Source organism: Empedobacter sp. R132-2 (assembly GCF_030324375.1).
In the GTDB taxonomy this organism is placed as follows: Bacteria; Bacteroidota; Bacteroidia; order Flavobacteriales; family Weeksellaceae; genus Empedobacter; species Empedobacter falsenii_B.
In genome coordinates this window covers 57,672-115,342 of sequence record NZ_JACAGG010000002.1, presented here as the reverse complement: position 1 = coordinate 115,342, position 57,671 = coordinate 57,672, and the positions used below count along the sequence as shown (strand labels likewise).

Genomic DNA, 57,671 nt, shown 5'->3' with positions numbered 1-57,671 from the left:
AAATGGAATAACGGATATCAATGTTTATAAAAATATTGGTTTACCTGAACTTAGAATAGAATTGAGTGATTCAAAAATGGCGAAATATGGTATTAGTACAGCGGATGTTCAGGCAGTAATTGAAATGACAATTGGTGGACAAGCAGCTACTAAGTTTTATGAAAATGATCGACAGTTTGATGTTATTCTTCGTTTTCAGGAAGCTTATAGAGATACTCCTGAGAAAATTGGAAATATTTTGATTCCAACAAGTAATGGGAACAATGTTCCTTTGCAGGAAATAGCTACAATTGGTTATCAAACAGGACCTGCTTTTATTTATCGAGAAGGAAATAGTCGTTATATCGGTGTAGGATTCAGTATAGAAGGTCGTGATCTAGGAAGTACAATCGATGAAGCGAAGAAAGTAGTGGCTAAAGAAGTTAAATTACCGAAAGAAAACTATATGGAATGGGCTGGTGAATTCGAAAGTAAAGAACGAGCGGCAAAACAATTAGCAATGGTCGTTCCGATTTCGTTAGTTTTGATTTTATTATTATTGTATACCAATTTCGGAAATGTAAAAGACACAGCGATAGCTGCATTAACACTGCCTTTTGCTTTTATTGGAGGATTTATTTCGCTTTGGGTAACAGGAACCATTTTTGGTATATCTGCGGGAATAGGTTTTATTATTCTTTTTGGAGTAGCAACGATTGATGGAATTGTTCTAATTGGTGTTATTCGAGATAATTTAAAGCATAAAATGCAATTAAAAGAAGCAATAGTCAATGGTGTTAAAAGTAGAATACGCCCTGTTGTGATGATTGCGCTTATGGGATCGATGGGATTATTACCAGCAGCACTTTCTACCGGAATGGGATCAGAAATTCAAAAGCCTTTGGCAATTATGATTGTAGGAGGATTAATTATTTGTTTAATCTTATCCTTTACAATTCTTCCAGTTGTATTTTATTATGCATATAGAAAAGAATATCAACAAAAATTCCTGAAATAATTTGTGTAGTTGTTTTATATAAAGGAGTTTTTATCAAAAGGTAAAAACTCCTTTTTTATTGATTATGAATGAGTAAATCTAGAATAATTAATTATAAAGTAGAAGACCACTTAGAACCAAACGTTACGTTACCTTCTTGAAGTACAATATCTGAATGTAAAAATTTTGCGGCATCTGCTGACTTTTTCACTTTAACGCTACTTCGTTCCATCATCTCTTTTTCATATTGTTGTAAAACTTCTTCACGTAAATTAATCTGTTTATTTTGAATATTATTATAAGCTGATGTTATTTTTTGTGCTAACAATAAAGCATCTAATAAAGCTTGATTTGCACCTTGTCCTTTAAAAGGACTCATAGGATGAGCTGCATCGCCAATTAAAGTGACAGAGCCAGCATTTTCTAGTAAATTTGACATTAATAAATCTCGATCATAAACGGGGTATCCAGTGATTTGTTTGGGTTCTGTAGCTGCAATAATTTCAGGAATAGGAGAGTGCCAATGCGTTCTTTTAGCAACTTCTATTTTTAAAGCCTCTGAACCTTTTTTACTCAAAGCTATCGCTTCATTTTCTAACATTGGAAAACTAAATTGCCACATAACCGAATCTTTGTCATAAGGCATCATATACATTCGTTCAGTTCCATTTGCTGTTTGAAATACCGTTGCTCCATCCAACAAATGATTTTCTAAATTAGTTAAAGCATCCAGTTTACAAATACCTAAAATAACAATACACCCCAAATAACGTAATGGAGTATTTTCCTCATTTATAATCAATCGACGAACTATACTTCGTATGCCATCAGCACCAACAAGTAAATCAGCTTTAAAGTGTTTTTGAATTCCATCAACATCAAACGTTAATTCTATTTTATCATCAACATTAAAATCGACTAATTGATGATTCCATAAAACTTGATTATTGCCACCTAATTGATTTAAAAAAGCTAAGCGTAAAGATTGTCTCGCAATGTGAATATTGGTATGTTTATTTTTGTTTTTAGCTTCAATCGCTTCTTTATCTTGCAATTTTCTTATTCCCCATTCGCCAATCACATTTCCTTCTATAGTATGTGCTAAATGCAATGTAGAAACGATTCCTTCCTCTAAAGTTTGGATTCCAAATTTTTTTAATTCTTTACTAGCTTGCTGTAACGTTAGTCCATAACCTTGGGAACGATCGTTGAAAGCTCGATCACGTTCAAAAAGTGTAAAAGGAATTTGACGATGTAAACACGCTAATGCTAATGCAATTCCACCAATTCCAGCTCCGACAATTGCAACATGAGGATATTTTTTTTCGTTGGGTGATGGATGTTCATTTGTAGTTGTCAAACCGGTTCCTGAGCAGACAGTACAGATCTGCATCGAACTTTTTGGTTTATTTGGAGTAATAAAATTTTCATTCTTTTTAGATTGAGCAACAGCTGATTCATAACGCGATAGTTTCCTTTTCGAAACTCCTTGACTTTTTTTTCCAAGTCCATTACAATTCTTGCAACTTATCCAATTTTCTCGAGTACTCAATTTAAAAATTTTTGCAAAAATAAGATTAAAGTAGCTATTTAGAAAAATCTAATCGTAAAAGATAGAATTAATACATGAATAATGAATTTTTCTGTAATAATAGTTTTCATTATTCAACTTCTTTATAGTGATGATTCTACAACCTTTTTCAGAGATTTTAGAATGGGTTTAATATATCCGGACTATCATTTATTATAAAAGTGGAATGTATATACAATCCGTTGGACTTATAATTTTGGTCAAAAATAAAATCAATTGAAAAAATTATTAAATCATATTGTTTTAGAACCAAAATTACATGTAAAGTGGCTTAATACACTTTCGTTTATGGAAAATGCAGGAGCACGAAAGATTTCGGCATGTGAGCACAAAACTTTTGTGAATCTTATCCAATTGAAACATGCAGCTGAGGAACATCGCCATGCTTATTATTTGAAAAAGCAAATTATAAAATTAATTCCAGATGCTTGTGTCAATTATGAGCCTATTTATCTTTTAGCACCAAAAGCAACAATGTATTATTTACATCAATTAGATATTCAGGTTTGTCGTTTGTTGAAGAAAGAATTTAATCTTGATGGGGAAGATTTAAAATACGCAGCTTATTTGTTTGTGACTTACGCTATAGAAGTGAGGGCAGATGAATTGTATCCAATATATCAAGATATTTTGACGGCGCATCAACAAAAAGTGATGGTAAAATCTATTATTGTTGAAGAAGAAGGTCATCTTGAAGAAATGATTTCACAATTAAAAGAATTTCATAGAGAATGGAAAATCTATGCAAATCAAGTGATACAACTAGAAGAAGTGTTATTTATGAATTGGATTTCTGCAATTGAAAATGAACTGAATAATGTCGAAATTTTTTAATTCATTGCGACTATCTCTATTTGAAAGAGAACAAAAAGGAATTAAAAGAACATTAAAAGTTCGTTCTTCTGGAATTGATTTTTATAGTAATGATTATTTAGGATTAGCTAAAAATGAAATCTTACATCAGCAGATTTTAAATGAGTTTATAGCGCAACCATCTTTACTTTATGGTTCTACTGGAGCACGTTTGATTAGTGGGAATTCTGATTATCTAAGTGAAACGGAAGAGATGATAGCAAATGAACATAAAGTGGAAGCTGCATTACTTTTTTCATCTGGATATAATGCCAATTTAGCACTTTTTTCTGCACTTTTAACTCGACATGATGTTGTTTTAGTTGATGAAAATATACATCGATCAGTACATGACGGGATTAAATTATCCAACGCAAAAAAAATAAAGTTTAAACATAACGATTTAGATCATTTAGAGAAACTATTGCAAAGAGTAAAAGAGCGTTGTTTTATCGCGGTAGAAAGTTTGTATTCGATGGATGGTGATTGTGCTCCATTAATTGAACTGGTTGAATTAGCCAATAAATACAATGCAGCATTAGTGGTAGATGAAGCTCATGCTTTTGGTGTTTTTGGTTACGGATTGGTTCATCAATTCGGTTTACAATGCAAAGTGTTTGCAACGGTTGTAACTTATGGAAAAGCGATGGGAATGAGCGGTGCCACGATTTTAGCTAATCAGTTAGTGATTGATTATCTCATTAATTATGCTTCACCTTTTATTTACACCACAGCTATTGCTGATTTTCATGTGACAGGTTTACGAAAAGGTTATCAGTTTATCAAAGAAAATAAATCGCTTCAAGAAAGTTTACAATATAATATCTCACATTTTAGAAATAGTGGCTTAACGAGTTCTTCAAATAAAAATAGTCCAATTCAAATTCTAAAGTTTGTGTCTAGGAGTCAATTAACCAAAATCCAAAATCAATTAGAAGAGGCAGGAATAAACACTTTTGCAGTATTTCCGCCTACAGTAGCAGAAGAGCGCTTAAGAATCTGTTTGCATGCTTTTAACACACAAGAAGAAATTAATCAATTAATAGAAAAGATAAAAGAAAATGTCTAAACAATTATTTGTTACAGGGATAGGAACAGAAGTTGGGAAAACGATGGTTTCAGCAATATTAACTGAAGTTTTACAAGCTGATTATTGGAAACCAATACAATCGGGAGATTTAGATTCATCAGATAGTTTGTTGGTAAAATCGTTAACTTCTCCAGAACTGAAAATTCATCAAGAACGTTATCGCTTGCAAAAAGCCGCTTCGCCTCATCAATCTGCAAAAGAAGAAGATATTGAGATTAATTTAAATGATTTTGAATTTCCCAAAACAACCAATTCTCTTATTGTTGAAGGAGCAGGAGGATTATTTGTTCCTATTAATGAAGAAGATTTTATGATTGATCTTATTCAGCAGTTTAATCTTCCAGTAGTTATGGTTACAACGAATTACTTGGGTTGTATTAATCATACATTATTAACGATTGAAATACTGAAATTAAGAAATATCGCTATCGAATATTTTGTGTTTAATGGAGAGTTTGATGAAGACACTTCTCGTGTTATAAAAAATCATTTGTCTCCGGATATTTCTATCATCATTATACCAAAACTCAATTCAATAAACTCAAGCGAAGTGAGAAATATAGCAGAAACAATTAAGTATCAATTTAATATTTAAATACAATGAAAGTATCAAACGAAACACGCCATGATTGGACGAAAGAAGAAATCGAAAAAATCTATCATCAACCATTATTAGATTTAGTATATCATGCATCCAAAACACATCGAGAATGGCACAACGCAAGAGAAGTACAAGTATGCACCTTGTTATCTGTAAAAACAGGTGGTTGTCCCGAGGATTGCTCATATTGCGGACAAGCAGCGCGCTACCATACCGATATTAAAGTAGAAGCTTTGTTACCAACAGCAACAGTATTAGCACATGCAAAGAAAGCAAAAGAAGCTGGCTCATCACGTTTTTGCATGGCAGCTGCTTGGAGAGAAGTACGAAATAATCGAGATTTTGATCGAATAATCGAAATGGTGAAAGGTGTAAATGAGTTGGGATTAGAAGTGTGTTGTACATTAGGAATGTTGACAGAAGAGCAGGCAATTCGTTTGCAAGAAGCAGGTTTACACGCTTATAATCATAATTTAGATACTTCCGAAGCTTATTATGATGAGATTATTTCTACACGTAAATTTGATAATCGAGTCAATACGATACAAAATGTGCGAAAGGCTGGGATTACAGTTTGTTCGGGTGGAATTATTGGCTTAGGAGAAACGCATCAAGATCGAATTTCTATGCTATTAACTTTGGCAACAATGCTAAAACATCCAGAATCTGTACCTGTAAATGCTTTAGCAAGAGTAAAAGGAACACCTTTAGAAAATAATCCGAAAGTAGATATTTGGGATATGGTTCGTATGATTGCTACAGCTCGTATTGTGATGCCTTCTTCGGTTGTTCGGTTAAGTGCTGGTCGAATAGAAATGACGGAAGTTGAACAAGCTTGGTGTTTTATGGCTGGAGCGAATTCGATTTTTACAGGAGAGCGTGAAACTTTATTGGTGACGCCTAATCCTGGGGTAACAGAGGATATGAAAATGTTTGAAAATTTAGGTTTAATACCAATGGTTAAACAAGAAACAACTCAGACATGTACACATTAAAAGAACGCGATCAGTTGGTGAATTGGCATCCTTATACGCAGATGAAAAAAGCCAATAATATTATTCCAATTGTAAGAGGAGAAGGAAGTTATATTTACGATGAAAATAACAAACAATATATTGACGCTGTTTCATCGTGGTGGGTAACGCTGCATGGACATGCGCATCCGTATATTGCACAAAAAATGCACGAACAGCTAACAACTTTGGAACATGTTATTTTTGCAGGATTTACGTATCGACCTGCAATTGAATTGTCTGAACGTTTGTTGGCTCTTTTACCTCAAAATCAAAAGAAAGCATTTTATAGCGACAATGGATCAACAGCGATTGAGGTAGCATTAAAAATGTGTTTACAATATCATTTCAATAAAAAAGAAGATAGACCTGTGATTTTAGCGTTCAAAAATGCCTATCATGGTGATACTTTTGGCGCGATGTCTGTAAGTGGAAGAGGAATTTGGACAGAACCTTTTAGTGAAAAGCTTTTTGATGTTATATTTATTGATACGCCGAATGCAGAAAATATAGAAGCGATTAAATCGCAAATAAAAGAAGTTGCAACTAAAGTAGCGTGTTTTATTTACGAACCTTTGGTTCAAGGAGCTTCGGGGATGTTGATGCATGAGGCTGAATATTTAGATCAATTGATGAGTTGCTGTAGAGCATATCATATTTTAATGATTCAAGATGAGATTTTTGTAGGATTTGGTCGTACAGGTAAATTATTTGCAGCAAATCATTTGACAGAAGTTCCAGATATTATGTGTTTTTCGAAAGGTTTAACAGGTGGTACTTTGCCTTTGGGCGTTACAACTTGTACAGATAGAATTTACCAAGCCTTTTATGCTGATGATTTGAATAAGACGTTATTTCACGGGCATTCTTTTACGGCAAGTCCATTAGCGTGTACCGCTGCGTTAGCAAGTCTTGATTTGTTATTACAGACTTCTATACAACAGCAAATAGCAAATATTGTACATCAACATCAACATTTTGTTGTGTCTATTCAAGATCATCCTAAAGTAAAAGTGATAAGACAATGCGGCACTATTTTGGCGTTGGAATGGAATACAAATGAAGAAACATCTTATTTTAGTGATATACACGAAAAGCTATATCCTTACTTTTTAGAGAAAGGTATATTATTGCGTCCTTTAGGGAATATTATTTATTTAGTTCCTCCTTATTGTATTTCGACTGATGATCTAAATTATATTTATGATACGATTCGTCAAGCTTTAATCGAATTGTTTTAATGTTAAGTTCTAAATGACGCTTATAAGATTAAAAAGATAAAAAAATCTCCCTTTTGGGAGATTTTAGTTTATATAATATTGTCAAATATTTGAAAATTATCATTTTATGATAAATGTTCTCTTATTTTTTTGATTAAAAAGCTTCCCTTAGTTTTGCAAAAAAAATAGTTTGTCTTTTCGATTTCGAGTCCATTTATCTAATAAATCCATTTATGTTATAGCGCTTATTGTAAGTGTTATTGCTGTTTTTGCTCTTGTTATATTGAGTTTTTTAATTAATAAAGAAAGTCAAAAAAATAATGATGAGTTTGTCAAAAAAAGTTTTTTGAGGAAATATGAAGCAGTTGAATTTGAGTTTAAAAACATCGAAGAATATCAAGAAGTTTTAAAAAAAGTTGTTAAAAAGACAAGTGAAAAAAATGTAGCAGATCATTTTTTGGTTTTGAATGAATTAAATTCAAATCGAAAGTTAATTCGCCATGATTGGTTTTCTATTCATTCTTTAGAAACAAATCATTTTCCTGATGAATCAACCCTTTCAAAAGCTATCAATCAACCAAATATTAAAGAATTTCAATCGATATATACTACAAAAAATCAACAGATTGATAATTTTTTGTTGGATTATAAGGATACATTGTATTGGGTAAATTACGATTCTATCAAGTTGTCTAATGGACAAAATATGTATTACGGTTCGACGATTAATCTGTTTGATTTGTATAATTTTTTTACGACAGTAGATGCAACTTCGTCCAATTATATGTATGTTTTCAATAAAGATGGAATTTGTATTACGCATCCTAATGAAAAATTTATTGGGAAAAATGTTTTCGATTTTACAGATATTCAGCCAAGCGATACGATAACGAGCACAATTAATTCTAATTTTTCGCAAGATTTATATACGTTGAATGATGCTTCGTCCGAGTTTATAAAAGATACGGATATCAAACGTTTTATAAAACCTTTACACACCAAGAATTTTGATGGATATATTGTCGTGAATCATTTGAGTTATATCATTGATGAAAATGTAGAACGAACTAAATTTTATGTAGGTTTTATTTTCTTGGGAACTGTTTTTTTAATTATCATTATCTTTTTGTTATTCAATAAAATAACATCTAAAACATACAAGGAAAAAGCGTTTGTAATCGAAGAAAAAAATAGGTTATCAATTGAAAATGAAAAGATTAAAAATGCGAATACTCTAACGCAATTACAACAATTAAAGAATCAGATTAATCCACATTTTTTATTCAATTCGTTGAATTCACTTTATATGTTAATTGGTTTGAACAAAGAGAATGCGCAGAAATTCACGATGAATCTTTCTAAAATTTACCGATATCTTATTGTTCCGCCAAAGGAAAATATAGTGCTTGTAAAAAAGGAATTAGATTTTATTGCACAATACATGGATTTGCATAAAAGTAGATTTTCGGAAGAATTGATTTTTGATTTACAAATCGAAGATTCGAAAAGCTTAGAAAAAAACATTCCATATTTGGCATTACAGATTGTTGTAGAAAATGCAATAAAACATAATATTGCTACAATTGATCAACCTTTGACTATAAATATTGTTGTAAAATCTGATTTGATTATCGTCAAAAATACTTTTCAGAAAAAAAATAAAGCGACAGAAAATGAGAAATTTGGTTTAAACTATTTACAAAAAATCTATCATTTTTATCAAATTGATAATTTCTCAACAAAAGTAGAAAATGAAGAATTTATTTGTTTTTTACCTTATATCGAACCAAAATATCCATTCACTCCAAAAAACTAACCACTCACTCCAAAAAACTATTATTATAAGAAAACTGCGCTTAAGTTTATGCCATAATTAATGATAATTTAATGTTCGAATGAGTCATAATAAGGAAAGAAAGAATTATAAATTAGCACTATATCTTGGTTTGGCAATGTCTTCGGCTGTTGTTTATGGACAAAAGAAAGAGGATAAAAAAGCTGAAAAAGATAAAACAGAGAAAAAGGATTCTACTGTAACGAAAGTTAAAAAAATAGATGAATTAATCAAGAAAGGAAGCTACAAGAAAGGTTTGTTTAATACCATTCAAGTAAAAACTGATATCTATTTCGAAATTCCAGATAGTTTATTTGGACGCCAATTTTTGGTTGTGAATAAATTGTCTCAAGTTCCAATGGAAGTTAACGAAGCGGGCTTGAACAAAGGAATGAATTACGAAAACAAAGTGATTTCTTTTTATCATGATAAAGTAGCTAAAAAAGTGTGGGTCAAAACAATTGTTCCACAAGTTTCTTCACCTAAAAATGACGCAATCACAGCTTCTGTAAAGGATAATTTCTCAGAATCGATTATTGAGGTTTTTGATATAGAAGCTCAAAATAATGATTCTACAGCTGTTGCGATTAAAGTGAACAAAATTTTTGATGGAAATCAAAAAAGTTTTAATGATGTATTAACGAACATAGGTTTAGGAGGTTCGGTAAAGGCAAATCTATCGTATGTGGAAAATGTGAAAACATTTCCAGAAAACATTGTGGTTAAGTCTCAGTTAACGACAAGTGTAAATGAAGGAGGGGTAGATTTGGCTGTTACCTTAGGTGTTACAAGTAATATTGTTTTACTTTCGACAACTCCTATGCAACCTAGGTTAGCAGATAATCGTGTGGGATATTTCACAGAAAAACATTGGTTTTTTAATGATGCTCAACACAAAATGGAAGATCAACGCTTTATTACAAAATGGCGTTTGGAACCAAAAGACGAGGATAAGGAAAAATATCTAAAAGGTGAATTAGTAGAACCTAAGAAACCAATTATTTATTACATCGATCCTTCGACACCAAAACAATGGCGCCAAAAAATTATTGCTGGTGTACACGATTGGCAAGTTGCTTTTGAGCAAGCTGGTTTCAAAAATGCGATTATAGCAAAAGAACCAACTGCTGATGACAAAGATTTTGATATTGATGATGTACGTTACTCAGTAATTACGTATGCAGCTTCACCAAAGTCAAATGCAATGGGACCTTCTGTGGTTGATCCGCGTAGTGGTGAAATTTTAGAGGCGGATATTATTTGGTGGCACAATGTAATGACTTCTTTGCATGATTGGATGCGTATTCAAACAGGTCCAATTGATCCAAAAGCAAGAGGAAATAAATTTAGTGATGAACACATGGGAGAAGCAATTCGTTTTGTGTCTTCTCATGAAGTAGGACATACATTTGGTCTGAAACATAATATGGGCGCTTCTTTTTCTTATCCAGTAGAATCTTTACGTTCGAAAGAATTTACAGATAAAATGGGTGGAACTGCACCGTCTATTATGGATTATGCGCGTTATAATTATGTGGCACAGCCAGAAGATGGTGTTACAGCAATTACGCCAAAAATCGGTTTGTATGATAAATATGCAATCGAATGGGGATATCGTTGGTTTCCAAATCAAGAAACAGAAAAAGCATCGCTTCGTAAAATGATTGAAAAGCACGAAGATGATCCAATGTATTTTTATGGTGAACAACAAAGCTATTTAAGTACAATTGATCCGCGTTCTCAATCAGAAGATTTAGGTGATGATGCTGTTTTGGCAAGTGAATATGGAATGAAAAATCTAAAACGTGTTTCAGAAAATATCTTGAAATGGACGTACGAAGATGGAAAAAGCTATATCAACACAGGGAAACTTTATTACCAAACAATAGGGCAGTGGGATTTATATTCTAATCATGTTTTAGCAAATGTTGGTGGGATTTATTTAAACAACACTTATTTCGGAATTGATAAAAAAGCATACGAACCAGTTCCTGCAGATATGCAACGTAAAGCAGTTAATTATTTAAACGAAAATGTGATTCAATTACCAAAATGGTTATTCTTTAATGATATTTTAGATAAAACGTATGCAATCAAAAATTCGCCAATGGGACCTTACGAGCAAACGCCGTATACATTAGCGAGAGAAATGCAATATGGATTGATTTATAATTTATTTACTGACGATCGCTTATTGCGCATGTTAGAAAATGAATTGAAACACCAAGAATTAAAATCTAATGAAAAAATTTATACAGTTGAAAATTTATTTGATCAAGTAAGAAGTGCAGCTTTTGATAAAAAATCAAACTTAACTATTCTTGAAAAAATGACTCAAAAAAATTACGTTGATGCCTTAATCGTTTCAACAAACAAATTATTTGAAAAAACAACTGTAGCAGGACTTACAATTGACCAAAACCTACAAGTACCAACTATCTGTAATTATTTAGACGAAGAAAAAATGGCGCGTAACATTAACTATTCTTCTATGAAAAGAGTGTCGGAAGTGACAACCTATAAAAGAGCAGAATTGCAACGTGTTTTGACTTTGTTAAACAAGAAAAAGAATAATGGAGATGCGTCTACAAAAGCGCATTATGCTGATTTAATTATTCGTATTAAAGAAGCTTTAAAGTAAGATATAGAAATGAAAAAGACACTCATTCTTTTGCCACTTTTTGCGGCAAGTATTGCGTTTTCTCAAGAAAAGAGAGTGATTACAGGTTCGGTTCAAGACGAAAAATCGTTGGTTGGAATTGCTGGTGCGTCTGTTAAAATTGAAGCTCAATCAATTTCGACAAAAACAGATCAAAAAGGAATTATAGAAAGTGTAACGGTTGGTACTGTTACAGATGAAGATGGTTTCTTTTCATTAGAAGTACCTGCAGGTACAAAATCTGTATTAATTAGTTATTTAGGTTACGATTCTAAATTAGTTGAACTTTCTACAGATTTATCAACATATCATGTAAGCTTAAAATCAACTTTAGGTGAAGTTCTTCCAGAAAATAATGATTTAAAAGAAGTTGTTGTTACAGGTTATCAAAAAATTGAAAAACGGAAACTAACATCGGCAGTATCAACTGTAAAAATGGATGATATTCAACAAGCTGGTGTTGCTAGTGTTGATCAATTGTTAAGCGGACAAATTGCTGGTGTAGCTGTTTCTACAGAAACTGGTTCGCCTGGTTCACCAAGTAAAATTAGAATTCGTGGTACGGCTTCTCTTTCTGGTCCACAAGATCCGTTATGGGTGATTGATGGTTTACCATTAGAAGGAAATGATGTGCCAAACTTTAACGATAAAGATAACATCGATCAATTGCAAAACTTTTCTATCGCTGGATTAAATCCAAACGATATCGAAGATATTACAATCCTTAAAGATGCTGCTGCAACAGCTATTTATGGTGCAAGAGCTGCAAATGGTGTAATTTCGATTACAACAAAACGCGGTAAAAAAGGCGCTATGACGGTTAATTTTTCTGCGAATACATTTGTAACAGCTCGTCCAGATTTTGGTCGTTTAAATTTACTAAATGCTTCTCAGAAAGTTGATCTTGAATTAATGCTTGCTAGTCGCGATGATTTAACGTATCGTACTGATAAAGGCGAAGTAATGCGAATTTTGCAAAAGAATGGTCAATTAAATGCTTTACGAAATGGAGGTTTTAATTCTTTAGATCTTATCACGCAAAATCAAATTAATTCTTTACGAAATAACACAACCGATTGGGGAAAATTATTGTATCGTAATGCAATTAATACACAATACGGTTTGAGTATTTCAGGAGGAAATGATCGTTCTGATTATTACTTCTCATTAGGATATTATGATGAGCAAGGAACAACGATCGGAACAGGTTTTGAACGTTATAATCTTACTTTAAAAAACAATTATAAACTTAACGATAAATTAGATGTAGGGATTTCTATTTTTGCAACTTCAAGTGATAAAAAATCTTTTGTAACAGATGCAGATGCGTCTATCAATCCGATTAATTATTCACGAAATGCGAATCCATATTTATCTCCATTCAATGCAGATGGTTCTTATCGTTATGACAACGATATTGATGGATTTGAAGATCGTTCTGTTCCATTCAATTTTATCGAAGAAAGAGAAAACACAAATTATACATTAAAAAACCGTTCGTTAAAAGGTATTATTGATCTTAATTATCAATTAGCAAAAGGTTTAAAATTAACATCTCAATTCGGAATTCAGTACGATAGTAACAAAACAGAAAAATACGCTGAGCAAGAAACTTATTTTACGCGTAAAATGAAAGAAGGAACGCGTTATTATAAATCTGGACAATATTTGTATTTCTTACCTGACGGAGGAGTTAAACAAAATTGGGATAACGAATTTTTTCAATATAACTGGAAGTTACAAGGAACATATAGTACTACGATTAACAATCGTCACGAAATTGATTTGATGGCTGGGACAGAAATTCGTCATACACAAAACGAAACGACTTTAACACGTGCTTTTGGTTACAATAAAACGACGAAAACAGGAACGCCAATCGTTTTCCCAAATTCAAGTTTTGCAGCAGAAAAACGTTACGAAACGTATAGAGAAATGCCAACGGAAGAAAATGCTTATGTATCTACATTTGCAACCGCTTCGTATACATTAGACAGAAAATATACAGTTTTTGGTAGTGTTCGTTATGATGGTACAAATTTATTCGGTGTTAATAAAAAATATAAATACTTACCAATTTGGGCAGTTTCTGCTTCTTGGTTAGTTTCAAAAGAATCGTTTATGGAGAACATCGATTTTATTTCGAATCTTCGTTTACGCGCTTCTTATGGTTTACAAGGAAATATTGATCGTAATACTTCACCTTTCTTTATTGGTGAATATAATGATGCAACAATTTTACCAGGTAATAAAGAAGATATTATCAATGCGATTAATTTACCAAATGATTTGTTGCGTTGGGAAAAAACAACGAATACAAATGTTGGGTTAGATTTAGGTCTTTTCAAAAATCGTATCAACCTTGCTGTTGATGTTTACAATCGTAAAGGAACAGATATGATTAGTATGCGCGAAACACCATTAGAAACAGGTTTTGAATATACAATGGTGAATTGGGGAGAATTAACAAACAAAGGTTTCGAGATTGCTTTAACAACTCGCAACATTGATAAGAAAAACTTTAAATGGTCGACAACAATTAATTTTGCGCACAACAAAAGTAAAGTTCTTAAAGAGCAACAACGTGAAAATAGTTTAATTCCATCTCGTGAAGGTTTACCTGTAAATGCAATTTTTGCTTTAAAAACAGCTGGATTTGACGAATACGGAAATCCAATGTTTTGGAAAGGAGATGAAAAAGTTTCTGCAAAAGAATTCTTTGCTTTATATGACTTATACGAAGATTTTTTACCAGGAGAAATTGTGGATTCTAAATTAACAAGCGAAGAAAAACGTAAATTATTTACTTATATCGGAGATCGCGATCCTAAATTTACAGGAGGTATTATCAATAATTTCAAAATTCACAATTTTGATTTAACGATTTCTGCAGCATTCAATTTAAAACAAACGGTGATGAAAACACCTTCTTATCGTGGAATGGAATTGGATCCAGGTCGTAATTATACGCAAGATATTTTCGAGGCAGGTTCTACACTTCCAGGAATTACAAGTCCAATTAAAGGAGATAACGATAGTTGGATGGCGAACAAATGGTTTGCAGGAAACAATGCAAACGCGTACAATTTATTAGACATTTGGGCGAAAGAAATTAGTTATATGCGAATCAGTAGTATTCGTCTTGGTTATACTTTACCAAACAAATATGTTGAGGTTGTCGGTTTCAAAAGCGCTCGTTTTAGCTTAGAAGGACGTAATTTATTTGTATTTAGTAATGGATACAAAGGTTATTTTGATCCAGAAACTTACGGAAATATTTATGCACAACCAATTGCTAAATCTGTAACAGTAGGACTTAATGTTTCTTTCTAAATTTTAAATCAAATGAAAAAAATATTTTTATTATTAAGCATAGTTGCAGTTAGCTTTACAGCAGTTAGTTGTGACAATTACTTGGATATTGAACCAGATGGAAAAGTGATTCCAAAAACGGTAGAAGATTACCGTATGGTTTTAACGAATTCTTATTCAAAATATCCAACACACAAGTCGTTGACAGCTTTACGTACGGATGAGGTTACATTGAATGAATACTCAAATGACTTTATTTCGTACCGAGAAATTGCACAATGGAAGGATACAAATCCAGATCAAATATCAATTCAATTTCCTTGGGTTAGTTTTTATACGGTGATTTTTTATGCCAATCAAATCATCAACGAAGGACCAAAAACAATGGAAAACTCTGCTGAAAAAGATCAATTATTAGCAGAAGCTTATGCGTTACGTGCGTATGCGTATTTTGATTTGGTGAATTTATACGGAAAACCATATAATTCAGCAACAGCAAGTACAGACAAAGGTGTTCCTCTAAATTTAAAAGTAGATTTAGAAGCAACGCTTAAACCATCATCTGTTCAAGAAGTTTATAATCATATTGAGTCTGATTTATTGCAAGCGACAAAGTTGATGAAAATGAATCAGCAATTAGCTGGATTAAATTATAGATTCTCGAATGCAGCTTTAAAAGCTTTAGAAGCAAGAATCGCTTTGTATAAAAATGAATGGCAAAAAGCAATTGATTTTTCTGATTCTACATTAAAAATCAAAGGTGATTTAGTGAATCTGAACACAACAAAACAAGTTCCAAATCATTATACATCTGCCGAATCTATTTTAGCTTTAGACAATACATTGAATCCTGCAATTCAGTATATGTCATATGCTTCACCAGAACTGTTAAGTAGTTATGATACAGAAAATGATCTACGTTTTCCGCTTTATTTTGAGAAAAGTGGATCAAAATATAAAGTTATCAAAGGTGGAAATTCAGAGTTCAAAACGTCTTTCCGCGTAGCTGAATTATATTTTATCAAAGCTGAATCATATTTGAAATTAAATAAGTTAGATCAAGCAAAAGCAACTTTATTTTCAGTTTTACAAAATCGTTATACAGCAACTGGTTTTGCAAAATTACAAACAGAAATTTCTGCGATGAATTCTACTGAATTGATGAAGTTTATTTTAGATGAACGTTTTAGAGAATTTGCGTTAGAAGGACAACGTTGGTACGATTTACGTCGAGCAAATCAAAAACAAATTATACATCAAATTTCAGGTAAAGAGTATATTTTACAAGAAAATGATGTTCGTTATACAATAGAAATTCCACAAGCAGCTAAGCTCAATAATCCTCATTTATAACATTTTTAGACCGTCTTTATTCATCATTTAGACGGTTTTTTTATACTTTTGCATTCATGAAAATTGCAATTGTAGAGGACGAATTATTGGCGGTTACTTATCTAAAAAATCTGTTAGAGGAGCAATCGATTGTTGATATTTCTTCAATTACAATTTTGCGCTCAACAAAGCAAGCAACGGAGTTTTTTAGAGATAATTCGGTTGATTTAATCTTCATGGATATTCATTTGGGTGATGGGAAAAGTTTCGAGATTTTTCAGGAAGTTGAGATTCTAACGCCAATTATTTTTATCACTGCTTATGATGAATATGCGATGAAAGTTTTCAAGCATTTTACGATAGATTATATTCTGAAACCCTTTGAAGTAGAGGAGTTGCATATTGCATTGCAAAAATTCAAGACTATTCGAACTAGTTTTGATATTTCACCAACATTACAATCGATAGCTGTTTTAGAAAATTCACCGTCCGAGATTATGCATCGTTTTTTGGTAACGAATGGTAACAAATTACGTTCGGTAGAAGAACACGAAATTGCTTATTTTTTTGCTTCGGGAAAACATCTTTTTATAAAAACGAAAGATGAACAAACCTATATTTATGATGATACAATAAAGGATATTATAAATAAATTGGATGAAACTATTTTCTTCAAAATCAATCGAAAATTTATTGTTCACATTGATGCAATTACTGAAATAATAAGATATTCAAGTCAAAAAATTGAAATCCATCTTCAACCAAAATCCGAAGCTGAACAAGCTATTTTTATTAGTAAAACACAGATTAATGCTTGGATGGATTGGATGAATAGGTAAAAAAAATCTCACATTTGTGAGATTTTAATTAACTTATAATGTTACTTTTTATTAAAATCGTCATTTCTAGTGAAATTCTTTTAGAATTTTGTATCGAGAAAAAGATTTTAAAATATTAGTTTATAAATTCTCTAACATCAAGATAATTTCACTTTCGATACGTTGCATCATTTCAGGCAAAATTTCGATTTGATGTTTTACATTTTCGATGGTATTGTACGTCAATTCTCCCGTGTTCAAATTCAAATTATATTCAATTTGTCCTTCCCACGAATTACTCGATTCATAAAATGAAACCATTTCAAAAGGCAATCTTGGCAAAATTTCGCCAAAATGTTCTTCTAATTTGATTCGATTTTCTTGATTAATTGTTAGTTTTTCCATGATCTAATAATCATTGCATTAGCAGAAGTTTCGTAGAAAATAATCGCTAATAATTGTAAAAATTCAGCATGATTTAGCTTTCCAGCAACTACTTCTTCAATATCTGCTTCGTAATATTCTTCAATTGTTTTGGTCATCAAGGCCTTAAAATTCTCTAACGGAATATTTTGATCTTTCAATTCATTTAATAAATAATTATTCGAAGCTAAAAAATCAGGACGAGTTCCGAAAATAGGAGACTTACGAATATTTAACGCATTATGAAAAGTTTGCGAAATCAAAACGCCACGTTCCAATTCTTCGAATTCCCAACTTTTACGAACTCTTCTTGGATTATTTTCATAGAAAATATGGTTGTGAAAAGCGTGAATATGTTTCGCAATATCCGTGTTGGTATGTAAATAAAGAAACTGCAAAATCGAACTAAACAAATGATTTGCGTTCAGATTCGCTGGATAATACGTGTACAATAATGGATAATGAAACAATGTTGTGTACAACGGTGAAAAACTATCAATAATGTTTAGATTCAATACATTTATTCCTTCAAAATCTACTTTCTGATTCGTTTGATAATAATTAATTCCAGCCAAATAAATATCCTCATAACTCAATTCAAACTGATTAAGATACGCTCCAATTTGTTTGAAAAATGATGTATTTAAGTTATGATTTGTAACTAATTTATATTGTTTATTTTCAAATTCTTTAATAAAATCTAACTTAAACTCTGACTTTAAATTATCATTGATAACTTTATCAAAATCAAATGATTTATTTCTAATTACATTGACATAAATTTCGTTGTATGTATAAATAATTTGCTTTATTGGTTCTGTATCCAAAGCTTCAAACGGATTGATGTCAGCATTTGGCGTAGCATACAACGTAAACAAACGACGAAATTCTTGTTGAATCTTTTCTTCTTCCGCAAACATATTCATCAATTGATTGGTGTTCGCAGCAATAATACTTTCACCTAAAAAAAATAAAATACCAGCTTTCAAATCTTCATCAAAACCACATCTTTCAAGGGTTTGATCAAAATAAGTTTTGAATGGATTTTCAGGATTTTGGCTCATATCGAATAATTTTTTTTATCATTTAAAAAGTAAAAGTATTGATTTTTTGAAGATTTAAAACGAAAAAACCTCTGCAAAACAGAGGTTTTTAAAATTTATTTTAGTGAATTTGTTTAACTTGTTAAAATTCAACCATTGAAGGATTCAATCCAGAAAAACCATCAGCTGGCATTTCATCTATCGCTTTTACATCTTCTACACTTAATTTAAAATTATTTGAAGTTAAATTCGCTTCAATATTTTTTTCTGAAGAGGAGCGAGGAAGTGGTAAAATTTCTTTCGCCAAACAATAATTAATACAAATCTGACCAACTGAAACATTGTATTTATCAGCCAAAGAAACAATTAATTCGTTCTCCAAAATTCTTCCAGAACCTAGCGGACTCCATGCTTCAACTAACAAATCGTTTTGTCTACAAAAATCGACTAATTCTGGTTGCGAATGTCCTGGATGAATCTCAATTTGATTAACCATTGGTTTGATTTCAGCCGTTTCAAATAAAGCTTCCAAATGATTGATATTGAAATTACTCACACCAATCGCTTTTGCTTTTCCAGATTTGTAAATTTCCTCAAAAGCTTGCCAAGTTCCAGCATTCAATTCTGCCCAAGTATCAGGAAATTGCGTTTCATTTGCTGGCCAATGAATCAAATATAAATCCAAATAATCTGTCTGTAAATCAGCTAAAGTTTGCTCAAATGCAGCCATTGCTTTTTCGTATCCACGCTCAGAATTCCAACATTTAGATGTAATGAATAATTTACTACGATCTACATTTTCAGCTTTCAAAACTGTTCCAATTTCTTTTTCATTTTTGTAGATTGCTGCCGTGTCAATATGTGTATATCCTTTTGTTAATGCAATTTTTAGAGGTTCTATAACTTTTTCACCTTCCAATAACCATGTTCCAAATCCAATTGCAGGAATTTCGATCCCGTTTGATAGTTTAAAGTTTTCCATTTTTTCAATATTTTTATATTCAAATTTATCTCAAAACAACCAATTTCAATAATTAGTAGACGTTAATTCTTATGTTAAAACTCATTTATAGAAATCTTAAATTTAATTGTTTGTTAATAAAATAGTTCTATATTTATTCTCGAAAAGTGATAGGAAAAAATATTAAAAATGACACAATTTACAGGTACGATTGAGGATTTTATGAATACACATGAAGAATTTATTAATGCTTTGATTCTTAGAAAAATTAATCAACAAGTTGTATTAGATAAGAAAGATGCAGAAGATATTCAGCAAAATGAATTTATTCAACAAAAATTAGATGATTTAAAAGAACATATGACTGATTTGTTTGAAAATGAATTTGGTGATTGGGAAATTACAATGGATTTAGAATCTTTTGAACAAGAATTTGATAAACATTTTCAGATTTCGAAGCAAGAATTAGAAGATAATGTGCTGTTGAAGTAGGTGATTATGGAAGAAAAACAGATTTTACATGTTGATTTCGCAACTTTGAGACAATCGTATATAGAAGTCAAAAATTTTCTAGAAAAAACAACAAAAGAAAAAGTTGAAAATGTTGATGTTCTGATTGAGAAAGATTTATTTTTATCAGGATTAGATAATGAATCACTTTTGATAGCGTTTATAGAAAAATATGATATTGATTTTTCTAAATTTGATTATTCAAAACATTTTTTGTCAGAAGGAGAATTAGCGAATGGATTCCAAGTTGTCTTAAATATAGTTTTTCTTCCGTTATATTTTCTATTTTGGTTGATAAAAGAATTTACTTTTGATTTGATTGACTTAAATAAATATTTGATTAAGATTGTGAAATTATTTTCAACTAATCAAAGAGAAACTCGTGATATGAGTTTTGGAGATTTGTTAACTTCTTATGTCAACAAGAAATATACGTTAAGAAACACTACAAAATTCGTTTTGCATAATCCTAAACTCTCATAAAATCTTCTTCCAACAAGTCTTCTAAAGGACTTTGCATCAAAGATTGTGGTAAATTTCGGAAAGCAAAATTTCGTATATTCATCAAAAATTTATTGTCGACTTGAGCAACTTTTCCAGCCAAACGAGAAGTATCGATAATATAATGTGTTCGTTTCAAACGACGTAAATTATAATGTTCAAAAGCTAACAAAATATCAGTATCTTTTTTGATTAGTTCATCATACAAAACACAAACATCTTCAACAGCCATGCATGCGCCTTGCCCCATGTTTGGTGTGGTTGCATGTGCTGCATCTCCAATTAACAATACACGATTAAATGCATAATTATTAATCGGTTTTATATCCATAATTGGCGTAGCAATGATGCTTTCTGGATTCGTTTTTTGTAAAGTATTTCTGATTTGTCCCGAATAATCTTTGAACTGATTTTTAATATCACTTAAAGCGTAGTTGTAAACTTCAGAATTTAGTTTTGTATTGACACAAGCATACCAATAAATTTGATGATTGATTAATGGCGTCAAACCAAATCGACCATTTGGTCCCCATGTTTCGATGCTCTTTTTTGAATTGTAAGATTTATCCTCTACAATAGCACGCCAACAAATATAGCCTGCATAACGAGGTGTTGAATGTTTTAACAATTGTTGACGAATTGTAGAATTTATCCCATCAGCACCAATTAAATAATCACCTTCTGTAGAAGTTCCATCTTCAAAATGAAGGACAACTTTCTCAAAACTTTGTTCAAAGAATTTTATTTTTTTTGACGTTTTAATTTTATTCGAATCAATTTTCGAGACTAAATAATGATGTAAATCTGCACGATGAATGGCAAAATTTTCGTTGTTGTAATTTTTTCTTAATCGTTCTGTGTCCGCTTTCAGAATTGTTTTTTCTTTCCAATCTTGAATTTCAAAATCTTCTAACATATGCCCCAAAGGCGCAACCTCTTCTGCTAAACCTAGAATTTCAAATGCTTTCATTGCATTAGAAGCCAAACCAAAACCAGCCCCAATTCCTCGAACTTCTGGAGAAGCCTCGAAAATTTCGTAGTTATAATTTAAATCTTGCAAAGCTTTTGCTAAAGTTAAACCCGCAATTCCTGCACCCGCAATTAAGAATTTTTTACTCATTGATAAAAATAAAGTTCAAAATTAATCATTCTACTATAAACCAAAAAGAAAAGCGAATCAATTTGATTCGCTTTTTAGAAGTTATTTTGTCGAAAATTATTGTTCGTTAAAATATTTGTAGAAATATGGAATAGTTTCGATTCCTTTGTAGAAATTGAATAAACCATAATGTTCGTTTGGAGAGTGGATAACGTCAGAGTTTAATCCGAATCCCATTAAAACAGATTTTGTTCCTAATTCTTCTTCGAATAAAGCAACAATTGGAATAGATCCACCAGCTCTTTCGGCTAACGCTTCTTTTTCAAAAGTTTCAGCTAACGCTTTTTTAGCAGCGATAAAACCTGGGTGATTAGTTGGTAAAATATAAGGTTTACCTCCATGATGTGGTTTTACTTTAACTTCTACAGAAGAAGGCGCTAAAGTTGGGAAATAATCTGCAAATTGTTTTGTTACAACTTCTGGATCTTGTCCAGGAACCAAACGCATTGAAATTTTAGCATACGCATGAGAAGGAATAACTGTTTTAGCACCTTCGCCAATATATCCTCCCCAAATTCCGTTTACATCTAAAGTAGGACGAATAGAAGCTCTTTCGATTGTAGAAAAACCTTCTTCTCCTTGGATATCAGCAATACCAATAGATTTCTTGTATTCTTCTACATCAAATGGAATTTTAGCTAAATCAGCTCTTTCGTCTTCTGTTAATTCAAGAATTGGTTCATAGAAACCTGGAATTGTAATGTGACCTTTTTCATTGATTAATTTTCCAATCATTGTTGCTAAAACATTAATCGGATTAGGAACAGCTCCACCATAAACACCAGAGTGCATATCGCGATTAGCTCCTTTTACCTCAACTTCTACATAAGATAAACCACGTAAACCAACAGAAATAGAAGGTTGTTCGTTTGAAATCATAGAAGTATCAGAAATCAAAATCACATCATTTTTTAATTTCTCTTTATTGTTTTTAACGAAATTTACTAATGAAGGAGAACCAACTTCTTCTTCACCTTCGATCATAAATTTAACGTTACAAGGTAATTCGTTTGATTTGTTTAAAGCCTCAAAAGCTTTAACGTGCATAAACATTTGACCTTTATCATCAGCAGAACCACGAGCAAAAATTGCTCCGTCAGGATGAATTTCTGTCTTTTTGATTACTGGCTCGTATGGTCCAGATTCCCATAATTCTAAAGGATCAGCTGGTTGTACATCGTAATGTCCGTAAACTAAAACAGTAGGTTTTGAAGCGTCAACTATTTTTTCTCCGTAAACAACAGGAAAACCTTCTGTTTCGCATACTTCAACATTATCAGCACCTGCTTCTTTTAAATATTTTGCAACCATCTCGGCAGCATCATTTACGTCTTGTGTGTAGGCTGGATCAGCACTAACTGAAGGAATTTTAAGTAATTCGATTAATTCATCAAGAAAACGTTGTTTATTCTCTTGTATAAATTGTTGCGTATTGTTCATTTTTGTTTGTTATGAATAATAGGTAAATTTAAAAATAAAATCTTGATTAGACTTTCTTTTTCAAGAAAAATATAATGCGAAAACCTTTGTATCTTTGCAAAAAATTAGAGAATGATATTATATAATACAACTTTTATTGTTGAACAAGAAGTGCATGATGATTGGTTTGCGTGGATTCAGAAAGAGCATATTAATGATTATTTGAAATCAAATTGTTTTATCGGTGCTCGTTTAGGAAAAATAACTTCTCATATAGAACCTGGGGCGGTTTCTTATTCTTTGCAATTATTTGTGAATGATGAATTGACTTTAGATAAATTCAAGAATAATTTTTTATCAGAAATTAAACAAAAAAGTTTGCAAAAATACGCGACTAAAGTACTAAGTTTCGAAAGTGAAATGGAACATATAGGGGATTATAATTAAACAAAAGCTCGAGAAAATTCTCGAGCTTTTTTTATATTCTTTTTTGAAAAATAACTTCAATATTCAATTCAATCCATTGTTTGGTGCTAAAATCATAATATGACTTTGTAATATTTGTAGATAGACGATTGTAGTCTATAATTTTTAAATTTTCAATAGAAACATTTTTTTTATTTTCCTTGTTACCAGTATAGTTGCTTTCTGTATAACTACTATCTTTTATAACCATTACTTTATCCGATAATGTTGTAGATGTTACAAATCCATATTTTACAAAAACTGCATAACCGCTTGGTATACTTGGATAATCATAATTTATTAATGTTAGAGGAAAATTAAAGGAGATTAATTTTACTTTAGGTCTAACTTCTAAAAAGTTCTCTTGTTTATTAAGAATTTCAATTTCATCCAACAAATTAGTTGATGTTTTTTTATCATTGTTTAAATCAACTGGGATATTAGCTTTATAGGACACAATATTATAAGTCTCAACTACATCTTCTTCCGAAAAACCATCATCATCTTTACATCCAAAATTAATAAGAATTATACTAGATGCAAGTAGTAGTTTAAAGTAATTTGTAATCATATCATTATGAATTTTAGTAAATATAATAATTTCATTGATTTGTATAGTTATCAATTTTTGATTTATGTTTTTTTGACTTTAGTTGAATTATTTCAGAATTGGTTTCGATTTAGATAAAAATACCTATTACGATATTTTACTTCCGAAAAATTATAATTCAAACAAAGCGTTTGTTATTAAAATGGGCAAATCACCTGATAAAACAGAAAAATTGATGGACGCAAAAATGTAGTTCCAAAATAGAATAAAAAAATGCAGTAGTTTTTCTACTGCATTTTTTGTTTATGTTTAACCTTCGAAGCTTCTTACAGCGTCTAATGTTTTATTAATTTCAGCATCTTTAATTGCATCAGAAATAAACCAAGTTTCGTATCCAGAAGGAGCAATGTAAACTTCGTTCGTTAATAAATGATGGAAAAATTTGTTGAATCTTTCGTGGTTACATTTGGTCACATCTGTAAAGTTTTTAATTTCCGTTTGCTCTGTAAAGAAAACAGACATCATCGACCCTAAACGATTGATATGATTTGGAATTCCTTTTTCTGCAAAGATTTTAGAAATTTCAACATCTAAAGTTTCTGTAGCGTTATCAATTCTATTGAATAATGCTCTATCATTATTGATAATATTCAATGTTGTGATACCAGCACGCATAGCAATTGGATTTCCTGATAATGTTCCCGCTTGATAAACAGGGCCAAGAGGAGCAAGGTGATTCATGATTTCGCGACGAGCAGCAAAAGCACCAACAGGGAAACCTCCGCCAATTACTTTACCAAATGTTACAATATCTGCATTGATGTTTAAACGTTCTTGAGAACCTCCCATCGCTTGACGGAAACCTGTCATTACTTCATCAAAAATTAATAAAGCTCCATTTTCATCACAAATTTGTCTTAATCCTTCTAAGAAACCTTTTTCTGGAACAATACATCCCATGTTTCCTGCAATTGGCTCAACAATAATAGCTGCAATTTCGTCTTTATTTTGTTCGAATAAAGCTTTTACATCTTCCAAATTATTGTATTCTGCCAACAACGTATCTTTTGCAGTTCCTTGTGTTACACCCGGAGAATTTGGATTTCCGAAAGTTGCAGCACCAGAACCAGCTTTAATCAAAAATGAATCTGAATGTCCATGGTAACAACCTTCAAACTTTACAATTTTATCACGATTTGTATAACCTCTTGCCAAACGAATTGACGACATACAAGCTTCTGTACCTGAGTTCACCATACGAACCATATCGATGTTTGGAACTACAGAAGTAATTAATTTTGCAATTTCAGTTTCCAATTCAGTTGGTGTACCAAAAGAAAAACCATTTTTCATCTGCTCAACAGTCGCATTCAAAACACGCGGATCTGTGTGTCCAATAATCATTGGTCCCCAAGAATTGATGTAATCTACGTAAGCACGTCCATCTTCATCATAAATATAAGCACCTTCGGCTTTTTTGATAAAAATTGGCGTTCCTCCAACAGATTTAAATGCACGAACAGGAGAATTTACACCTCCTGGAATATATTCTTGCGCGTCTTTGAATAATGCGCTACTTCTTTGATACAACATAATTTTACAAAAATAGTTGCACAAATTTACTGAATCTTAAATGAATTATGAAGTGATTTTGATTAGATTATAAGTTTATGTGAAGATTTATTTTCTAAATACTCAATTAATGTTTTAATCAATTGATTTTCTTTCAAAATCGTTTGATTTCCAATCAAAAATAATTGCTCTTTTGCACGTGTTAACGCCACATTTAGTTTTCGGTCAACATTTCCTTGGTCATTCATATTCACCAACGCATTCAATTGTGAATAATATGTTACCGCAAAACTATACAAAATAATATCGCGCTGACTTCCTTGATAACGCTCAACTGTATCAACCGTTATTTGCTCGTAATTAGGAATATTTGCTAATTCTAATTTTTGTTTAATCAAGGCAATTTGATTACGGAAAGGCGCAATAATTCCAATTGTTTTCTTTGCATCAAATTCTTTTTTATTGATTTCGTATAAATGAATAATTTCTTGTACAAATTTCACAATCAAATCGGCTTCTTGCTCATTCGTTGAAGGCAAATAAGGATTTTCGTCCACATTGATAAACGCAAAACGATGATTCGTAATAAAGTTTTGTAAATCATTTGATTGATTATGATTTTCAAAATGTAAATCTGCACGTTGGCGATGTAAACTTTGCTTAATCTCTTCATTCAAATTTGGAATATCATAGGCAACATTTAATTTTCCATCATAAAAATAATTGTTCGGAAAATCTGCAATTTCAGCATGCATTCTTCCTTGATAAGTCAATTGGTCAAATGAATTTTCGTTATTATTACGCTCACAAAATTCATACAAACGTTCGAAAATTGAGTTTTTACGATTGATTAAACCAATATTTTCTAATAATTCGTTGTTCGTTTTTGCTAATTCAGGATTTTGCAAAACAATTGCAGGCAACTGTTTGTGATCACCAATCATGATAAAACGTTCTGCTTTTGGTAGAATTCCAACAATTTGTGGTTCTAAAATTTGTGAAGCTTCATCAATAATAATTGTATCAAATTTCTTTAATTTCAGAATATCATTTTTACTCGAAATTGAAGCAACCGTCGAAACAAAAATGCGTTGTTTACGAATAATATCTTGAATTGTTTTTCTCGAAAATTTTTCTCCTTTTTGCTCTAAATCAACATCTTTTTGCTCGATAATTTTATTCAATAAATTAGGATGAAATTCAGGAGAAGTAGATAATTCATTCCCAATTCTGATGAACTTTTGTTCAATTTGATCAGAAATAGCCGAATTTATCGATTCACATAATTCATCAACCGCACGATTTGTATACGCCAAAAGCAAAATATTACAATCTTGTTTCTCGTAGATTTCTTTCACCAATTCTTTGATGATAATCGATGTTTTTCCTGTTCCTGGAGGTCCATTCAACAAGAAATAATCTTTAGAAGAAAGCGCTTTTTTCAAGATTCGATTTTGTTCATCCGAAAGATTTGAGTTAAAATACGCATAATCCATTTGATTTCTTGGAATAGATTGCGTTAAAATCAAATCTTTTTTTGCTTTAGAAGAATGAATTAATCCATACAGATTTCGGTACATCGAAACAAAAGAAGAATCCATAAAATCGCGTTCCAAAGCCCATTTTCCTGATGAATCAAACGAATCAAAAAAGCGTGTGTTGGGCTGCTGATAACGAAAACGCAACACAATAAATTCTCTCGAAATACTTTTGATGGTACATTTAAAAACCTGATTTGTTAAAACCGAATCTTTGAAATTATTTCTTGGATAAAGAATGCAAATATCACCTTCGCGAATCGAAATAAAATCATTCGCAGGATTAGTTCTTTTTAACTTGATTTCACGTTTTGGATCAGAAATATGATTTTCTACAATTTCTAAATCATAAATAATCTCAAAATTATTGTTTTTTTCTTCAAAAGTATTCAACCACAAACTCGCCAAACCGTTGTTAGAAGTTGATTGTCCCAAACCAAGTTTCGCCATATATTGCTCTTTCGCAATGAAATTCGTAAACGAATAAAAATAGGCTTTTTCTAGCGGCGAACTATTTTTGATCGGATAGAGAAATTTATCCAATTGTTCTTCTAAAATTTCTTTGAAACGTGGATTAATTTTTCGTTTGATAAAATTGGCAGGTTTAATCGAATAAATAGTTGATTCAATATCGGTTAATGCATGATTTGCTAAACGGTTTTCGTTGATAATTATTCGATTTCGTAAATCAAAAATGCGTTGAACTCGCGCTAAAGTTGGTACATCAAAACGTAAATTTCCTTGATATACTTTAGAATAGAAAATATATCCTTCGGTGTTTTTGGTAACATCTTTAAACTCTAAATCATACAAAACACCAATAATTTGGTAATATAAAAAGAGCTGCGTCGCATGATTTGGTTTGACACTTTTTCCATCATCAGGAAAAGGCGCGCCACCAGATTTCAGCTCGATAATTTTATTTTTTCCTTCGGGATTAATATCCAATAAATCCAAACGACCTTGAATTCCGTATTGTTCGCACAAAAAAGAAGGCTCTATTAATGCACGATCCAACGAAATATCATATTGCGGAAAATCCTCAGTCAATACCTTTTGAATACGATCAAAATGACCTTTCGCTTCCAAATAATAATCTTTCAAATCTTGTGGATTCGTCAAATCGTTGCAAGCTGTATATTCTAATGGATAATTTTTAAAATCATTCTTAAAAATCTCATTAAAATCAGTATTTTCAATGTTTTCCGTTGAGAAATGATCGACTACAGAATTGGCAAAATTTCCTAATCGAATGTGTTTGCTGTTTGGTGCTTTTTCAAATTTTTTCTGAATATAATGCAATTCGGAAGTTCCATAATCTTGAAAACACTCAGCAATTGCCGAAATATCGACCAAATAATCTGGCTCGAGAATGATAAAACGTGGATGGTAAATTCCTTCTTCATCAATTGTCGAATTGACTAAATTTAATTGCGCACCAACCCAAAAATCTTCAATAGAAGTGAAGTTTTCATTTACGCCATCTTCATCAATCTGAACTGTAATATTTTCTTCTGTTTCATTGTCTTCATGATCGCAAATCAAACAATCTCGTTTGATTTCAATCACTTGAACACGCAATTTTTTTACCCGATTTCGAGTAAGAATTTTGTTGGTATAAAATTCTTTTTCAGGAAAATAATAGATGATTTCGGCAGGAATCATTACTTCATAAATCGAAGAAATAAAATCCGCAACATATTTATAATGTGTAAAATATTCGTGTTCTGTCGGTTCGTATTTTTCGCTTAGAATTCGTTGAGCCGTTTTACGAAACGAATGAATTTTAGTAGAAACTTGGTATTGATTACAGATAAAAGATAGTTTCGAGAAAAAGTTAGAAAACTGTAAAGCTTCGTTTTTTGTCAAGTCAAATGCAATATTTTCAACCAAACGTTTTAAATCTAAATATTTAGAATTGATTGGTTTATTAGCAAGTTGAATTTGTAAAACTTCATTTAGCAGTTGATTTCCTATTTCTTCTCGATTCACGGCGATTAATTTGGTGTAAAATTAAGACTAAATATTGTATTAAAAAGAGCTTTAATCCCACGTTTTCCAATCGTCACTTGTAAACAACCATTCCGGAGTTTTAATTTTACCTTGTTGCACTTTATACCAAGGATTTAATTTTTTATCCATGGGATTATTAAGAATCTGGATTTCTTGTGCAGGCATATAACTTTGAGCAAGTAAAACAATTTTTTCGCCTTGTTCATTTTTTGCCAAATCGACTACCATAACGGCGTGCCCATAAGGATTTCCTTGTTGCAAAAGAATATCTCCAATTTTTATCTGTTCAAAATTCACTGATTTTAATTGATTTTTCAAAGATGCTGTATTCGCATAACTGAAAATATATTCCAAATACTTCCAATAATTTTTTGGTGAATAATCTTTATTTGCAAAATCAGTAAATTTGCGCGGTTTTCCGTCTGATAAAAAGTTGAACGAGATTTCATCATAACGGTTTTGTTGGTAAAGATAATCAGCTCTCAAACGCATAGTTGCATCAGCACATTGGTGTAAATCTTTGTTTCCAATCGGTAAATCAATCACAGCATTGTACACATTATTTACAGGTTTTTCTTTTCCATTATAATATTTCACAAGTGTTCCAAAGTCTTTCAAATGTAGATGTTGCAGGAAATATCCGAATTCATTTTGATTATAATTTTCTCTTTGAAAACCTTTCGGAACTGAATATCGATCAATTATTTTATTCGCTTTTTCGTTGATAAAACTTTCTTTCTCAACAATTTTTGGAATTGAATCATGATGATTTTCTAAACGATTTGATTTTTCATCTCTGCAACTAAAGATGAAAAATAGCAATAAAAAGTAGAAATATTTTTTCAAAATTATTTAATTCTCAAAGGTGAAACAATAACAACAAATCCATCTGGATCTAAGAAAGAAATTCCGTTCTCATTCCAATACGGATTTTTAGATTTTATTGGTTTGATATCATGAAATTCTAAACGCTCTATGATTTCGTCATATTCTTGTTGCGTTGTTGGATAAAATACCAAACAATCGTCTTCATCAAAATGATGATCGACATTTTCGTGAGTTGTTGTAAATTCTAAATGCCAGTCTAAATCTGGTTTTCCAATAAAAATACCATCATATCCATTGTGATTTTGAAACTCTCCAAGGATTTCAAAATTTAAAACTTTAGTATAGAAATCTTTTATTTCGTTGATTTGATTGGTATGTCGAGCGACTCTAAATTGCATAAAATTCACTATTATTATTGATTGAAAATTAGTATATTTTATTGAATTTTATAGAAATATTTAATGATGTTCAAACAAAATCGATATACAAAACTTTTTATCTGTTCGCTCTGTATTTTTATTATAGGAATATTCTCGACCGGATATGGCTATAATTTGGATTATAACAAAAACGATTATGGTGTATATTTTTTACTTGTTGGATTTCTTTTTATCATCATAGGATTTATAATCGGTGTGTTTAGCTTAATAAAAGGATTTGTAAAAATATATCAAAAATAAATACTTTAATTTTACTCATATAGTTTATATAATATATTGATTTAGATGAAAAAAATAGTATTCTTTTTCGTTCTCGTAACATTCTCTGTGATGACTTCTTTTGCTCAGAAAAATGACAAAGTTAAAAATGAAGAAATTAAAACGATCAAAGCAAATTTTAGTCGAATTAATTCAATTAAAAATTGGTCAAAAATAAAAGAAGTCGAAACAGATGATTCTACCGAAGGTGGTCTTATTAATTATTATTATTTCTTGGATGATAAATTAGAAAAAATTGTAGTCCGAAAATTTGGAGAATCGGGACAATATTTGGCTGAGTATTATTTATTGAATAATAAATTATCTTTCGTTTTTGAACAAGATACAACTTATAATTTTCCTTTGTATTGGAAAGAATTTGATGATAAAAAATCGAAAATTGAAGAATCTCGTTATTATTTTGAAGATAGAAAATTGATTTATTTTATAGGAAAATCTAAAAATTATAAGACTGAAAGTGAAAATACTTTAGTTGAATTTGATGAGTTAATTAAGATGAAAAATAATTCTAAATAAATGATTTATAATAGTTATATTATAATTTGATTAACTTGTTTTATGTTCAAACTATATCCGTATCATTCTTGTTCTTTAGTGTTATTGTTTCTATTAATTAATACACAACATTTTTGGATTCATGAAACTGGAATTTTCGCGATTGTTTTATATTTAATAGAACTTATTTTATTCATAGGATTAATTATTTCTACAATACTAAAGTTGTATAAATATTTTGATGATGATGGAAGAAATTTCAAAAAAGGAATACCTGTCTTTATTAGCATTATTGTTTTGACTTTAGTTTTTCTATATCCATCAGGAATAATTACTGATAATACAATTTATGGTAAGGATAAATTATTTGCTTTTAGAGAAGGAACAGCAAGTTGCGGTATCAGCTATCATTTTAAATCAGATAGTATTTATATTGTAAATTCGTTTTGCTTTTTCCCATCACGAGAAGTTGGTAAATATTATATGAAAAACGATACAATATATTTTGATACTATAACTAATAAACAATATAAATTCGGAACAATTAATAGAAAAGACTCAGTTTTAGAATTATATTATTTAGAACCTCGAACATTCAATTTTGACACATCGAAAGTAGATTCTATAATAATCAAAAGAAAAATTGAAAATTCAAAAAGTCATAGCTTTAATATCGCAGAAATAAATAATCTTGAATAAAAAAATCCGTCAATTGACGGATTTTTCTATCTAATACACTTCCTCTTTTTTGAAGAAAACCGTGTCATTTCCTTTTCTAAATTTCAGTTCCGAATATCGAATCGTGTAATCATCAGACATTCCATAAGTTTCTAAAATAAAGTTATCCTTAAAACGATAATTTCTATTAGTTTTATGTTTCGCATTCGAACCTAATTCTTCTTTCAAACTCAGTGTTTTCGGATAAATTTTGAAGCGAGGATCAGTTTCTATTCGATTAATAATTGTATTGACATCGGCAGAATCCATTATCAAAACCGTTTCTTGTTTCATATTTTTAATTCCAGAAATATCTGTCGAAACAATTTTTAAATTTCCTTTAAACCCAATTCCAGCTTGGTGTAAATCGGTTTTCAAATCATCATTAGAATACATTTGACTTCTGTAACCATATTTTACCATCGGAATCATCACAATAAAAAAAATCGCGAGCGAAACAATCATTGCAGCCTTGTTGTAGCCAGCCATTCGTAATCCATAATAGATAAATGGAATCAAAATCAATAATACAATTCCGAATATAATGACAGCAATTAATCCTGATTCCATTAGCCGTTAATCATATTTAAAAATTCGTCTTCCGTCAACACGACAACTGTTCCAATTTCTTCTGCTTTTTTCAGTTTACTACCAGCTTTATCGCCAGCAACCAAGAAATTCAAGTTTTTAGAAACCGCAGAAATATTTTTCCCGCCATGATCTTCTACCATCTTTTGCGCATCAGTTCGATTGAATTTTGTCAAAGTTCCTGTAAACAAAAACGTTTTGCCTTCCAAAGAATCTGACAAAGGTTTTGCTTCTTCACCAATCTCGAAATTCAATCCATAATCACGTAAACGTTGAATCAAAATTTGATGTTGTTCTTCTTTGAAATAGTCTTTAATCGAAATTGCAATTTTTTCTCCAACATCTGTCACAGAAACCAATTCTTCCATTGTTGCATTCATCAAACGATTAATAGTTTGAAAATGTTTAACCAATTTTTTAGCAACAGTTTCACCAACATGACGAATTCCAATCGCATACAACACCTTTTCGAAAGGTTGCTCTTTAGATTTTTCGACAGAATTAATAATATTTTGAGCAGATTTTTCTGCCATTCTTTCCAAAGGCAAAATATCTTCTTTTTGTAAAATATAAAAATCAGCAATGTTATTTAGCAAATTTGCTTTGTGTAATAAAACCGCAGTTTCGCCACCAATACTCTCAATATCCATTGCTTTTCGAGAAACAAAATGCTCTAATTTTCCAATAATTTGTGGTTCGCAACCATTCTCATTTGGACAATAATGCTGCGCTTCGCCTTCATTACGAATCAATTCTGTTCCGCAAGAAGGACATTTTTTAATAAATTCGATTTCTTCCGTTCCAGGTTGACGAACATCAGTATTAACACCAACAATTTTCGGAATAATTTCGCCACCTTTTTCTACATAAACCATATCACCAATGCGGATATCCAATTTTTTGATGATATCTTCGTTGTGAACAGAAGCACGTTTTACGATTGTTCCAGCCAAAGAAACAGGCGCAAGATTTGCAACAGGCGTAATCGCTCCAGTTCGACCAACTTGATAATCGATGCTCAATAATTCGGTTTCTGCAGCTTCAGCTTTAAATTTATACGCCATTGCCCAACGAGGAGATTTCGCTGTATAACCTAATTCATCTTGTTGCGAAAAAGAATTCACTTTGATTACAATTCCGTCCGTCTCGTAAGGTAAATTTTTGCGTTCGATATCCCAATGATCTACAAAAGCTAAAACTTCATCCAAAGAAGTACATAATTTTGATGTATTTGGAATCTTAAAACCTAATTCGTCAGCGGCTTGTAGCATTTCCCATTGTGTAGAATAAGGTAAATTATTTCCGATAAAATAATACGGAAAACATTGTAAACCACGTTTGGCAACTTCGGTATTATCTTGTAATTTCAGCGATCCAGAAGCGGTATTTCGAGGATTTGCATACAATTCTAAACCATTATTGGCACGTTCTTCATTAATTGAAGCAAATTTATTAAGCGGAATTGTAATTTCGCCACGCATATAAAATCGTTCAGGATAATTTCCTTTTAATTTTAATGGAACAGATTGTATCGTACGTATATTATTTGTGATTTCATCACCTTGTGTTCCATCACCACGCGTTACAGCCTGCGTTAATTCACCGTTTTCGTACAAAATAGAAATCGAAGCGCCATCATATTTCAATTCACAAACAAATTCTACTTTTTCGCCTAATGTTTTTTCAATTCGTTTTTCCCAATCTTGCAAATCTTCAACTGAATATGAATTGTCTAACGAATACATTCTAAATTCGTGTGTAATTGTCGGAAAATTTTTTGTAACCATTCCACCAACACGTTGAGTAGGCGAATTGACATCAAAAAAGATAGGATTTTCGTCTTCTAATCGTTTCAATTCTTTCAATTTCAAATCAAATTCGAAATCAGAAATTGTCGGATTATCTAAAACGTAATAACTGTAATTATGTTGAGTAAGCTCCTCGCGAAGCGCTAAAATTTTGTCTTGTATTTCCATTTTAAAAATGTTACTGAACAAAGATAAACACTTGAATTAATACGAACAATTTTTAAAATAATTTGGAATGATTTATATTTAGGAATATTTATTGTAACGTTTATAGAAAAATATCAACTATGAATAATTTATTGGAAGTTTTGGACACAAAATCAAAAGGTTTTGAAAATACAGTTTCGATTGTTACAACTGGAGCAGCAGCGGGAATTGCAATTTCGAAGGCAATTAATAAGAATGAAAAAATTGGAGCTGTTGTTGGAGTAGGAGTAGGTTTGCTGGTTTACGCTATGTTTAGTCCTCAAAACAAATTGAAAAAAGTGAATAAAAAATTGGAAAAGCAAATAGAAGAGTTTGAAGCTAAATTGGAAAAATAATCTGTTTTTATTTGTAAGTATTTTAACTTATTTGGTGAGTTTAATTTTGCCTGTTCACTTATTAAGTATTGATTTTATTGAATATTATTCTGGAGATTCTAGAACAGAATATTTGAATTACATATCTAATATTAGGATATATAACGATATCAGAGTTGCCAATTGATTTTATCTGTTGGTTAGGGAACTTTACATTATTATTTTCTTGGATTTTTTATAAGATAAAAATAGGATGAATATTAGGTATTATCGCTGTTATTCAAATGTCATTATACGAAATTAATCATTTAACAAGATTAGATATTTTACAAATACATGAATATGATTTACCACATTTTGGTTATTGGATTTGGTTATTTTCATCCATTTTTGTCCTAATTTATCATTACAAAAAATATAAATTAAAAAGTCAAACATTGTAAAGTTTGACTTTTTAGTTTTGTGATATTCATAATTCGTTCTCGAAGATGATTAGATAGAATTTATTCTTAAGACATTTTAAATGTTTTTATCTTAATAATTATATTGATTTTGAATTAATTAGCAATCCATACTCTATGAAAACCTTTATTTAATGCCAATTTGGACTGATTTTCTTCTATTTTACGAATATGAAAATTCACTCTCGAAGATGATTTAAGTATAAACAAAATTTGCTTGTATAATTTATTGATTCTATATTATATTATATCTATAAAATTAGTCGAGATTAGTGTTGTTTTAGAAAATTGGAATTAATACATTTGTTAAAATAAATACTCTATAAAAACTATAGATATTATATAAGAAAATGAATCAACTAAAAGAGATATTAGAAAAAGTTACAGGACAAGTAAGTTTAGAAGAAAAATTATTTTTTTTGAATAACAACGTTAAAGAAAAAATAGTTTTTTCGACAAGTTTTGGTTTCGAAGATCAAGTTATTTCTCATGTTATTTTAAGTCAAAAATTAGACAATATTAAGATTTTTACTTTAGATACAGGTCGTGTTTTTCAGGAAACGTACAATACGTGGAACAAAACAGAATTTAAATATCAAGCGAAGATTAAACCATTTTATCCACCAACAGAGGAGTTAGAAAATTTTGTTGAAGAAAATGGAATTAATCCTTTTTACGATTCGGTTGATTTAAGAAAACAATGTTGCTATATCAGAAAAGTAATTCCTTTGAATCGTGCATTAAAAGAAGCATCAGTTTGGATTACAGGTTTGCGTGCGGAGCAATCGAATAATCGACATGATATGCACGAAATAGAGTTTGACGAAGAAAAACAATTATTCAAATTCAATCCATTGATTGATTTTACAACAGGGGATTGTTTCGAATATTTGAAAGAAAATAGAGTTCCTTACAACCCGTTACACGACAAGGGTTTTATAAGTATTGGTTGTGCTCCTTGCACACGTGCTATAAACGAAGGTGAAGATTTTCGTGCCGGAAGATGGTGGTGGGAAGACTATAGTAAAAAAGAATGCGGTCTACATGCAAAGTAGACTTCAGGTGTTAATTTAATTTGAATGACTCAGCCTATTTTAGGTTGAGTTTTTTGTTTACTTTTACTAGATAAGTTTCAATAATGGAAATAGAACAAATCTTAAATCAAATTTCGCCACTTTCATCACAGTCTATTCAATTGATAGCAGATAAAATTCAATTGATTCGATTACCAAAAAACACCACGCTTATTGATGCTGATAAAGTTGAGAAAAAGTTATATTTCATCAAAAAAGGAATTGTTCGCGCGTATACGATAGACGATGGAAAAGAAATTACGTTTTGGTTTGGGAAAGAAGGCGATTTGATTTTATCGATGCGAAGTTATGTCGAAAATAAAATTAGTTACGAAACAATCGAATTAATGGAAGATTGTGAGTTATATGAAATTAAATCTTCAGACATACAATTGTTTTATGCGACAAATTTAGAAATTGCAAATTGGGGAAGAAAACTTGCTGAAATTAAATTGATAAAAACTGAAGAGCGTTTTATTTCTAGGCAACTAGGAACGGCGATTGATCGTTATAAAAAATTGTTAGAAGAAAATCCAAGTTTGATTAATCGTGTGCAATTAGGTTATATCGCGTCTTATTTAGGAATTTCTCAAGTGACATTAAGTAGGATTCGCACAGAAATTTAAGCGAATAATTTTTTTACAAATGTAAAAAAAATCTATTTTTTTCTAATTCATCTTTGCATCAAAATATTAACAAAATGAATTGGATTTTATTGATTTTAGGAGGATTATTCGAGATTGGATTTACATCATCTTTAGGGAAAGCCAAAGAAACAACAGGCTCAGAAATGTACATTTGGTATGGCGCTTTTGCAATATGTTTGGTTGCAAGTATGACGTTATTAATCAAAGCAACACAAACTTTACCTTTGGGAACTGCTTATGCTGTTTGGACTGGAATTGGCGCTGTTGGAACAGTTTTAATCGGAATTTTTGTATTCAAAGAACCAGCTAATTTTTGGAGAATATTCTTTATTTTTACATTAATTAGTTCAATTGTAGGATTAAAATTTGTTTCGCATTAATGAACGAAGAAATTACAATAAAAAGAGTTGAAGAAAAACACATTACAGAACTTCAAGAAATCTCTAAAAAGACATTTGCAGATACATTTTCTTCTTCTAACACAGAAGAGGATATGCAAAAATATTTGAACGAAAGTTTTTCAGAAGATCAATTATTAAAAGAATTGAAGAATCAAAATTCGTTGTTCTTTTTTGCAATGATTAACCAAAAAATTGTCGGTTATCTGAAATTAAATATTGGTGATGCTCAAACAGAAGTTTATGATATGAATTCTTTGGAAATTGAAAGAATTTATGTGTTAGAATTGTTTCAAGGAAAGAAAATTGGACAAATTCTTTTTAATAAAGCTGTAGAAATAACTAAAAACCTCAACTTGCATACAATTTGGTTAGGAGTTTGGGAAAAGAATATTTCTGCGATTAATTTCTATTTAAAGAATGGTTTCGAAAAATTCGATCAACATATTTTCAGACTTGGAGATGATGAACAAATAGATTATATGATGAGATTGAAATTATAAGATTTATAATATGTCAAAATGTCTTATTAATTCTATATTTTATTAAGAATGTGAAGTGGTATTGTTTTTGACATTGTAACAAAAAATAATAGATATGGACGCAAATAGAGATTATACATTCGAAGAAATACCAGATAACTCTCACAATGAGCAGGATTTTTATGCAAAATTCAAAGAAAGATTAGATGATGTTCAAAAATTTCCAGCAGATTATTTGTTCAAATTCATTTATCCTTCAAGTGAAGAAACGATGAAAAAAATAAAAGATATTTTTGCAGGAACGAATGCTGAATTTGATTACAAAGCTTCAAAAAATAGAAAATATACATCTATTTCGATTAAACTTTATGTGATTGATGCGGATACAGTAATCAATTATTACAAAGAAGTTTCGAAGATAGAAGGCGTTATAATGTTATAAAAAAAGGTTGCAAATGCAGCCTTTTTTTATCTTTTTAAAAAGAGTAGGGAGGTATCAATTTTTCAATTATGAAATTAATGTTCCCAGAGTAACCCTCTTTATTATGTTAAATACATAATGTGATTATTTTACTTCTTCGATAAAAACAATTGAAATCAATTTTTTAAATTATTATTTTTTTCAACTTGCAAAGATTTATCGGAACTAAATTTTAGTTTATACTTCATTTTATAAAATTTTGAAAGTTAATTTTCAAAATTTTGCATTCTCAATTCATTTCATAAAATCAACTTATTTAGAATAGAATTTTTGCTTTATTAAATTTTCTTAGAAATAGTGAGTTATTAAAGTTATTATTAATCAATTTTAAATACTTGTAAATACTTACAAATATTTGTAAATGGATATATTGCTGAATATAAATTTATTATAATTAATGTAGAATTGTTTTTTAAATGTTTAATCAGATAAATTTTTAGTAAAACTATTTTAATAAGTATAATTGAGCACAAACTTTTGCATCAGATAAAGCTTCATGATGGTTGAGTTGAAGATTAAATCGGCGAGCACAATCGGATAATTTTGTAGGAACAATTCCTTTCTGTTTGAAAATTCTGTATGTACATTCCCACTTTTCGGCAAGGTTAAGTTGAGAGTAATTGAGGCTATAAAACTCCATTGTATTCTTCAAAACAGAACGATCAAACGATTCGTTATGTGCAACAACAAGCTGATTTTGTAAACGATGTTTGATTTCAAAATAGACGTCTTCAAAACTTGGTGCATCAATTGTGTCTTCGGGACGAATTCCATGAACCAAAATATTATGATAATTATATTGATTTTGTGGTGGTTGAATTAACGTGTAATACTCGTCTGTAATCACATTATCTGTCACAGTTACAATTCCAACCGCGCAAGCAGAATTACGATAATTGTTTGCAGTTTCGAAATCGATGGCAACAAAATTTTCCATAATTTATATTTTGTTCGATATAAAATTAATGATATTTTCTTGTTCGAAAGGAGAAAACCAATTGACAGTTTCATCTTTTTTGAACCATGTCATTTGACGTTTTGCAAAACGTCTTGTATTCTTTTTGATTTCTTCTATCGCAAAATCCAATGTAATTTTCTCTTCAAAAAAGTCGAACAATTCTCGATAACCAACAGTTTGCAAAGCATTCAAATCTTTTAAAGGAAATAAATTTTTTGCTTCATTTAATAAACCTTCGTTCATCATAATATCAACTCGACGATTGATTCGGTCGTACATTTCTTCGCGAGGAAGTTCTAAACCGATTTTAATTATGTTAAATGGATGTTTGTTCAAATCTTGATTTCTGAAGTTAGAGAAAGGTAAACCCGAAGATCTAAAAATTTCTAAAGCACGTGTTACACGCTGTTTATTGAAAATATCAACTTCTTCAAAATACTTTGGATCGACTTCTTGCAATTCTTTTTGCAATTTTTCAATTCCAAATTCAGCAAGCTCATTATTCAAATCTTCTCTAATTTTAGGATTAACATCAGGAAATTCGTCAAAGCCAACTGTGATCGCTTTTTCATATAAACCAGATCCACCAACCATGACGCAAATGTCATTTGTTTTGAAATAATTATTCAAAAAAGCTAAGCCATCACGCTCAAAATCACCAACCGAATATTTTTCGTGAATAGAAATATTTTGAATAAAATGATGCTTCACTTCAGTCAATTCTTCCTCAGAAGGAACAGCAGTTCCTATCTTCATTTCTTTGAAAAATTGACGACTATCACAAGAAATAATTTCGGATTGAAAATGTTTTGCAACTTCTATTGCCAAATTGGTTTTACCAATTGCAGTTGGTCCAACAATAGAAATTAAGGTTTTATTATTTTGAATTTTTTGCATGTTATATGAAATCGAGCGCAAGATACTTCGATATTTTATGAAAAGAAAAAGCTTCTATAAAAAATAGAAGCTTTGTAAATTATATTGATCTTTAATTAATCATTAAAGTGGTAAAGGAAAACCACATCCGCCGTATAAGCAGGTTTCGGATTATCTTTAATTTCTAAATTTGCTTCGATGACAACTTTTGCAATTCCTCTCAAATTAGTAATAGATTTCAATTTTGCAGTTAATCTTACCTCACTATCAACCAAAACAGCTTGTCCAAATCTCAAATTTTCAATTCCATAATTGATTAACATTTTGATGTTGCGCACTTCCGCAATTTGATCCCACAAATGTGGAATTAAAGATAGCGTTAAATAACCATGCGCTATTGTTTTTTTGAAAGGTCCTTCGTTAGCTGCTTTTTCAGGATCTGTATGAATCCATTGATGATCTAAAGTTGCATCAGCAAAGCGATTGATTTGTTCTTGATTTATTATATGCCAGTCAGATTTACCGATTTCTTTACCTTCGAAAGCTTTGTATTCATCGAAATTATTAATAATTACCATTATTCAGGTGTTTTAGTTTTTAGTATTGTATTGCTCAAATCTAATGAATAATCGTCAGATAATAAATTTTATTTATGAGAAAGAGAGCATTTTTTGAATAATCTAAAAATAAAAAATCCGACTGAAAATTCAATCGGATTTTTTATAGCTATTTAATTTATTGCTACTCAATAATTTTTGCATCTTCAACATTTGCATAGGCTCTTTGCGTATCTCTCCATGCAAGATATTTAATAATTTCTTTGTTGAAATATTTCATTCCAAAAAGTAAAATCCCAAAATCATCTATCAAACCAAAAGGTCCAAATAGCGCTTCTGGAATAATATCAATAGGAGAAATAATGTATAAAGTTGCTACAAATCCAAGAAATAAATTCATGTTGTCAGGTTTATAACTTCCTTTTTTGTAATCACCTAACATATTGAAAAAAGCCTTTACTTTTTCAAAAAAAGATTTGTCTTTTTGAGCTGCCATTGCTGCTTCTCCAGCGACTTTAAAGAATTTTGATTTTTTCATTTCACAAAATATGTTTTAAAAACGTATTATGTATTACAAAGTACATGCCAAAACATTTAAATTGATTTTTGTGTCATGTTAAAACTTTATGTTACATTGTTTTACTTGTTTTTCTTTTTCAGTTTAATGATTTTTGCATTCAATATTCTGTCAAGCTTTGGATATCTTTCGCGCATTAATTTTGTGCTGTTAAAAATTTCTTCATCTTCCATTGTTTGTCCAGCGTAACCATCATACAAACTTTCTACAACATTCATTCCGTTCACCACTTTTCCAAAACTTGGAAAACCTACTACATCATTGGAATTGATTGTATCCAAACGATGATTATCTTTCAGATTAATAAACAAATCCAAATCTCTTGTGTTTTTTCCTGCGCGCGCAAAACTCAAAGCTCCTTTATTATTTCCAGCAATAACAGGTTCATCTTCTACAATAAACTTTTTCCATTGATTAGAAACAATTGTGTCTGTATTTCCAAATTGGGCGACAAAGTTCGGAACAACACGATAAAAAGTTCCATCTTCGAAAAAATTGTATTTAACCAATTGATAAAAACGATCAACAGCTTTTGGCGATAATTTTCTTTCAACTTCGATATCAATATTTCCTTTTGTTGTTTCAAATCGAGCAACAAAATTTTCTGGTGCCTGTTTCGTTGTCCATTTTTTATGAAAAACCGTTTTGCTAGAAGTACAAGCCGAAAGCGTAATAAGTGTAAATAATGTTAGAGTAATTTGTTTCATGTTCTAATTTTGTGGATTAAACTTAAACAAAAAACGACACTTAGCGTAAGTGTCGTTTCATTATTTTTGCAATTCTTGTTCAATTTTAAAAAACCATTCTGTTTTCTGGTTATAAACTTCCGCTTCGGCAAGCATATAATGTGCTTCTTTGGTTTCTTCATATTTCACGCGATCCATCGTTTCTGGGTTGAAAGGTGGTAAAGGTTGCACTTCTGCACTAAAAGTTTTGGTGTGGCCTTTATATGTAAATGTTTTGGTGATAATTTCTTTTTCCATTGTCTTTTAATCTTTGGTAAAAATACAACTTTTGCAACGGAGAATTTACATTCGGAATAATTTAATTTTTAGGCTGAATTATTTTTTGATAAATAGTAATTTTGCAGCTATATGATTACTCAAAATAATTCTAATCAACAACAAGTTCTTGTCGTTTCTTCGTTTGATGAACTTGTACATACAGCTTTTTCTGGGAAAAATAATGCGATAAATTGGCGGCGAAATTTAGAAGGTGATTTTGAGGAAATTGTGAATCAATTGATTTTAAAAGATGATATTACTGTTATTTCTATTGATGATTTGAATGATTTAGATTTATCTAATGAAGGAATTAAAGCGAGAAATATTTTGATCAATGATTTACAACAATTAACTGATTTTGGCGCTTCGCCAACTTTAAACTTACTGAAATGTTACGAACGCGATACTGAATTTGATTTTATTTCGACAGATGTTTATTCATTTCACGTTGATCGTTCGCCAATTCCTACGGATACTTTTTTGTGCACTTACTATGGCGCTTCCAGTGATATTGTAGCAAATGAAGATGTGGAACAAAAAATTTTGATTCCAGAAATTAGAGAAAAACTATTCGAATTATATGATGGACACATTGATGGTTTTGAAGATTTTTTGAAGGAATATTTCTTTGATTTGCATTATCTAATTCGTCCAGGTGTAGACCCAATTAATTTAGGATTAGGGGATCTTTGGCGATTGGCAGTTGATCATCCAGAACAAAAAGTTTTGCCTTGTGTACATCGCGCGCCGAAAGAAAATAAAGATGAATATCGATTATTGTTAATCTGTTAGGAATAAATTAATCAAATAACTATTAATAAAAATTATATAATTTAGATTCAAAAGATTAGGCTTTTGAATGAAGTCAAGCTTTTATTATTACAATGGTTTCACTAAATTTGCGTACATTTATTGATGAATAATTATTGTTAATTTAATTTCTATTATTATGAACAAAGAATCAGATATACTAAAATTAGAAGAAGCAGGAGCGTTAAATCGTTTAGCTAAATCTGCATCGCAAGCTGCAATTAGAGTTTCAGAAGCATTAGATTTATCAGTTCAATATGTTCAAGGAAATCGAATCATCGAGAGAAAACCTAATGGAGAAATTAAGGTGATTAAAACAATAGATCGAATAAAAGTTCCAGCTGAATTGAAAAAAGGAGCTAAATTATGTCTAAAATAAAACGTTTACGCGTTTTTGCTGGTCCAAATGGATCTGGAAAGTCTACTTTATTCGATTCAATCTCATCAAAATTTAATGCTGGATATTTTATTAATTCAGATTTGATTGAGAAAGAAATTTCTTTAAAAGGTTTTATTGATTTGGATCGATATGAACTAAAACTTACCGAAAAAGATTTTGAAGATTTTAAAACTGAACCTGCTTCAGTTTCATTATTCGAAAAAGCAAATAACGAAGGAAAAGCAATTGATGTGCAGTTTCGAAATAATGTTTTGGTTGATAAATCTAAATCTACACATAGTTACGAAGCGTCTTTTATTACTTCATTTATTCGAAAACACTTATTGATTAAAGGTAAATCTTATTCATTTGAAACGGTAATGAGTCATCCTTCTAAAATTGATGAAATAGTGGATGCTAAAAATCGTGGTTTCAAAACATATATGTATTTTGTCTGTATTGAAGATCCTTTGATTAATATTTCTCGAATTGAAAATAGAGTAGAAAAAGGTGGTCACGCTGTACCAGATGAAAAGGTGATTAAACGATATCATTCTACTTTAATGAATTTATTTCCAGCTTTAAAAATTGTAGATAAAGGCTATATTTTTGATAATTCAACTCAAGAAATGAGATTATTTGCACAAGTTAAGAGAAATGAACTTGAAATAGTTTCGGATAAAGTTCCAAATTGGTTTATAAAACAACTGCAATAAAAATTTTATCTTTGTAATTATAATGGTACAAATGGACGAATTCCAATTTAAAACGCCATTTATTACAAAGATTACATCAAATACTATGGATTTACAAGATCAATTAAAAAATCTTTTTCCTGATCATATACCTGAGCCAGAAGAAGTATCAAATGAAGAACAACATGAGTTATGGATTCAGAAAGAACCATTGATTTGTAAGTTTGAGAAACGAAAAGGGAAAATAAATACAATTATAGAAGGTTACGAAGGAGAAACAGAAGATTTCAAACTTTTAGCAAAAGAAATTAAGCAATTTTTGGGTGTTGGAGGTAGTTTTAAAGACGAACAAATCATCATTCAAGGAGATTATCGCGATAAGATTATGGCTTTCCTGAAAGATAAAGGATTTAAAGTGAAAAGAGTAGGTGGTTAATAATTTCTTTACAATTATTACTGATAAAAATTGTATATTGTTCTCTTATTTTTAATTATAAAATCATGAGTAAAGCAGCATCAGAATTAGTTTTAAATGCAGACGGAAGTGTTTACCATTGTAATATAAGACCAGAGCATTTAGCAGATACTATTATAACTGTTGGTGATCCAAATCGTGTCGAAAAAGTTTCAAGACATTTTGATACAATCGAGCAGACAGCAAGCAAAAGAGAAATTGTGACGCATACAGGAACGTTGAATGGTAAACGTTTAACAGTTATTTCGACTGGTATGGGAACGGATAATATTGATATTGTTTTATCTGAGTTAGACGCTTTGGCTAACATCGATTTGGAAACTGGTGAGATCAAAAAAGATTTCAGAAAATTATCATTTGTTCGTATGGGAACTTCTGGAGCTTTGCAAGCGGATATTCCTGTTGATAGTTTCGTTATTGGTTCTCACGGTTTAGGTTTAGATGGACTTTTGCATTATTATGTTGGGAGCGAAGCGATAATGAATAAAGAGGTAGAAGATGCTTTTATCAAACATGTTGATTGGTCGCCGAATAAAGCGCGTCCATATTTAGTAAAAGGATCTGATTTGTTATTAGATAAATTAGCTTCTGAAAAAACAATTCAAGGAGTAACGGCTACAGCTTGTGGTTTTTACGGACCTCAGGGACGTTATTTGAGATTACAACCAAATCCAGCCGATATTAATGAGCGTTTAACAACTTTTAATTACGAAGGTTTAAGAATCTCTAATTTCGAGATGGAAACTTCTGCAATTTATGGATTATCAGCGATGATGGGACATGAAGCATTGTCGATAAATGCAATTGTTGCAAATAGAATTTTAGGTGAATTTAGTGCCGATTCTTACAAAGCTGTTGATGCAATGATTGAATATTCGTTAGAAAGATTAACAAAATAATTTCGGAATCATATAAAACAAAAGCTCGAGAATTTTCTCGAGCTTTTTTGATTTTATATAATTTAAGAATTTTAATTCAAATTCATTAATTCTTTTGCTTGATTGATTGCTGCATCTGTCAATTCTGAACCAGAAATCATTTGTGCAATTTCTTCTAAACGTTGTTGTTGAGATAATTCAATAACGTTTGTTTGCGTTGTTTCGTTTACGACTTCTTTGTAAACTTTTAGCTGATAATTTCCTTTTGAAGCGACTTGTGGCAAATGCGTAATCACTAAAAGCTGCATATTTTCTGCCATTGTTTGCATTACTTTTCCTGTTTCATTTGCAACTTTTCCAGAAATTCCTGTATCTATTTCATCTAAAATCAACGTTGGTAAATGTTGATGAGTTGCCAATAATTTTTTAATCGCTAACATCAATCGAGACCGTTCTCCACCAGAAACAGATTTTTCAAAAATACGCGGTTCCATTCCTTTGTTTGCTGAGAATAGAAACAAAACTTCATCTTTTCCAGTTGCTGTAAAATCTGTTGTTTCGTTTAATTGAATGGTTAATTGAGAATTTTCCATTCCCAATTGTGACAACGTATTCAAGATATTTTTTCGGATAATTTCGATAGAAGAAATTCTATTTTTTCTAATTTTAATTACTTGTTTTTCAAGTTTTTCTGAAATTGAATTCAATTCTTTATTTAAGTGAATAATTAAATCACTCAAATTATCAAAACCAGAAGTTTGACTTTCTAATTCGTCACGTTTTGCAATTAATTCTTCAACAGAAATCACATTATGTTTACGCAATAATTTATGAATCAAATCGTAACGATCTGTAATTTCTTGTAATCTTTCAGGATTAATTTCAGTCGAATCTATCAAACTACTCATTTCACCAGAAATATCTTGCAATTCTATTTTAGAAGAAATTAATCGTTCGTAAATAGAATTGTATTGCGAATTATAATCCGAAATTTTATTCAATTTATTGCTTGCTTCATTCAATTGAGAAATGATTCCCATCTCTGGATGTTCCAAAAATTGGTAAGTTTCATTCAAAGTCGAAATAATTTCTTCTACGTTTGACAAAGATTTTATTTCGATTTCCAATTCCTCTAATTCTTCATTTTTTAGCGAAGCATTGTTCAATTCTTCCCACAAATGCAATTTATACTCTAAATCTTGTGATTGATTTTCTAATGAATTTTGAGCGTCTTTTATCTTTTTCTTTGTTGAAATATAATGGTTAAAATCCTTCTTATATTCTTTCAACAAGTCTTTATTTTCTCCATAAATATCCAACATCGAAAGTTGAAAATCAGCTTCAAAAATTTTAGGTGTATTAAATTGAGAATGAATATCAATCAATAATTCTGATAATTCTTGTAAAATAGAGACTTTAACAGGCGTATCATTGATAAAAGCACGCGATTTCCCAGAAGGTAATAATTCTCTTCTCAGAATAGATTCGTCTTCATAATCCAAATCATTTTCTTCGAAAAAATCATTCAATTCAAGATTTTTAATCTCAAAAACAGCTTCAATAATACATTTTTCATCAATATTTTTCAAGGCTTTTAAATCGGCACGTTCGCCTAAAACTAATTTTAAAGCACCTAACAAAATCGATTTTCCAGCACCAGTTTCACCAGTAATAGTAGTCATACCCTGATGAAAATCAATCTCCAATTGATCGATAATGGCAAAATTATTAACGCGAAGAGTTTTTAACATTTACTTTTTCAATTTATTCCAATAATTGTCATTGTATTTTGGCGCGATTGAATTTAAAATTCCTTTCAGTTTCTCGATATTCACCGTAGAAACCTGTCCGCCTGAAAATACTTGACTAATTTCGCTATTTTTTGCTGTTAGGAAAAGTTCTAGCGGATAAAATTGAGAATAATTTCCTCTTTGGTAAAATTCTAATTGCAATAATGTATTTCCAATCGCATTTTTCCCACGAACTTCGTTCTCAGACATAATGTCTAAGCCGTTTCTATGATATTGATAGATGATATTTCTAAGTGTAGAATTATCCGATTTTAGAATATTGTTAATTAACGCAGAACGCGATTTTATTCCATCTAATTCGCTCCAACCAGAGAAATTATTATTTGCTTGACCGAAATCTGCAATTTTTTTCGCCATTTTGAAATACTCTGTTCCTCCTTCTTTCGCAAACGTATCTGCATCATATCCCAAAACCAAATAAATGTAATACGTCATTACATCTGTCAAATTTTTTCCACTGAATTTACGATCATTGAAAATTAACTCTTCAGATTCTTGGTATTGAAACGTAAAATTATCGTCAGATAAATTAAGAACAGGCGTATAGTACGTTGAGTTAAAAACAGGACGACGAGATTGTACCAAAATAGTACCTTTCATTCTGTTTCCCTCACGTTCCGTTACATTGATGACGAAACTAGCTTCAATTCTTTCGTATGTTTTTAAACGATCATTTGTCCATTTTGTTGAATTAATAAACGTTTTTAATGATCTTTCTAAAGTTTGATAAACCTGTGTATTAGATCCCTGAACCTGAGAATAATCGACTTTTACATCTGCAATAATATTTTGCGAGAAAGCCGAAATAGCTAAACACGACGAAAAGAAAATTGAGGCTAATTTCTTCATAATAAATTTTATAACTTATTTAAAATGACATTCAAAATATCTTTTGCAACATCTGTTTTTGATTTTGCATCAAATTGTTGCATCGATAAATCTTTATCAATAATTGTAATTTTGTTTGTATTCTTCTGAAAACCAGCTTCTTTATCTTGCATCGAATTAAGAACAATAAAATCAAGATTCTTTTTGGCTAATTTTTTCTTTGCATATTCTTCTTCGTTATTCGTCTCTAATGCAAAACCAACCAATAATTGATGTGTTTTGATTTCGCCTAACGATTTTAGAATATCAGGATTTTTCACCAATTCGATAATTAAATTATCATCGTTTTCTTTCTTAATTTTATGCTCAGCCATTTTTTTTGGACGATAATCTGCAACAGCCGCTGACATTACCACAGCATCAGCATCAGCAAAATTAGCGTACATCGCTTCGTACATATCACGAGCAGAAACAACATTTATTCGATCGATAGGAAAACCTGTAACAGATTCGTGACTTGGACCACTAACCAAGGTAACTTTTGCACCCAAATTAGCAGCAGCTTTTGCAATCTCGAATCCCATTTTTCCCGAAGAATAATTACCTATAAAACGAACAGGATCTAAGTTTTCGTATGTAGGACCAGCAGAAACTACTACTTTTTTTCCGTGAAGTGGGAGAGTAGCTTCGATTGTACTTTCCAAAAACGCAATAATGTTTTCAGGTTCAGCCATTCTACCTTCTCCAATTAATCCACTTGCTAATTCACCAGCTTCGGCAGGAATACAAATATTTCCGAAAGATTCTAATTTAGCAATATTTTCTAAAGTTGATGGATGTTTGTACATATCCAAATCCATTGCTGGAGCAAAATATACAGGACATTTAGCCGAAAGATAAGTAGCTAAAACCAAATTATCACACGTTCCATCTGCCATATGAGAAAGTGTATTTGCTGTACAAGGTGCAATAATCATATAATCTGCCCAAAGTGCATATTCTACATGATTATTCCAATCACCTTTATCGCCAAAAAACTCCCATTCAACTGGATGTTTGGAAAGCGTGGAAAGTGTAAGTGGGGTAACGAAGTTTTGAGCTTCTGGTGTCATAATAACTTTGACATCTGCTCCTTTTTTGATAAGCCCTCTAACAAGAAAAGCGGCTTTGTAGGCCGCTATTCCGGCAGAAACTGCCAAAAGAATTTTTTTACTATGTAAAACAGACATTATTTATCCTCATTTGGATTTCTGTAATATACGTCATTGTCTAACCATTCCTTAACCGCAATAGAAGTCGGTTTTGGTAATCTTTCGTAGAATTTTGAAACTTCGATTTGCTCTCTGTTTTCAAAAACTTCTTCTAAAGAATCTGTATGTGCAGCAAACTCATCCAATTTCTGAATTAATTCAGTTTTCATTTCTTGGTTAATTTGTTCTGCTCTTTTACCCATAATTACAATCGATTCGTATAAGTTTCCTGTTTTCTCATCGATTTTATTACGATCATAAGTTTGTGTTGTTGGTGCTGCACCGATATCCTTGAAATTCATAATGAAAGAATTTTATATATTTTACTATTATTTATTATTTTGCTCTTTGCTTAATTCAGCTTGATCAGCTTCAAATTTCTTTTTAGCTACTTCTATATCAGCTAATTGTTTTTTAGTCTCAACCATATCTTTGTCGATTTTCTCCATCAATTTATCAGCTTCTGCTTTAAATTTTGTTTGCGGATAATATCTTGTTAACAAAAGATATTGCGTTCTGGCATCTTGTAAACGTAAATCTTTGTTCTCGATACGAGAGAAATTTAACGCCAATTCTGTTTTAGAACGTAATGAATACATCATTGCTTCTTCACGAAATTTAGAATCTGGATATTCATCAACCATATTGTCAAAAGAAACTCCAGCAGCCTTATATTTCATTGTTTTGTAATAAACTTTAGAAATTTCGAAAGACTTTAATTCTAATTTTTGTCTAAGTTCTGTAATATAATTATTCGCTTCTGCAACGTGTGCTGATTCTGGATACGAATTGATAAATCCTTGTAACTCACTGATTGCTGTGTACGTACTTGTTTGATCCAAGTCATATTTTGGCGAATCTTTGTAATAAGAAAATGCCGATTTGAATAAAGCTTCTTCTGCACGGCTATCCATAGGATAAGCTCCTGCAAAGCTTTTGAATTGATGTCCTGCTAAACGGAAACTTTTTTCGTTAAAGTTACCTTGTGCCATATTATAGGCAATGTCCGCAGATTTTTCTGTTCCTACAAATGATGTAGAAATTTTTTCATACAATTCGTTTGCCAAATCATATTTACCATCTTGATACAATTGTGTAGCCAATGTAAAGATTTCGTCTTTATCCGTACTTTTCATCGCTTTGTTATAGGTCTTGTTACAAGACACTAAAGAAGCGCCAATTAAAACTACTAAGCTTAGTTTTTTAAACATTCTGCAAATTTAATAAAATTTGAGGACTAAAGTATAAAATATTTTTTTCTTATCCTCTTAATAAAATCTCAAAGTTTTGATTTATTCCGCTGTTGTGTCTGTACTTAATGTAACTATATCACGATCAAATAGATATAAACCTCCTTTGTCAGATCCAATCATTTCTAGCTTATCTAAGATATTTCTTGCTAATTTTTCTTCTTCAATTTGCTCAGAAACATACCATTGCAAGAAATTGTGAGTTGAATAATCTCTTTCTTCTAATGTTAAGCCTACAATTTCGTTAATTGATTCAGAAACAAAGCATTCGTGGTTTAAAATTGCAGTAAAAACTTCTTTCAATGTTGTGAAATCTTGTTTTGGTTCTTCAATTTGTGGAACAAACGCTTTTCCGCCTCTTTCGTTAATAAATTTAATTAATTTTAACATATGCATACGTTCTTCGTCTGCATGCGAGTACAAGAAATTTGCAGTTCCTTCTAAACCTTTCACTTCAGCCCAAGAAGCCATAGCTAAATATAATTGAGAAGAATCTCCTTCTAATTTGATTTGTTTGTTTAATGCGTCTAATATTGTATCTTTTATCATAGCTTTATTTTTTTAGATGTTTGATAATAATTGGTTAATTTTTGTTGTCAAATTAGCTGATGCTGGAACTAAAGGTAATCTTGTAAATGGTTTACAAACTCCTTTTTTATCTAAAACAGCTTTTATTCCGCAAGGATTTCCTTCCTCGAAGATAGCACGTGTAATTTCTACAACTTTGTAATGACCTTCGTAAGCAGCAACAACTTCTTTGTTGATTGCTTTGCGAATCATATCTGTAAAAACAGTTGGAACACCTTGTCCAATAACAGAAATAACACCAGAACCTCCAGCTAAAGTCATTGGAACAGCGAATTCATCATCACCAGAAATAATATTGAAATCTTCGCGTGTATTTTTACGGATAATATCTGTTGATTGTAAGAAATCTGGTGAAGCTTCTTTAATCGCAACAATATTTTTGAATTCATTTGCTAAACGAATTGTTGTATCTGCTGAGATATTAGAACCCGTTCTACCAGGAACATTATACAAAATAATGTTGGCGTCTGTACTTTCTGCAATCGCTTTATAATGTTGATAAATCCCTTCTTGATTTGGTTTATTATAATAAGGAGAAACCGTAAGAACTGCGATATAATCACTCAAATCTGTTTCTTGATATCCATTAATAACTTCTGCCGTATTGTTACCTCCAATACCCAAAACCATCGGAACACGATTAGCATTCGCCTTCTTTATTGTTTCGATTACCTGTTTCTTTTCATCTTTTGTAAGTGTTGCTGCTTCTGCAGTAGTTCCTAAAATAACTAAATACTCAACACCGCCATCGATACTATAGTTTACTAAATTTTCTAATGCAGTATAATCTACGGTACCATCTTGTTGAAAAGGCGTAACCAAAGCAACTCCTGTCCCAATTAATTGTTTCATCTTTTATAAATGTTATTAAATCTAATACTAAGTTAAAATTCGGAATTATATCTTGAATAATCAAATAATAGTGCTAATCTATAATTGGTCTTAGATAAAATCCAAAATCTTTCAAAAATAGCGATTAATTTATAGGAATAAAATTAATTTAAGCCAATGTTTTATGATTTTACTTATAAAAAAAAGCCACTCAAAACGAGTGGCTCATATTATTTCTAACTTTAGATTAGTTAAATGTATATTTAAATCCTAAAGAAAAACGACCAGCTTCAAAATCTGAATCATTTGATAATCTCCAATCAGGCTTCCAATCAAAATGTAAAGCCAAAGGAGCAGATGGAATTTTATATTCTAAACCTGCTTGTGGACGAATACCAAATATTGTTTTATCTTCATAATATCCTTTATCTACAAAAGTTAATTGAGGTCCAACCCCTACATACCATCCTAAGCCATTTGTACCAGAAAAAGGTTGATTATATGTATAATCTGCACCTAAAACAGTAACATGATCTCCAAACATCACCTGTACATTACCAGCGTTTTTACCATCAAAAGAGTGTTTGAATTGTGGACCTACTAATGTTTCTCCATCTCCTAAATCTACAACAACACCTAAAGCATTTTTATAGTTTTGAGCATTTACTTGAGAAATTCCTAATGCCATTACAGCAACTAATAATACTTTTTTCATTTTTATTAAATTTTCAGTTTTTAACTTTGTTATACCATCTATTTTACAAAAAGCGTGCAAATGTTATCTTAATGTTAAGTTTTAACATTTTTAATCGAATAATAATTATATATATTGCTTTGTATGAGTAAGATATTTGGTTAATTTAAAATCATTCTAAAGTTTAAACTTTTACATTATTCTCTTAAAAAAGTTAATTTTGTAGAAACAAAACAATAATGATTAAAACTGTAATTTTCGATATGGACGGCGTAATCGTCGATACAGAACCAGTACATAAATATGCTTATTTCGAACATTATAAAGAACTGAATATTCCAGTTACGGAAGAATTATTTGCTACATTTACAGGACAATCGACAAAGAATGTTTATCAAATTCTGAAAGATAAATTTGATCTGAAAGAAGAAGTGAACGATTTGGTTTTGAGAAAACGTACCATCTTTAATGAAGCTTTTGACACAAAACCTGATTTGTATTTGATTGACGGGGTTGAGAGTTTGATTAAAGATTTATACAGTAATGGAATCGAACTGATTTTGGCGTCCTCGGCTTCAAAATCGACAATTGATCGAGTTTTTAATCGTTTTGAGTTGAATCAATATTTTACACATAAAATTTCTGGCGAAAACTTTCCGAAGTCAAAACCAGATCCTGCTATTTTTCTATATGCAGCTGATTTGGCTAAATCTAAACATGCTGAATGTATAGTTATCGAAGATAGTAAAAACGGAGTGGAAGCGGCTTCCCGTGCGAATTTGTATTGTTTAGGTTACAAAAGTGCAAATTCGAAACAACAAGATATTTCAAAAGCAAATTGTATTGTAGATGATTTTAATGCGATTGATGCAAATTTTATTAAAGAATTTGAATTAACAATTTAAGATTAATCAATAATCTTAAATTGTTTCATTAAGAAAATGGCATTCATCATTTTGGTTGTGCCTTTTCTTAATTTATAATCTGAATAATAATTGTTGTCCACGTTTTTTAATTCGAAACAATAATTAATAATATGATCCGGGTTTTCACCTTCCATTTTCGTTAATTCTAAATCGTGAGTCGCGATAAAACCAATCAATTTTGTAGGAGATTTAATCAATTTTTCTAAAAATTTTTGCGAACCAATTAGTTTATCTTCTGAATTTGTTCCTTTTAAAATCTCATCTAAAATGATGATTTGTGGTTGATCATTTTCTAAACGTTCAATCAAAATTTTCAATTTATTAATTTCATTTTTGAAATAAGAATCGCCAGAAGACAGATTATCGACTGTCCTGATACTTGTAAATAAATCCATTGGATAAAATGACATTTTTTCTGCACTCACTTTTGAGCCATTCATTGCCAAAACCAAATTTGTTCCAACTGTTCTCAAAAAAGTACTTTTTCCAGCCATATTTGCACCTGTAATAATCGCAATATTGTTTGGACGATTGGTTTCAAAATCATTTTTCACAACTGTTTTTTCATCTAATAAAAGGTGAAAACCATTCGTAATTTTTAACGCATAAGGTTCATCTACAATTTCGGGATATGTAAATGATGTATGTTTATCATTGAAAATAGCAAAAGAAACGAAGGCCTCTAATTTCGCCAATTCATCTAACCAAGGTTTGATTTGATGAACCGTTTTTTGAACTTCATTTTCAAATTTGATCGAATAATGTAATCGCCATAAGAAAAAAGTATTTAATACAAAGCCTAAAATCGGGAAATTTGCTGCATCTAAAGTTTCTTTTGTTGAAGAAATTGTCTTGATTAAATCCGATGATTTGAAAGGATTTACAAATGTATTTTGAATTTCAACATTTAGTTTTGATTCAAATTTTTCTTCTTCAATATGTCGAAAAACTTCATATAAATTATCCAATTCATCTGCTTTCATTGTCGTATAAGCTGCTATTCGTCGAAGTTGTTGTTTATAAAACATGGAAATTGCATTCGAAATAATAACTGCGCCTAGAATCCAATAAAAAACAATTTCTTTCGGAAAACTAATAATTGCTAAAGCGATAAAACATAAAATATTCAGAACAGAAAAGATTAGTGGAAGTAATTTTATTGAATTAGTATTGAATACACGATTTTCGAACACAAAAATTGAAGATTGATTCATGTTTAATCGCTTTGTAAATGTCAAAAATGTCACTATCCAATTTCTTTTTTCAGCCAATTCTGTAAATGCATTTTGTCTATCAATAATTTCTGATTTGTCTAAAATCAAATTCGATAAAAAATGTTTCAACTGTAAATTTCCAATTCGAGTTTGCGTTTTATTGATCCGATTGAAGATTGAATTTCCTTCCAAAATATCTAAATCTTTGTTGTAAACATTATTGAACTGAGAATTATCTTCAACAAATGGATCGATAGAATCATCAGATTTTATTTGATTAATAATTTCTAAAGCTTGAATTGAATAATTGAGTTCCGAAGAAATTTTAGAAGTTTTAACCACTAAAACGATGAAAACTATAAATAAAATAGAAGAAATAATCAAATATAAATTGTTGCTCGACGTGACGTAAAGCAAGAAAAATACAACCGAAATAATAAATGCAACAAGCCTGATATTGCTGATTTTATTCTTTTTAGATTTCAATAAATTAAAATCATTTTGTAGTTTTTCTTCTATTTTTAGATAGTCTTCCATTCTTAATTTTATTTCTGATTAAAAGTAGTGGTATAAATAATAAAAGAGCGAAATTTCGCTCTTTTATTATTTTTTAACTTCTTGAAATTGTTTTTCTGTAATTATTCCTTTTTCAACCATTTTAGAAAGCCAATCAATAATTTCATGCTTTTCTTTAGATTTTAATTTTGAAAGGTTAATTGTTGAATAATTTCCAATATCATTTTCTATTCCATATTTTTCAGTTATAGCATCCAAATAATCTATATAAGCTTTTTCAAAGTGATATTTTTCTGCCATTATTTTTGAATAAACCATTAAAGAATCTGTTCTACCTTCAAAATTTGAATCTTTTAAATGATAAAATAATTCTGAATAAGCTTCTTCATCACCAAGTTTCTTCACTTTAGTAGTAATCGAATCGTAATTATCAGAAATTGAATTCATTGTTATTACATTCTCATGAATTACAGGTGTAACAATATTGTTTTCTTTTTTACAAGAAAACAATAAAATATAATAACAAATGAAAATATATTTCTCTTTTTTAATGATTACAATACTTTTATTTCGAATACTTTTTCATCATTCAAATAACCTTCTAAGGTATCTTTTGAATTGATTTTAGAAACTCCCGCTGGTGTACCAGTAAAAATTAAATCACCTTTTTTCAAGGTAAAATATTTAGAACATTCAGCAATTAAGGTATTGATATGAAAAATCATATCTTTTGAATTTCCTGTTTGTACATTTTCTCCATTTCGATCTAATTTGAATGTAAGATTTTCTAAATCAAAATTTTCTTTTGGATGAAAATCAGAAGCAAATGCAGAACCATCAAAAGCTTTCGCAATTTCCCAAGGAAAACGCTTTTCTTTCAATTCTTGTTGTACATCGCGCGCTGTAAAATCAATTCCTAAACCGATTTCTGAAAAATAACGATCTGCAAATTGAGGTTGAATCATTTTTCCAACTCGATCAATTTTAATTACAATTTCCGTTTCAAAATGAACTTCTTTCGTAAAACTTGGAATAACAAAAGGAAAACCCTTTCTTAAAATGGCCGAATCTGGTTTCATAAAAAACATAGGCGATTCTGGAATTGGATTATCTAATTCTTTTGCATGTTCGACGTAATTTCGTCCGACACAAATAATTTTCATCGCTTAAAAACCGTTTTGTAATTTGATTCGAGTAAAAACTTTCTTTGTATATAAAGGAAAATCGGCATTCTGAATCCACGCATAATAACCTGGATCTTTCGCAAAGATATCCGTCACAACTTGTCCTTTATACTTGCCAAACGAAATAATTTCTTGGTCTTTATCATTGTACTGAATAAATCCAGCTAAATCAGCCGTTTTGCGTTGAGAAGAAAATTCGCTCAAAAATTTATTGTCATTTTCAAGCTCGTCATATTTCTCGATTTGCGCCATCAAAACTTCGTAAGTCGCAATTGTATCAGCTTCCGCAGAATGTGCATCAATCAAATCTTTATCGCAATAATACTTATAAGCAGCGCTTAAATTGCGAGGTTCCATTTTATGATAAATCACTTGCACATCAATTGGACGATGTTTTGATAAATCAAAATCAAAACCATTACGTAATAATTCTTCTGCTAAAAGTGGAATATCAAAACGATTTGAATTATATCCTGCCAAATCAGAATCTTTAATCATTTCCATAATCGCAGGGGCAAGTTCTTTGAAAGAAGGCGCATCGGCAACATCTTCGTCAGAAATTCCGTGGATTAAAGTTGTTTCTGGTGGAATTGGAATTCCAGGATTAACTTTCCAAGTTTTTACTTCTTTTGAACCGTCTGTCAAAGCTTTCACGATAGAGATTTCAACAATACGGTCTTTTGAAACATTAGTTCCAGTT

Annotated in this window: 59 protein-coding genes (2 of these 59 cut by a window edge); 28 read left to right on the top strand and 31 right to left on the bottom strand. The window is 30.6% G+C overall.

What is annotated here, in order from left to right; all coding sequences use genetic code 11:
- On the top strand, window positions 1-997 hold the end of the coding sequence (locus HXZ69_RS02245; RefSeq protein ID WP_286494874.1) for an efflux RND transporter permease subunit. 2,111 nt of this gene lie to the left of the window's left edge; the window shows 997 of its 3,108 coding nt (coding positions 2,112-3,108); the start codon falls outside the window, past its left edge; its stop codon occupies window positions 995-997.
- Between the two features lie 91 nt (window positions 998-1,088).
- On the opposite strand, the gene HXZ69_RS02240 is transcribed toward HXZ69_RS02245, so the two are convergent.
- Window positions 1,089-2,537, bottom strand: a complete 1,449-nt coding sequence (locus HXZ69_RS02240) for an FAD-dependent oxidoreductase (RefSeq protein WP_409410628.1) — start codon at window positions 2,535-2,537, stop codon at window positions 1,089-1,091.
- A gap of 246 nt (window positions 2,538-2,783) precedes the next feature.
- Between HXZ69_RS02240 and HXZ69_RS02235 the strand changes: the two genes are divergently transcribed.
- The 10 genes from HXZ69_RS02235 (at window position 2,784) to HXZ69_RS02190 (ending at window position 17,319) form a co-directional block, all read left to right on the top strand.
- On the top strand, window positions 2,784-3,401 hold the full coding sequence (locus HXZ69_RS02235; protein WP_286494872.1) for a hypothetical protein: 618 nt from the start codon (window positions 2,784-2,786) through the stop codon (window positions 3,399-3,401).
- Complete coding sequence (locus HXZ69_RS02230; RefSeq protein ID WP_286494870.1) at window positions 3,385-4,488, top strand: aminotransferase class I/II-fold pyridoxal phosphate-dependent enzyme; 1,104 nt, start codon at window positions 3,385-3,387, stop codon at window positions 4,486-4,488. The genes HXZ69_RS02235 and HXZ69_RS02230 overlap by 17 nt, the downstream gene beginning before the upstream one ends.
- Window positions 4,481-5,104 carry a dethiobiotin synthase gene (bioD, locus tag HXZ69_RS02225; protein WP_286494869.1) on the top strand — a complete coding sequence of 208 codons (624 nt, stop codon included), beginning with the start codon at window positions 4,481-4,483 and terminating at the stop codon, window positions 5,102-5,104. Before HXZ69_RS02230 ends, bioD begins: the two co-directional genes overlap by 8 nt.
- A 5-nt stretch (window positions 5,105-5,109) precedes the next feature.
- Window positions 5,110-6,105, top strand: coding sequence for a biotin synthase BioB (gene bioB / locus HXZ69_RS02220; protein ID WP_286494868.1), 996 nt, complete (start codon window positions 5,110-5,112; stop codon window positions 6,103-6,105).
- The gene (gene bioA, locus HXZ69_RS02215) at window positions 6,093-7,364 is read left to right on the top strand and encodes an adenosylmethionine--8-amino-7-oxononanoate transaminase (RefSeq protein ID WP_286494867.1); all 1,272 of its coding nucleotides are present in this window, start codon (window positions 6,093-6,095) and stop codon (window positions 7,362-7,364) included. The genes bioB and bioA overlap by 13 nt, the downstream gene beginning before the upstream one ends.
- A gap of 325 nt (window positions 7,365-7,689) precedes the next feature.
- Window positions 7,690-9,159, top strand: coding sequence for a histidine kinase (locus HXZ69_RS02210; protein ID WP_286494866.1), 1,470 nt, complete (start codon window positions 7,690-7,692; stop codon window positions 9,157-9,159).
- A gap of 79 nt (window positions 9,160-9,238) precedes the next feature.
- On the top strand, window positions 9,239-11,818 hold the full coding sequence (locus tag HXZ69_RS02205) for a zinc-dependent metalloprotease (RefSeq protein ID WP_038335737.1): 2,580 nt from the start codon (window positions 9,239-9,241) through the stop codon (window positions 11,816-11,818).
- 9 nt (window positions 11,819-11,827) lie between these two features.
- Window positions 11,828-15,169 carry a SusC/RagA family TonB-linked outer membrane protein gene (locus HXZ69_RS02200; RefSeq protein WP_286494865.1) on the top strand — a complete coding sequence of 1,114 codons (3,342 nt, stop codon included), beginning with the start codon at window positions 11,828-11,830 and terminating at the stop codon, window positions 15,167-15,169.
- A 12-nt stretch (window positions 15,170-15,181) separates the two neighbouring features.
- Window positions 15,182-16,501: a RagB/SusD family nutrient uptake outer membrane protein gene (locus HXZ69_RS02195; RefSeq protein WP_221856182.1), complete on the top strand. Its 1,320-nt coding sequence runs from the start codon at window positions 15,182-15,184 to the stop codon at window positions 16,499-16,501.
- A 56-nt stretch (window positions 16,502-16,557) separates the two neighbouring features.
- On the top strand, window positions 16,558-17,319 hold the full coding sequence (locus HXZ69_RS02190; protein ID WP_286494864.1) for a LytR/AlgR family response regulator transcription factor: 762 nt from the start codon (window positions 16,558-16,560) through the stop codon (window positions 17,317-17,319).
- 120 nt (window positions 17,320-17,439) lie between these two features.
- On the opposite strand, the gene HXZ69_RS02185 is transcribed toward HXZ69_RS02190, so the two are convergent.
- From HXZ69_RS02185 to HXZ69_RS02175, 3 genes are all read right to left on the bottom strand, one after another.
- The gene (locus HXZ69_RS02185) at window positions 17,440-17,703 is read right to left on the bottom strand and encodes a hypothetical protein (protein WP_125349508.1); all 264 of its coding nucleotides are present in this window, start codon (window positions 17,701-17,703) and stop codon (window positions 17,440-17,442) included.
- A complete protein-coding gene (locus HXZ69_RS02180) occupies window positions 17,691-18,785 on the bottom strand; it encodes a hypothetical protein (protein ID WP_286494863.1) in 1,095 nt (364 codons plus the stop codon). Before HXZ69_RS02180 ends, HXZ69_RS02185 begins: the two co-directional genes overlap by 13 nt.
- 121 nt (window positions 18,786-18,906) lie before the next feature.
- Complete coding sequence (locus tag HXZ69_RS02175) at window positions 18,907-19,746, bottom strand: aldo/keto reductase (RefSeq protein ID WP_286494862.1); 840 nt, start codon at window positions 19,744-19,746, stop codon at window positions 18,907-18,909.
- Window positions 19,747-19,914: 168 nt separating this feature from the next.
- On the opposite strand from HXZ69_RS02175, the gene HXZ69_RS02170 reads away from it, so the two are divergent.
- Both HXZ69_RS02170 and HXZ69_RS02165 read left to right on the top strand, forming a co-directional pair.
- Window positions 19,915-20,217, top strand: coding sequence for a hypothetical protein (locus HXZ69_RS02170; protein ID WP_221856190.1), 303 nt, complete (start codon window positions 19,915-19,917; stop codon window positions 20,215-20,217).
- A 6-nt stretch (window positions 20,218-20,223) separates the two neighbouring features.
- Window positions 20,224-20,718, top strand: a complete 495-nt coding sequence (locus HXZ69_RS02165; RefSeq protein ID WP_286494861.1) for a hypothetical protein — start codon at window positions 20,224-20,226, stop codon at window positions 20,716-20,718.
- Here the strand turns inward: HXZ69_RS02165 and HXZ69_RS02160 are convergent.
- Both HXZ69_RS02160 and HXZ69_RS02155 read right to left on the bottom strand, forming a co-directional pair.
- Window positions 20,705-21,856, bottom strand: a complete 1,152-nt coding sequence (locus HXZ69_RS02160; RefSeq protein WP_286494860.1) for an FAD-dependent monooxygenase — start codon at window positions 21,854-21,856, stop codon at window positions 20,705-20,707. The two genes, HXZ69_RS02165 and HXZ69_RS02160, sit on opposite strands and share 14 nt — an antisense overlap.
- A 96-nt stretch (window positions 21,857-21,952) precedes the next feature.
- Window positions 21,953-23,335 carry a dipeptidase gene (locus tag HXZ69_RS02155; RefSeq protein ID WP_038334410.1) on the bottom strand — a complete coding sequence of 461 codons (1,383 nt, stop codon included), beginning with the start codon at window positions 23,333-23,335 and terminating at the stop codon, window positions 21,953-21,955.
- 111 nt (window positions 23,336-23,446) lie between these two features.
- Here HXZ69_RS02155 and HXZ69_RS02150 point away from each other — a divergent pair, with 111 nt between their 5' ends.
- Complete coding sequence (locus HXZ69_RS02150) at window positions 23,447-23,761, top strand: DUF4286 family protein (protein ID WP_284583689.1); 315 nt, start codon at window positions 23,447-23,449, stop codon at window positions 23,759-23,761.
- Window positions 23,762-23,792: 31 nt separating this feature from the next.
- On the opposite strand, the gene HXZ69_RS02145 is transcribed toward HXZ69_RS02150, so the two are convergent.
- The 5 genes from HXZ69_RS02145 to HXZ69_RS02125 all read right to left on the bottom strand — a co-directional run bounded on the left by HXZ69_RS02145 (window position 23,793) and on the right by HXZ69_RS02125 (window position 30,678).
- Window positions 23,793-24,350: a hypothetical protein gene (locus HXZ69_RS02145; RefSeq protein ID WP_286494859.1), complete on the bottom strand. Its 558-nt coding sequence runs from the start codon at window positions 24,348-24,350 to the stop codon at window positions 23,793-23,795.
- A gap of 288 nt (window positions 24,351-24,638) precedes the next feature.
- Entirely contained in the window at window positions 24,639-25,922 is a 1,284-nt protein-coding gene (gene hemL, locus HXZ69_RS02140; RefSeq protein WP_125349521.1) for a glutamate-1-semialdehyde 2,1-aminomutase, read from the bottom strand.
- A 62-nt stretch (window positions 25,923-25,984) separates the two neighbouring features.
- The gene (locus HXZ69_RS02135) at window positions 25,985-29,431 is read right to left on the bottom strand and encodes an ATP-dependent helicase (protein ID WP_286494857.1); all 3,447 of its coding nucleotides are present in this window, start codon (window positions 29,429-29,431) and stop codon (window positions 25,985-25,987) included.
- 51 nt (window positions 29,432-29,482) lie between these two features.
- Window positions 29,483-30,298, bottom strand: coding sequence for a DUF4846 domain-containing protein (locus HXZ69_RS02130; protein ID WP_286494856.1), 816 nt, complete (start codon window positions 30,296-30,298; stop codon window positions 29,483-29,485).
- Between the two features lie 2 nt (window positions 30,299-30,300).
- Window positions 30,301-30,678, bottom strand: a complete 378-nt coding sequence (locus HXZ69_RS02125) for a VOC family protein (RefSeq protein WP_286494855.1) — start codon at window positions 30,676-30,678, stop codon at window positions 30,301-30,303.
- Window positions 30,679-31,005: 327 nt separating this feature from the next.
- On the opposite strand from HXZ69_RS02125, the gene HXZ69_RS02120 reads away from it, so the two are divergent.
- Both HXZ69_RS02120 and HXZ69_RS02115 read left to right on the top strand, forming a co-directional pair.
- The gene (locus HXZ69_RS02120) at window positions 31,006-31,515 is read left to right on the top strand and encodes a hypothetical protein (RefSeq protein ID WP_286494854.1); all 510 of its coding nucleotides are present in this window, start codon (window positions 31,006-31,008) and stop codon (window positions 31,513-31,515) included.
- A gap of 42 nt (window positions 31,516-31,557) precedes the next feature.
- Window positions 31,558-32,193 (top strand): hypothetical protein, encoded by a 636-nt coding sequence (locus HXZ69_RS02115; protein WP_286494853.1) that lies wholly within the window; start codon window positions 31,558-31,560, stop codon window positions 32,191-32,193.
- 30 nt (window positions 32,194-32,223) lie between these two features.
- Here HXZ69_RS02115 and HXZ69_RS02110 read toward each other — a convergent pair whose 3' ends face one another.
- Window positions 32,224-32,781: a hypothetical protein gene (locus tag HXZ69_RS02110; protein ID WP_286494852.1), complete on the bottom strand. Its 558-nt coding sequence runs from the start codon at window positions 32,779-32,781 to the stop codon at window positions 32,224-32,226.
- A complete protein-coding gene (gene ligA / locus HXZ69_RS02105; protein WP_286494851.1) occupies window positions 32,781-34,775 on the bottom strand; it encodes an NAD-dependent DNA ligase LigA in 1,995 nt (664 codons plus the stop codon). The genes HXZ69_RS02110 and ligA overlap by 1 nt, the downstream gene beginning before the upstream one ends.
- Window positions 34,776-34,894: 119 nt before the next feature.
- Here ligA and HXZ69_RS02100 point away from each other — a divergent pair, with 119 nt between their 5' ends.
- The 6 genes from HXZ69_RS02100 (at window position 34,895) to HXZ69_RS02075 (ending at window position 38,631) form a co-directional block, all read left to right on the top strand.
- Window positions 34,895-35,149 (top strand): hypothetical protein, encoded by a 255-nt coding sequence (locus HXZ69_RS02100; protein ID WP_286476998.1) that lies wholly within the window; start codon window positions 34,895-34,897, stop codon window positions 35,147-35,149.
- 790 nt (window positions 35,150-35,939) lie between these two features.
- Window positions 35,940-36,644 carry a phosphoadenylyl-sulfate reductase gene (locus HXZ69_RS02095; protein WP_286494849.1) on the top strand — a complete coding sequence of 235 codons (705 nt, stop codon included), beginning with the start codon at window positions 35,940-35,942 and terminating at the stop codon, window positions 36,642-36,644.
- Between the two features lie 83 nt (window positions 36,645-36,727).
- Window positions 36,728-37,288: a Crp/Fnr family transcriptional regulator gene (locus HXZ69_RS02090; protein ID WP_286494847.1), complete on the top strand. Its 561-nt coding sequence runs from the start codon at window positions 36,728-36,730 to the stop codon at window positions 37,286-37,288.
- 74 nt (window positions 37,289-37,362) lie between these two features.
- A complete protein-coding gene (locus HXZ69_RS02085; RefSeq protein WP_219034623.1) occupies window positions 37,363-37,689 on the top strand; it encodes a DMT family transporter in 327 nt (108 codons plus the stop codon).
- Complete coding sequence (locus tag HXZ69_RS02080) at window positions 37,689-38,210, top strand: GNAT family N-acetyltransferase (protein WP_286494846.1); 522 nt, start codon at window positions 37,689-37,691, stop codon at window positions 38,208-38,210. Before HXZ69_RS02085 ends, HXZ69_RS02080 begins: the two co-directional genes overlap by 1 nt.
- Window positions 38,211-38,304: 94 nt before the next feature.
- The gene (locus tag HXZ69_RS02075) at window positions 38,305-38,631 is read left to right on the top strand and encodes a DUF493 family protein (protein WP_286494845.1); all 327 of its coding nucleotides are present in this window, start codon (window positions 38,305-38,307) and stop codon (window positions 38,629-38,631) included.
- Between the two features lie 484 nt (window positions 38,632-39,115).
- Here the strand turns inward: HXZ69_RS02075 and HXZ69_RS02070 are convergent, their stop codons facing one another.
- From HXZ69_RS02070 to HXZ69_RS02045, 6 genes are all read right to left on the bottom strand, one after another.
- The gene (locus HXZ69_RS02070) at window positions 39,116-39,607 is read right to left on the bottom strand and encodes a 3'-5' exonuclease (RefSeq protein ID WP_038334348.1); all 492 of its coding nucleotides are present in this window, start codon (window positions 39,605-39,607) and stop codon (window positions 39,116-39,118) included.
- 3 nt (window positions 39,608-39,610) lie between these two features.
- A complete protein-coding gene (gene miaA, locus HXZ69_RS02065; RefSeq protein WP_286494844.1) occupies window positions 39,611-40,525 on the bottom strand; it encodes a tRNA (adenosine(37)-N6)-dimethylallyltransferase MiaA in 915 nt (304 codons plus the stop codon).
- 95 nt (window positions 40,526-40,620) lie between these two features.
- On the bottom strand, window positions 40,621-41,082 hold the full coding sequence (locus tag HXZ69_RS02060) for a MaoC family dehydratase (RefSeq protein WP_038334338.1): 462 nt from the start codon (window positions 41,080-41,082) through the stop codon (window positions 40,621-40,623).
- 163 nt (window positions 41,083-41,245) lie between these two features.
- A complete protein-coding gene (locus tag HXZ69_RS02055; RefSeq protein WP_115000587.1) occupies window positions 41,246-41,599 on the bottom strand; it encodes a YkvA family protein in 354 nt (117 codons plus the stop codon).
- Between the two features lie 101 nt (window positions 41,600-41,700).
- Window positions 41,701-42,345 carry a peptidylprolyl isomerase gene (locus tag HXZ69_RS02050; protein ID WP_221854483.1) on the bottom strand — a complete coding sequence of 215 codons (645 nt, stop codon included), beginning with the start codon at window positions 42,343-42,345 and terminating at the stop codon, window positions 41,701-41,703.
- A gap of 60 nt (window positions 42,346-42,405) precedes the next feature.
- On the bottom strand, window positions 42,406-42,621 hold the full coding sequence (locus tag HXZ69_RS02045) for a hypothetical protein (RefSeq protein ID WP_038334324.1): 216 nt from the start codon (window positions 42,619-42,621) through the stop codon (window positions 42,406-42,408).
- Window positions 42,622-42,732: 111 nt separating this feature from the next.
- On the opposite strand from HXZ69_RS02045, the gene HXZ69_RS02040 reads away from it, so the two are divergent.
- From HXZ69_RS02040 to HXZ69_RS02020, 5 genes are all read left to right on the top strand, one after another.
- Window positions 42,733-43,434: a DUF1826 domain-containing protein gene (locus HXZ69_RS02040; protein ID WP_221854482.1), complete on the top strand. Its 702-nt coding sequence runs from the start codon at window positions 42,733-42,735 to the stop codon at window positions 43,432-43,434.
- A gap of 157 nt (window positions 43,435-43,591) precedes the next feature.
- Window positions 43,592-43,831, top strand: coding sequence for a hypothetical protein (locus tag HXZ69_RS02035; protein WP_038334320.1), 240 nt, complete (start codon window positions 43,592-43,594; stop codon window positions 43,829-43,831).
- A complete protein-coding gene (locus HXZ69_RS02030) occupies window positions 43,819-44,547 on the top strand; it encodes an ATPase (RefSeq protein WP_221854480.1) in 729 nt (242 codons plus the stop codon). Before HXZ69_RS02035 ends, HXZ69_RS02030 begins: the two co-directional genes overlap by 13 nt.
- An 85-nt stretch (window positions 44,548-44,632) precedes the next feature.
- Entirely contained in the window at window positions 44,633-44,962 is a 330-nt protein-coding gene (locus HXZ69_RS02025; RefSeq protein WP_115002063.1) for a translation initiation factor, read from the top strand.
- Window positions 44,963-45,027: 65 nt separating this feature from the next.
- Window positions 45,028-45,900 (top strand): nucleoside phosphorylase, encoded by an 873-nt coding sequence (locus HXZ69_RS02020; protein ID WP_286494841.1) that lies wholly within the window; start codon window positions 45,028-45,030, stop codon window positions 45,898-45,900.
- A gap of 71 nt (window positions 45,901-45,971) precedes the next feature.
- Here HXZ69_RS02020 and recN read toward each other — a convergent pair whose 3' ends face one another.
- The 8 genes from recN to HXZ69_RS01980 form a co-directional block, all read right to left on the bottom strand.
- The gene (gene recN / locus HXZ69_RS02015; RefSeq protein ID WP_280048868.1) at window positions 45,972-47,630 is read right to left on the bottom strand and encodes a DNA repair protein RecN; all 1,659 of its coding nucleotides are present in this window, start codon (window positions 47,628-47,630) and stop codon (window positions 45,972-45,974) included.
- Window positions 47,631-48,539, bottom strand: a complete 909-nt coding sequence (gene porD, locus HXZ69_RS02010) for a type IX secretion system protein PorD (protein ID WP_286494840.1) — start codon at window positions 48,537-48,539, stop codon at window positions 47,631-47,633.
- Window positions 48,540-48,547: 8 nt separating this feature from the next.
- The gene (coaBC, locus tag HXZ69_RS02005; RefSeq protein ID WP_286494839.1) at window positions 48,548-49,747 is read right to left on the bottom strand and encodes a bifunctional phosphopantothenoylcysteine decarboxylase/phosphopantothenate--cysteine ligase CoaBC; all 1,200 of its coding nucleotides are present in this window, start codon (window positions 49,745-49,747) and stop codon (window positions 48,548-48,550) included.
- Complete coding sequence (locus HXZ69_RS02000; RefSeq protein ID WP_019973784.1) at window positions 49,747-50,070, bottom strand: DNA-directed RNA polymerase subunit omega; 324 nt, start codon at window positions 50,068-50,070, stop codon at window positions 49,747-49,749. Before HXZ69_RS02000 ends, coaBC begins: the two co-directional genes overlap by 1 nt.
- 27 nt (window positions 50,071-50,097) lie before the next feature.
- Window positions 50,098-50,979, bottom strand: coding sequence for an outer membrane protein assembly factor BamD (locus HXZ69_RS01995; protein ID WP_038334250.1), 882 nt, complete (start codon window positions 50,977-50,979; stop codon window positions 50,098-50,100).
- An 81-nt stretch (window positions 50,980-51,060) separates the two neighbouring features.
- Window positions 51,061-51,567: a ferritin gene (locus tag HXZ69_RS01990; RefSeq protein ID WP_038334248.1), complete on the bottom strand. Its 507-nt coding sequence runs from the start codon at window positions 51,565-51,567 to the stop codon at window positions 51,061-51,063.
- Between the two features lie 12 nt (window positions 51,568-51,579).
- Window positions 51,580-52,458 (bottom strand): 4-hydroxy-tetrahydrodipicolinate synthase, encoded by an 879-nt coding sequence (dapA, locus tag HXZ69_RS01985; protein ID WP_115000572.1) that lies wholly within the window; start codon window positions 52,456-52,458, stop codon window positions 51,580-51,582.
- Window positions 52,459-52,684: 226 nt separating this feature from the next.
- Window positions 52,685-53,152, bottom strand: coding sequence for a hypothetical protein (locus tag HXZ69_RS01980; protein WP_038334238.1), 468 nt, complete (start codon window positions 53,150-53,152; stop codon window positions 52,685-52,687).
- A 218-nt stretch (window positions 53,153-53,370) separates the two neighbouring features.
- Between HXZ69_RS01980 and HXZ69_RS01975 the strand changes: the two genes are divergently transcribed.
- Window positions 53,371-54,036, top strand: coding sequence for an HAD family hydrolase (locus tag HXZ69_RS01975; protein ID WP_221854475.1), 666 nt, complete (start codon window positions 53,371-53,373; stop codon window positions 54,034-54,036).
- A gap of 2 nt (window positions 54,037-54,038) precedes the next feature.
- Here the strand turns inward: HXZ69_RS01975 and HXZ69_RS01970 are convergent, their stop codons facing one another.
- From HXZ69_RS01970 to HXZ69_RS01955, 4 genes are all read right to left on the bottom strand, one after another.
- The gene (locus HXZ69_RS01970; protein ID WP_286494837.1) at window positions 54,039-55,808 is read right to left on the bottom strand and encodes a MutS-related protein; all 1,770 of its coding nucleotides are present in this window, start codon (window positions 55,806-55,808) and stop codon (window positions 54,039-54,041) included.
- 66 nt (window positions 55,809-55,874) lie between these two features.
- A complete protein-coding gene (locus HXZ69_RS01965; RefSeq protein ID WP_286494836.1) occupies window positions 55,875-56,234 on the bottom strand; it encodes a hypothetical protein in 360 nt (119 codons plus the stop codon).
- A gap of 107 nt (window positions 56,235-56,341) precedes the next feature.
- Window positions 56,342-56,950: a fumarylacetoacetate hydrolase family protein gene (locus HXZ69_RS01960; protein WP_115000569.1), complete on the bottom strand. Its 609-nt coding sequence runs from the start codon at window positions 56,948-56,950 to the stop codon at window positions 56,342-56,344.
- Window positions 56,951-56,953: 3 nt separating this feature from the next.
- Window positions 56,954-57,671, bottom strand: partial view of a 3'-5' exonuclease gene (locus tag HXZ69_RS01955; RefSeq protein WP_038334216.1) — the 3' portion only. The gene runs 41 nt beyond the window's last position; the window shows 718 of its 759 coding nt (coding positions 42-759); its start codon lies off the right edge, out of view; its stop codon occupies window positions 56,954-56,956.

Coding starts and splice junctions, on each gene's coding strand:
- coaBC (WP_286494839.1), bottom strand. CDS start 49,747: ATGTCTGTTTTACATAGTAAAAAAATTCTTTTGGCAGTTTCTGCCGGA.
- HXZ69_RS02175 (WP_286494862.1), bottom strand. CDS start 19,746: ATGGAAAACTTTAAACTATCAAACGGGATCGAAATTCCTGCAATTGGA.
- HXZ69_RS02125 (WP_286494855.1), bottom strand. CDS start 30,678: ATGCAATTTAGAGTCGCTCGACATACCAATCAAATCAACGAAATAAAA.
- HXZ69_RS01990 (WP_038334248.1), bottom strand. CDS start 51,567: ATGATAAAAGATACAATATTAGACGCATTAAACAAACAAATCAAATTA.
- porD (WP_286494840.1), bottom strand. CDS start 48,539: ATGAAGAAATTAGCCTCAATTTTCTTTTCGTCGTGTTTAGCTATTTCG.
- ligA (WP_286494851.1), bottom strand. CDS start 34,775: ATGGAAATACAAGACAAAATTTTAGCGCTTCGCGAGGAGCTTACTCAA.
- HXZ69_RS01980 (WP_038334238.1), bottom strand. CDS start 53,152: ATGAAAAAAGTATTATTAGTTGCTGTAATGGCATTAGGAATTTCTCAA.
- HXZ69_RS02195 (WP_221856182.1), top strand. CDS start 15,182: ATGAAAAAAATATTTTTATTATTAAGCATAGTTGCAGTTAGCTTTACA.
- HXZ69_RS02160 (WP_286494860.1), bottom strand. CDS start 21,856: ATGAGTAAAAAATTCTTAATTGCGGGTGCAGGAATTGCGGGTTTAACT.
- HXZ69_RS02230 (WP_286494870.1), top strand. CDS start 3,385: ATGTCGAAATTTTTTAATTCATTGCGACTATCTCTATTTGAAAGAGAA.
- bioD (WP_286494869.1), top strand. CDS start 4,481: ATGTCTAAACAATTATTTGTTACAGGGATAGGAACAGAAGTTGGGAAA.
- HXZ69_RS02090 (WP_286494847.1), top strand. CDS start 36,728: ATGGAAATAGAACAAATCTTAAATCAAATTTCGCCACTTTCATCACAG.
- HXZ69_RS02075 (WP_286494845.1), top strand. CDS start 38,305: ATGGACGCAAATAGAGATTATACATTCGAAGAAATACCAGATAACTCT.
- HXZ69_RS01960 (WP_115000569.1), bottom strand. CDS start 56,950: ATGAAAATTATTTGTGTCGGACGAAATTACGTCGAACATGCAAAAGAA.
- dapA (WP_115000572.1), bottom strand. CDS start 52,458: ATGAAACAATTAATTGGGACAGGAGTTGCTTTGGTTACGCCTTTTCAA.
- HXZ69_RS02060 (WP_038334338.1), bottom strand. CDS start 41,082: ATGGTAATTATTAATAATTTCGATGAATACAAAGCTTTCGAAGGTAAA.
- HXZ69_RS02110 (WP_286494852.1), bottom strand. CDS start 32,781: ATGGAATCAGGATTAATTGCTGTCATTATATTCGGAATTGTATTATTG.
- HXZ69_RS02000 (WP_019973784.1), bottom strand. CDS start 50,070: ATGAATTTCAAGGATATCGGTGCAGCACCAACAACACAAACTTATGAT.
- HXZ69_RS02100 (WP_286476998.1), top strand. CDS start 34,895: ATGAATAATTTATTGGAAGTTTTGGACACAAAATCAAAAGGTTTTGAA.
- HXZ69_RS02080 (WP_286494846.1), top strand. CDS start 37,689: ATGAACGAAGAAATTACAATAAAAAGAGTTGAAGAAAAACACATTACA.
- HXZ69_RS02180 (WP_286494863.1), bottom strand. CDS start 18,785: ATGAGCCAAAATCCTGAAAATCCATTCAAAACTTATTTTGATCAAACC.
- HXZ69_RS01970 (WP_286494837.1), bottom strand. CDS start 55,808: ATGGAAGACTATCTAAAAATAGAAGAAAAACTACAAAATGATTTTAAT.
- HXZ69_RS02155 (WP_038334410.1), bottom strand. CDS start 23,335: ATGAACAATACGCAACAATTTATACAAGAGAATAAACAACGTTTTCTT.
- HXZ69_RS01965 (WP_286494836.1), bottom strand. CDS start 56,234: ATGAATTCAATTTCTGATAATTACGATTCGATTACTACTAAAGTGAAG.
- bioA (WP_286494867.1), top strand. CDS start 6,093: ATGTACACATTAAAAGAACGCGATCAGTTGGTGAATTGGCATCCTTAT.
- HXZ69_RS02035 (WP_038334320.1), top strand. CDS start 43,592: ATGAACAAAGAATCAGATATACTAAAATTAGAAGAAGCAGGAGCGTTA.
- hemL (WP_125349521.1), bottom strand. CDS start 25,922: ATGTTGTATCAAAGAAGTAGCGCATTATTCAAAGACGCGCAAGAATAT.
- HXZ69_RS02150 (WP_284583689.1), top strand. CDS start 23,447: ATGATATTATATAATACAACTTTTATTGTTGAACAAGAAGTGCATGAT.
- recN (WP_280048868.1), bottom strand. CDS start 47,630: ATGTTAAAAACTCTTCGCGTTAATAATTTTGCCATTATCGATCAATTG.
- HXZ69_RS02070 (WP_038334348.1), bottom strand. CDS start 39,607: ATGGAAAATTTTGTTGCCATCGATTTCGAAACTGCAAACAATTATCGT.
- miaA (WP_286494844.1), bottom strand. CDS start 40,525: ATGCAAAAAATTCAAAATAATAAAACCTTAATTTCTATTGTTGGACCA.
- HXZ69_RS02025 (WP_115002063.1), top strand. CDS start 44,633: ATGGATTTACAAGATCAATTAAAAAATCTTTTTCCTGATCATATACCT.
- HXZ69_RS02170 (WP_221856190.1), top strand. CDS start 19,915: ATGACACAATTTACAGGTACGATTGAGGATTTTATGAATACACATGAA.
- HXZ69_RS01975 (WP_221854475.1), top strand. CDS start 53,371: ATGATTAAAACTGTAATTTTCGATATGGACGGCGTAATCGTCGATACA.
- HXZ69_RS02050 (WP_221854483.1), bottom strand. CDS start 42,345: ATGAAACAAATTACTCTAACATTATTTACACTTATTACGCTTTCGGCT.
- HXZ69_RS02020 (WP_286494841.1), top strand. CDS start 45,028: ATGAGTAAAGCAGCATCAGAATTAGTTTTAAATGCAGACGGAAGTGTT.
- HXZ69_RS02120 (WP_286494854.1), top strand. CDS start 31,006: ATGAAAAAAATAGTATTCTTTTTCGTTCTCGTAACATTCTCTGTGATG.
- HXZ69_RS02085 (WP_219034623.1), top strand. CDS start 37,363: ATGAATTGGATTTTATTGATTTTAGGAGGATTATTCGAGATTGGATTT.
- HXZ69_RS02145 (WP_286494859.1), bottom strand. CDS start 24,350: ATGATTACAAATTACTTTAAACTACTACTTGCATCTAGTATAATTCTT.
- HXZ69_RS02185 (WP_125349508.1), bottom strand. CDS start 17,703: ATGGAAAAACTAACAATTAATCAAGAAAATCGAATCAAATTAGAAGAA.
- bioB (WP_286494868.1), top strand. CDS start 5,110: ATGAAAGTATCAAACGAAACACGCCATGATTGGACGAAAGAAGAAATC.
- HXZ69_RS02055 (WP_115000587.1), bottom strand. CDS start 41,599: ATGAAAAAATCAAAATTCTTTAAAGTCGCTGGAGAAGCAGCAATGGCA.
- HXZ69_RS02095 (WP_286494849.1), top strand. CDS start 35,940: ATGAATCAACTAAAAGAGATATTAGAAAAAGTTACAGGACAAGTAAGT.
- HXZ69_RS01995 (WP_038334250.1), bottom strand. CDS start 50,979: ATGTTTAAAAAACTAAGCTTAGTAGTTTTAATTGGCGCTTCTTTAGTG.
- HXZ69_RS02040 (WP_221854482.1), top strand. CDS start 42,733: ATGATTACTCAAAATAATTCTAATCAACAACAAGTTCTTGTCGTTTCT.
- HXZ69_RS02115 (WP_286494853.1), top strand. CDS start 31,558: ATGTTCAAACTATATCCGTATCATTCTTGTTCTTTAGTGTTATTGTTT.
- HXZ69_RS02045 (WP_038334324.1), bottom strand. CDS start 42,621: ATGGAAAAAGAAATTATCACCAAAACATTTACATATAAAGGCCACACC.
- HXZ69_RS02205 (WP_038335737.1), top strand. CDS start 9,239: ATGAGTCATAATAAGGAAAGAAAGAATTATAAATTAGCACTATATCTT.
- HXZ69_RS02165 (WP_286494861.1), top strand. CDS start 20,224: ATGGAAGAAAAACAGATTTTACATGTTGATTTCGCAACTTTGAGACAA.
- HXZ69_RS02030 (WP_221854480.1), top strand. CDS start 43,819: ATGTCTAAAATAAAACGTTTACGCGTTTTTGCTGGTCCAAATGGATCT.
- HXZ69_RS02190 (WP_286494864.1), top strand. CDS start 16,558: ATGAAAATTGCAATTGTAGAGGACGAATTATTGGCGGTTACTTATCTA.
- HXZ69_RS02200 (WP_286494865.1), top strand. CDS start 11,828: ATGAAAAAGACACTCATTCTTTTGCCACTTTTTGCGGCAAGTATTGCG.